This window comes from Halogranum gelatinilyticum, assembly GCF_900103715.1.
Taxonomy (GTDB): domain Archaea; phylum Halobacteriota; class Halobacteria; order Halobacteriales; family Haloferacaceae; genus Halogranum; species Halogranum gelatinilyticum.
On sequence record NZ_FNHL01000007.1, the window covers coordinates 1 to 55,631 of the forward strand.

At 66.5% G+C, this 55,631-nt stretch carries 56 protein-coding genes and 2 rRNA genes (1 of these 58 running past the window's edge); 31 read left to right on the top strand and 27 right to left on the bottom strand.

Features of this window, described 5'->3' with window-relative positions:
- A 23S ribosomal RNA gene (locus BLR57_RS19655) occupies positions 1–247 on the top strand; the annotation flags it as partial.
- Positions 248–372: 125 nt separating this feature from the next.
- A 5S ribosomal RNA gene (gene rrf, locus BLR57_RS17175) occupies positions 373–494 on the top strand.
- A 242-nt stretch (positions 495–736) separates the two neighbouring features.
- Here the strand turns inward: rrf and BLR57_RS17180 are convergent.
- Positions 737–1,153, bottom strand: a complete 417-nt coding sequence (locus BLR57_RS17180; protein WP_089699660.1) for a Rieske (2Fe-2S) protein — start codon at positions 1,151–1,153, stop codon at positions 737–739.
- Between the two features lie 457 nt (positions 1,154–1,610).
- Between BLR57_RS17180 and BLR57_RS17185 the strand changes: the two genes are divergently transcribed.
- From BLR57_RS17185 to BLR57_RS17210, 6 genes are all read left to right on the top strand, one after another.
- Positions 1,611–2,429 (top strand): ParA family protein, encoded by an 819-nt coding sequence (locus BLR57_RS17185; protein WP_089699665.1) that lies wholly within the window; start codon positions 1,611–1,613, stop codon positions 2,427–2,429.
- A complete protein-coding gene (locus BLR57_RS17190; RefSeq protein WP_089699666.1) occupies positions 2,422–2,940 on the top strand; it encodes a DUF7970 domain-containing protein in 519 nt (172 codons plus the stop codon). Before BLR57_RS17185 ends, BLR57_RS17190 begins: the two co-directional genes overlap by 8 nt.
- A gap of 134 nt (positions 2,941–3,074) precedes the next feature.
- Complete coding sequence (gene rdfA, locus BLR57_RS17195; RefSeq protein ID WP_089699668.1) at positions 3,075–3,668, top strand: rod-determining factor RdfA; 594 nt, start codon at positions 3,075–3,077, stop codon at positions 3,666–3,668.
- An 83-nt stretch (positions 3,669–3,751) separates the two neighbouring features.
- On the top strand, positions 3,752–5,695 hold the full coding sequence (locus BLR57_RS17200; protein ID WP_089699669.1) for an archaea-specific SMC-related protein: 1,944 nt from the start codon (positions 3,752–3,754) through the stop codon (positions 5,693–5,695).
- A 222-nt stretch (positions 5,696–5,917) separates the two neighbouring features.
- Positions 5,918–7,612, top strand: a complete 1,695-nt coding sequence (locus BLR57_RS17205; RefSeq protein ID WP_089699671.1) for a thiamine pyrophosphate-binding protein — start codon at positions 5,918–5,920, stop codon at positions 7,610–7,612.
- A gap of 359 nt (positions 7,613–7,971) precedes the next feature.
- Positions 7,972–8,937 (top strand): NAD-dependent epimerase/dehydratase family protein, encoded by a 966-nt coding sequence (locus BLR57_RS17210; RefSeq protein WP_089699673.1) that lies wholly within the window; start codon positions 7,972–7,974, stop codon positions 8,935–8,937.
- 10 nt (positions 8,938–8,947) lie between these two features.
- On the opposite strand, the gene BLR57_RS17215 is transcribed toward BLR57_RS17210, so the two are convergent.
- From BLR57_RS17215 to BLR57_RS17225, 3 genes are all read right to left on the bottom strand, one after another.
- Complete coding sequence (locus BLR57_RS17215) at positions 8,948–9,304, bottom strand: cupin domain-containing protein (protein ID WP_089699675.1); 357 nt, start codon at positions 9,302–9,304, stop codon at positions 8,948–8,950.
- Between the two features lie 287 nt (positions 9,305–9,591).
- The gene (locus BLR57_RS17220; RefSeq protein ID WP_089699677.1) at positions 9,592–10,194 is read right to left on the bottom strand and encodes an HD domain-containing protein; all 603 of its coding nucleotides are present in this window, start codon (positions 10,192–10,194) and stop codon (positions 9,592–9,594) included.
- 2 nt (positions 10,195–10,196) lie between these two features.
- A complete protein-coding gene (locus BLR57_RS17225) occupies positions 10,197–10,922 on the bottom strand; it encodes an EthD domain-containing protein (RefSeq protein WP_089699679.1) in 726 nt (241 codons plus the stop codon).
- Between the two features lie 73 nt (positions 10,923–10,995).
- Between BLR57_RS17225 and BLR57_RS17230 the strand changes: the two genes are divergently transcribed.
- Both BLR57_RS17230 and BLR57_RS17235 read left to right on the top strand, forming a co-directional pair.
- Positions 10,996–12,270 carry a M24 family metallopeptidase gene (locus BLR57_RS17230; protein WP_089699681.1) on the top strand — a complete coding sequence of 425 codons (1,275 nt, stop codon included), beginning with the start codon at positions 10,996–10,998 and terminating at the stop codon, positions 12,268–12,270.
- Positions 12,271–12,326: 56 nt separating this feature from the next.
- Positions 12,327–13,331 carry an LLM class flavin-dependent oxidoreductase gene (locus BLR57_RS17235; RefSeq protein ID WP_089699682.1) on the top strand — a complete coding sequence of 335 codons (1,005 nt, stop codon included), beginning with the start codon at positions 12,327–12,329 and terminating at the stop codon, positions 13,329–13,331.
- 229 nt (positions 13,332–13,560) lie between these two features.
- Here BLR57_RS17235 and BLR57_RS17240 read toward each other — a convergent pair whose 3' ends face one another.
- From BLR57_RS17240 to pdhA, 3 genes are read right to left on the bottom strand one after another with little or no spacing between them, the layout of a single operon-like run.
- The gene (locus BLR57_RS17240) at positions 13,561–13,944 is read right to left on the bottom strand and encodes a PaaI family thioesterase (protein WP_089699684.1); all 384 of its coding nucleotides are present in this window, start codon (positions 13,942–13,944) and stop codon (positions 13,561–13,563) included.
- Between the two features lie 43 nt (positions 13,945–13,987).
- Positions 13,988–14,992, bottom strand: coding sequence for an alpha-ketoacid dehydrogenase subunit beta (locus tag BLR57_RS17245; RefSeq protein ID WP_089699686.1), 1,005 nt, complete (start codon positions 14,990–14,992; stop codon positions 13,988–13,990).
- Complete coding sequence (gene pdhA, locus BLR57_RS17250; protein ID WP_089699688.1) at positions 14,989–16,104, bottom strand: pyruvate dehydrogenase (acetyl-transferring) E1 component subunit alpha; 1,116 nt, start codon at positions 16,102–16,104, stop codon at positions 14,989–14,991. The genes BLR57_RS17245 and pdhA overlap by 4 nt, the downstream gene beginning before the upstream one ends.
- 447 nt (positions 16,105–16,551) lie before the next feature.
- Between pdhA and BLR57_RS17255 the strand changes: the two genes are divergently transcribed.
- Positions 16,552–17,061 (top strand): VOC family protein, encoded by a 510-nt coding sequence (locus BLR57_RS17255; RefSeq protein WP_089699689.1) that lies wholly within the window; start codon positions 16,552–16,554, stop codon positions 17,059–17,061.
- Positions 17,058–17,486: a PaaI family thioesterase gene (locus BLR57_RS17260; RefSeq protein WP_089699691.1), complete on the top strand. Its 429-nt coding sequence runs from the start codon at positions 17,058–17,060 to the stop codon at positions 17,484–17,486. The genes BLR57_RS17255 and BLR57_RS17260 overlap by 4 nt, the downstream gene beginning before the upstream one ends.
- Before the next feature lie 121 nt (positions 17,487–17,607).
- Here BLR57_RS17260 and paaK read toward each other — a convergent pair whose 3' ends face one another.
- From paaK to BLR57_RS17295, 8 genes are all read right to left on the bottom strand, one after another.
- Positions 17,608–18,894, bottom strand: coding sequence for a phenylacetate--CoA ligase PaaK (gene paaK / locus BLR57_RS17265; RefSeq protein ID WP_089699693.1), 1,287 nt, complete (start codon positions 18,892–18,894; stop codon positions 17,608–17,610).
- Positions 18,895–18,995: 101 nt separating this feature from the next.
- Positions 18,996–19,712, bottom strand: a complete 717-nt coding sequence (locus tag BLR57_RS17270; RefSeq protein WP_089699695.1) for an ABC transporter ATP-binding protein — start codon at positions 19,710–19,712, stop codon at positions 18,996–18,998.
- Positions 19,712–20,548: an ABC transporter ATP-binding protein gene (locus tag BLR57_RS17275; RefSeq protein WP_089699697.1), complete on the bottom strand. Its 837-nt coding sequence runs from the start codon at positions 20,546–20,548 to the stop codon at positions 19,712–19,714. Before BLR57_RS17275 ends, BLR57_RS17270 begins: the two co-directional genes overlap by 1 nt.
- Complete coding sequence (locus tag BLR57_RS17280) at positions 20,548–22,497, bottom strand: ABC transporter permease (protein WP_089699699.1); 1,950 nt, start codon at positions 22,495–22,497, stop codon at positions 20,548–20,550. Before BLR57_RS17280 ends, BLR57_RS17275 begins: the two co-directional genes overlap by 1 nt.
- Position 22,498: 1 nt before the next feature.
- Positions 22,499–23,680, bottom strand: a complete 1,182-nt coding sequence (locus tag BLR57_RS17285; protein WP_244510107.1) for an ABC transporter substrate-binding protein — start codon at positions 23,678–23,680, stop codon at positions 22,499–22,501.
- 503 nt (positions 23,681–24,183) lie between these two features.
- On the bottom strand, positions 24,184–24,339 hold the full coding sequence (locus BLR57_RS19545; RefSeq protein WP_170830693.1) for a DUF7563 family protein: 156 nt from the start codon (positions 24,337–24,339) through the stop codon (positions 24,184–24,186).
- 102 nt (positions 24,340–24,441) lie between these two features.
- On the bottom strand, positions 24,442–24,636 hold the full coding sequence (locus BLR57_RS17290; RefSeq protein WP_089699702.1) for a hypothetical protein: 195 nt from the start codon (positions 24,634–24,636) through the stop codon (positions 24,442–24,444).
- Positions 24,637–24,656: 20 nt separating this feature from the next.
- Positions 24,657–25,952 (bottom strand): 5'-deoxyadenosine deaminase, encoded by a 1,296-nt coding sequence (locus BLR57_RS17295; RefSeq protein ID WP_089699704.1) that lies wholly within the window; start codon positions 25,950–25,952, stop codon positions 24,657–24,659.
- A 167-nt stretch (positions 25,953–26,119) separates the two neighbouring features.
- Here BLR57_RS17295 and BLR57_RS19925 point away from each other — a divergent pair, with 167 nt between their 5' ends.
- Complete coding sequence (locus BLR57_RS19925; protein WP_280140465.1) at positions 26,120–26,248, top strand: hypothetical protein; 129 nt, start codon at positions 26,120–26,122, stop codon at positions 26,246–26,248.
- A 266-nt stretch (positions 26,249–26,514) separates the two neighbouring features.
- On the opposite strand, the gene BLR57_RS17300 is transcribed toward BLR57_RS19925, so the two are convergent.
- Entirely contained in the window at positions 26,515–27,501 is a 987-nt protein-coding gene (locus BLR57_RS17300) for a sodium:calcium antiporter (RefSeq protein WP_089699705.1), read from the bottom strand.
- Between the two features lie 478 nt (positions 27,502–27,979).
- Here BLR57_RS17300 and BLR57_RS17305 point away from each other — a divergent pair, with 478 nt between their 5' ends.
- Both BLR57_RS17305 and BLR57_RS17310 read left to right on the top strand, forming a co-directional pair.
- Complete coding sequence (locus BLR57_RS17305; RefSeq protein ID WP_089699707.1) at positions 27,980–29,362, top strand: NRAMP family divalent metal transporter; 1,383 nt, start codon at positions 27,980–27,982, stop codon at positions 29,360–29,362.
- Between the two features lie 2 nt (positions 29,363–29,364).
- Positions 29,365–29,919, top strand: coding sequence for a hypothetical protein (locus BLR57_RS17310; protein ID WP_089699709.1), 555 nt, complete (start codon positions 29,365–29,367; stop codon positions 29,917–29,919).
- 75 nt (positions 29,920–29,994) lie between these two features.
- Here the strand turns inward: BLR57_RS17310 and BLR57_RS17315 are convergent, their stop codons facing one another.
- Together BLR57_RS17315 and ggt are read right to left on the bottom strand one after the other, a co-directional pair.
- Positions 29,995–31,335 (bottom strand): OFA family MFS transporter, encoded by a 1,341-nt coding sequence (locus BLR57_RS17315; protein ID WP_089699711.1) that lies wholly within the window; start codon positions 31,333–31,335, stop codon positions 29,995–29,997.
- Positions 31,335–32,951: a gamma-glutamyltransferase gene (ggt, locus tag BLR57_RS17320; protein ID WP_089699713.1), complete on the bottom strand. Its 1,617-nt coding sequence runs from the start codon at positions 32,949–32,951 to the stop codon at positions 31,335–31,337. The genes BLR57_RS17315 and ggt overlap by 1 nt, the downstream gene beginning before the upstream one ends.
- A 90-nt stretch (positions 32,952–33,041) precedes the next feature.
- On the opposite strand from ggt, the gene BLR57_RS17325 reads away from it, so the two are divergent.
- Both BLR57_RS17325 and BLR57_RS17330 read left to right on the top strand, forming a co-directional pair.
- Positions 33,042–33,692, top strand: a complete 651-nt coding sequence (locus BLR57_RS17325) for a DUF1028 domain-containing protein (RefSeq protein ID WP_089699715.1) — start codon at positions 33,042–33,044, stop codon at positions 33,690–33,692.
- A gap of 83 nt (positions 33,693–33,775) precedes the next feature.
- Positions 33,776–35,950: a hybrid sensor histidine kinase/response regulator gene (locus BLR57_RS17330; protein ID WP_089699717.1), complete on the top strand. Its 2,175-nt coding sequence runs from the start codon at positions 33,776–33,778 to the stop codon at positions 35,948–35,950.
- Between the two features lie 4 nt (positions 35,951–35,954).
- Here the strand turns inward: BLR57_RS17330 and BLR57_RS19790 are convergent, their stop codons facing one another.
- From BLR57_RS19790 to BLR57_RS17355, 5 genes are read right to left on the bottom strand one after another with little or no spacing between them, the layout of a single operon-like run.
- Complete coding sequence (locus tag BLR57_RS19790; protein ID WP_089699719.1) at positions 35,955–37,271, bottom strand: ABC transporter ATP-binding protein; 1,317 nt, start codon at positions 37,269–37,271, stop codon at positions 35,955–35,957.
- Positions 37,268–38,359 (bottom strand): ABC transporter ATP-binding protein, encoded by a 1,092-nt coding sequence (locus BLR57_RS19795; RefSeq protein ID WP_244510098.1) that lies wholly within the window; start codon positions 38,357–38,359, stop codon positions 37,268–37,270. Before BLR57_RS19795 ends, BLR57_RS19790 begins: the two co-directional genes overlap by 4 nt.
- A 5-nt stretch (positions 38,360–38,364) precedes the next feature.
- The gene (locus BLR57_RS17345) at positions 38,365–39,348 is read right to left on the bottom strand and encodes an ABC transporter permease (protein ID WP_089699722.1); all 984 of its coding nucleotides are present in this window, start codon (positions 39,346–39,348) and stop codon (positions 38,365–38,367) included.
- Positions 39,345–40,301: an ABC transporter permease gene (locus BLR57_RS17350; protein WP_089699723.1), complete on the bottom strand. Its 957-nt coding sequence runs from the start codon at positions 40,299–40,301 to the stop codon at positions 39,345–39,347. The genes BLR57_RS17345 and BLR57_RS17350 overlap by 4 nt, the downstream gene beginning before the upstream one ends.
- 1 nt (position 40,302) lies before the next feature.
- A complete protein-coding gene (locus BLR57_RS17355) occupies positions 40,303–42,006 on the bottom strand; it encodes an ABC transporter substrate-binding protein (protein ID WP_089699724.1) in 1,704 nt (567 codons plus the stop codon).
- A gap of 197 nt (positions 42,007–42,203) precedes the next feature.
- Here BLR57_RS17355 and BLR57_RS17360 point away from each other — a divergent pair, with 197 nt between their 5' ends.
- The gene (locus BLR57_RS17360) at positions 42,204–42,848 is read left to right on the top strand and encodes a helix-turn-helix domain-containing protein (protein WP_244510100.1); all 645 of its coding nucleotides are present in this window, start codon (positions 42,204–42,206) and stop codon (positions 42,846–42,848) included.
- Positions 42,849–42,886: 38 nt separating this feature from the next.
- Here the strand turns inward: BLR57_RS17360 and BLR57_RS17365 are convergent, their stop codons facing one another.
- Positions 42,887–43,735, bottom strand: a complete 849-nt coding sequence (locus tag BLR57_RS17365) for an aldo/keto reductase (RefSeq protein ID WP_089699726.1) — start codon at positions 43,733–43,735, stop codon at positions 42,887–42,889.
- 100 nt (positions 43,736–43,835) lie between these two features.
- On the opposite strand from BLR57_RS17365, the gene BLR57_RS19930 reads away from it, so the two are divergent.
- From BLR57_RS19930 to BLR57_RS17405, 8 genes are all read left to right on the top strand, one after another.
- Entirely contained in the window at positions 43,836–43,970 is a 135-nt protein-coding gene (locus tag BLR57_RS19930) for a hypothetical protein (RefSeq protein WP_280140466.1), read from the top strand.
- A gap of 67 nt (positions 43,971–44,037) precedes the next feature.
- Positions 44,038–44,985, top strand: a complete 948-nt coding sequence (locus BLR57_RS17370) for a M48 family metallopeptidase (RefSeq protein WP_089699727.1) — start codon at positions 44,038–44,040, stop codon at positions 44,983–44,985.
- Positions 44,986–45,004: 19 nt separating this feature from the next.
- Positions 45,005–45,244: a hypothetical protein gene (locus BLR57_RS17375; RefSeq protein ID WP_089699728.1), complete on the top strand. Its 240-nt coding sequence runs from the start codon at positions 45,005–45,007 to the stop codon at positions 45,242–45,244.
- Positions 45,245–45,389: 145 nt separating this feature from the next.
- Entirely contained in the window at positions 45,390–45,719 is a 330-nt protein-coding gene (locus tag BLR57_RS17380; RefSeq protein WP_089699729.1) for a hypothetical protein, read from the top strand.
- A gap of 839 nt (positions 45,720–46,558) precedes the next feature.
- Entirely contained in the window at positions 46,559–47,527 is a 969-nt protein-coding gene (locus tag BLR57_RS17390; protein WP_089699733.1) for an aldo/keto reductase, read from the top strand.
- Positions 47,528–47,601: 74 nt separating this feature from the next.
- Positions 47,602–49,350 carry a phosphoenolpyruvate--protein phosphotransferase gene (ptsP, locus tag BLR57_RS17395; RefSeq protein WP_089699734.1) on the top strand — a complete coding sequence of 583 codons (1,749 nt, stop codon included), beginning with the start codon at positions 47,602–47,604 and terminating at the stop codon, positions 49,348–49,350.
- A gap of 93 nt (positions 49,351–49,443) precedes the next feature.
- A complete protein-coding gene (gene msrA, locus BLR57_RS17400) occupies positions 49,444–49,986 on the top strand; it encodes a peptide-methionine (S)-S-oxide reductase MsrA (protein ID WP_089699736.1) in 543 nt (180 codons plus the stop codon).
- 106 nt (positions 49,987–50,092) lie between these two features.
- A complete protein-coding gene (locus BLR57_RS17405) occupies positions 50,093–50,551 on the top strand; it encodes a DUF7575 domain-containing protein (RefSeq protein WP_089699738.1) in 459 nt (152 codons plus the stop codon).
- Here BLR57_RS17405 and BLR57_RS19935 read toward each other — a convergent pair.
- Positions 50,548–50,670, bottom strand: coding sequence for a hypothetical protein (locus BLR57_RS19935; protein ID WP_280140467.1), 123 nt, complete (start codon positions 50,668–50,670; stop codon positions 50,548–50,550). The two genes, BLR57_RS17405 and BLR57_RS19935, sit on opposite strands and share 4 nt — an antisense overlap.
- Positions 50,671–50,764: 94 nt before the next feature.
- Between BLR57_RS19935 and BLR57_RS17410 the strand changes: the two genes are divergently transcribed.
- Positions 50,765–51,190, top strand: a complete 426-nt coding sequence (locus tag BLR57_RS17410) for a helix-turn-helix domain-containing protein (protein ID WP_089699740.1) — start codon at positions 50,765–50,767, stop codon at positions 51,188–51,190.
- 9 nt (positions 51,191–51,199) lie between these two features.
- On the opposite strand, the gene BLR57_RS17415 is transcribed toward BLR57_RS17410, so the two are convergent.
- Entirely contained in the window at positions 51,200–51,400 is a 201-nt protein-coding gene (locus BLR57_RS17415; protein ID WP_089699742.1) for a hypothetical protein, read from the bottom strand.
- 111 nt (positions 51,401–51,511) lie between these two features.
- Here BLR57_RS17415 and BLR57_RS17420 point away from each other — a divergent pair, with 111 nt between their 5' ends.
- The 3 genes from BLR57_RS17420 to BLR57_RS17430 all read left to right on the top strand — a co-directional run bounded on the left by BLR57_RS17420 (position 51,512) and on the right by BLR57_RS17430 (position 54,128).
- The gene (locus tag BLR57_RS17420; RefSeq protein ID WP_089699744.1) at positions 51,512–52,267 is read left to right on the top strand and encodes a competence/damage-inducible protein A; all 756 of its coding nucleotides are present in this window, start codon (positions 51,512–51,514) and stop codon (positions 52,265–52,267) included.
- Between the two features lie 83 nt (positions 52,268–52,350).
- Entirely contained in the window at positions 52,351–53,328 is a 978-nt protein-coding gene (locus BLR57_RS17425) for an oxidoreductase (protein WP_089699746.1), read from the top strand.
- A gap of 56 nt (positions 53,329–53,384) precedes the next feature.
- Complete coding sequence (locus BLR57_RS17430; protein ID WP_089699748.1) at positions 53,385–54,128, top strand: profilin-fold protein; 744 nt, start codon at positions 53,385–53,387, stop codon at positions 54,126–54,128.
- Between the two features lie 622 nt (positions 54,129–54,750).
- Here the strand turns inward: BLR57_RS17430 and BLR57_RS19110 are convergent.
- Entirely contained in the window at positions 54,751–55,359 is a 609-nt protein-coding gene (locus tag BLR57_RS19110) for a hypothetical protein (RefSeq protein WP_139173392.1), read from the bottom strand.
- 186 nt (positions 55,360–55,545) lie between these two features.
- Here BLR57_RS19110 and BLR57_RS17445 point away from each other — a divergent pair, with 186 nt between their 5' ends.
- Positions 55,546–55,631, top strand: partial view of a hypothetical protein gene (locus BLR57_RS17445; RefSeq protein ID WP_139173393.1) — the 5' portion only. It continues 340 nt past the right edge of the window; 86 of the gene's 426 nt are visible here — the first part of the coding sequence; it begins with the start codon at positions 55,546–55,548; its stop codon lies off the right edge, out of view.

A 55,631-nucleotide genomic window follows, 5' to 3' on the forward strand; every position in this document is an offset into this window, starting at 1 on the left:
AACGAACGTATAGTACGAGAGGAACTACGTTTGGGTGCCACTGGTGTACCGGTTGTCTGACAAGGCAAATGCCGGGAAGCTACGCACCACGGGGTAAGAGCTGAACGCATCTAAGCTCGAAACCCACATGAAAAAGAAGTACCACCGAGGACACTCGTAGAAGACGAGTTAGATAGACTCGGGGTGTACGCGCCGAGGCAACGAGGCGTTCAGCCCGCGAGCACTAACAGTCCAAGCCACATTCATACCGCATGGGAACCCGTGTCCGTAAACGGGTCCAGGTGCTAACTGGAATGCACGAACACATTGGTTGTCAAGACGAATCCAATCCGATCCTGGTGTTAACTACGGTTCGATTCCGTAGATCGGCATTCGGACGGCCATAGCGGTGAGGTTCCACCCGTACCCATCCCGAACACGGAAGTTAAGCTCACCAGCGTACGAGCAAGTACTGGAGTGCGAGAGCCTCTGGGAACACCCGTTCGCCGTCCACCATTCATACTTTAGCCTCCGACGCATTGCGTCGGGGGCTTTTTTCATTTATAGAGAGAGCGGCAGCACTATCGAGAGCGGCAGTACGAGCGCGAGACAGTTCCTTAGCGACGGCATCGCGCCAGCGACGGCACCGCGACCGCAACACCGACAGCGACGGCACCGCGACAGCGACAGCCCTGCCGACAGCACAGAGGCGGCCCCCCCATCGCGCCTGCGGCGCGAAGGGGCCCGCCGGTTTCAGTCAGAACGAGAGGTGAGACGACGAGCTCGGCATATCGTCATCGTCGTCGATGCCGCCCTCGTGGAGGAAGGTGTAGTCGTCGTCGGTGAGATAGACCGTTCCGTCGTCGACGGCGACGTCCACTTCGACGAGTGTCGAGTCCGCGGCTTTGCCGTTGTCACAGTAGCCCGAGCAGCCGTCGAACATCGAGCCGTGTTTCGGGCAGATGATCTCGCCGTCGCGAATCGCCGCGCCGGTCCCGCGGTCGAGTCGTTGGTCGGTTTCGTGTTGGCAGAAGTTGAGCCACGCGGCGACACAGTCGGCCGTGTGGACGACGAGCGCCTCCTCCTCGGAGCCGTCGCGTTCGCGGACGGTGAAGAGAAACGACTCGCCTTCGGCGAGCGTCGCCACCGTCGTGAGTTTCGTCGCGTTTTGCATCGGTGTTCGGCGTGTCGACGCGGCCAGCGCACAAAAAGTTCGGTATCGGGTACAGAAACGCCGCAACGCCGCCCAGAGCCGCCGTCTGCGACCGTGGACGAACGGTGAGTCGGGGCCGTAGTCGCTCCGCGACCGACCTGGGGAGCGGGTGGTGCGTACCGACTCTGCTTGGGGGGCGAAACCGGCTGTTTCCCTACAGTTTTCCATTTCCTGTCCGGGCCGTCGAACCGTTCGGTTGGATGCCCGTCGGGCCGTCCGCAGTCGCTACACATTCTACAATGTTTGAACTTCTCACAATGGGGAAACAGCTAAGTTCGCCGCCTCGGAGTCGTCAGATACGAATGACACAGTTCACGGCACTCGGTGGGCACGGTGTCTGGGCCGGGTGGGAGACTCGGCCGTCGGTCTCGCACGCGCGCACGCGACGTCACACACAGTCCGTGGGGGGTGTCCGTTGATGGGTCGGGCGGTAAGCGTCTCGCTCCAGAAGGGTGGCGTCGGCAAGACGACGGTGGCCATCAACCTCGCGGACGCGTTGGCCGCGCGGGACCACGACGTGCTCCTCGTCGACCTCGACCAACAGGGGAACGCGACCGAGGGTGTTGGTCTCAAGGAGCACTACAAGTCGGACTCGCCACACGTCGGCGACCTCCTGACCGACAGCGACCCGGTGGACGCCGAGACAGTCATCCACGAGCGTGAGGCCTTCGACGTCCTCCCCGCACACGTCAACCTCGACGAGGTGGAGGACAAGATCCGCAACTCAACGTTCGGGATGTTGTGGGTGCGTCGCCGAATCGTCGAGCCGTTGCTCGACGAGGTGTACGACTACATCGTCATCGACTCGCCGCCGAGTCTGGGACCGCTCTCGGACGCCTCGCTCATCGGTGCGCGGCACGTCATCGTCCCGCTCCTGATGAGCGAGCCGAGCGTGAGCGGCTTCGAGCGGATGTGGGAACAGCAGATTCGGCCCATCCGCGAGGAGGTGGGCATCGACCTGCTGGCCATCGTCCCCAACGACCTCAGCGGCAACAACGAGGAGAAGCGCATCATCGCCGACCTCGAGGACTCGCCGTTCGCCGAGTTCCTCCCGGCGTTCGCCCGGAGCGCGGAGTTCGAGAGCTCGCCCGGTCCCGGTATCCGTCACCGCATCGCCTTCAGCCGTGCGTGGCGTGAGGGGCAGACGTTGCGGGAGTACGACCCGGACAACGATATGCTCGCGCGGTTCGACGCCCTCGCCCGTGTCGTCGAGGAGGGAGGTGTCGCCGATGCCTGACGAGAACCGCTTTGCCGGACTCGGTGACCAACTCGACAGTGAGGATGAAGACGACTCCGAGACCGTGAGCGACGACGCGGCCGACGGTGTCGGCGAGGAGACTGGAAGTACCGAGACCGGTGACGGTGCTGGAAGCGACGGCGGAGCAGAGGGCGGAGCCGACGACGGAGAGGCAGCCGAGCCAGTGTCGGCGGCCCCGTCCGCTGCGGACCGAGGCGGTTCGCCTACCGGGAACCCCGAGGCGGGTTCCGAGCCGACGTCGTCCGCGGATGGCCGGGCCGAGTCGGGACCGGCGTTCGCGTTCGACGACACGCGGGCGAAGAGCCTCTACGTCCGCCCGGAGACGGTCGAACTGCTCGAAGACGCGGAGTTCGAGGTCGAATCGATCCTCCGTCGCGACCACGGTATCCGCGACCTGACGGGGCGGGAGTTCCACGACGCGCTCGTCCGCGCCGTCGCGGCCGACCCCGAGGCGGTCGCCGAGCTGGTCGCCGACGCTCGCGACGAGTGAAGGGTGGCGACTCGGTGACCGGTCGCTCGCCTCACCGAGGTATTTTAATGCCTCTCCGTCCAACGTTCGGCAATGAGTGACACTACACAGTGGGTTCAACGGATTCACCGGCTTCGCCAGAGGTGGGCTAGCAGATGAACAGTAAGGTCAGCCGCGTCATCGACAGCTACGACCTGGACGGTCTCGGTGACGAGCTGGTCGTCCGCTGGGTCGACGAGGGTGAGAGTCTCCGGGCGTTGGCCGACGAGTTCAACCGGCGCGTCCTCATGGGAGCGATGCGGGACGCGGGGGAGAACCCCATCGAGGGCGAGGTCGAGAACACCTACCGGCTCCTGACGGGCGACGACATCTCCAGCGGTGTCCGCACGGAGGCGCGGCGGTCACTCGAACGCAACGGGGTCGACGTCGAGCAGCTCGAACGGGACTTCGTCTCCCACCAGGCGATCCACACGTATCTGACGAAGCACCGCGGCGTCTCGAAGGAGACCGAACCGGAAGACAGCACCGAGACGTTGGAGAAGAACCAGCGGACAATCCAGCAGCTGAAGGGCCGGACGCGGGCGGTGACGACGAACATTATCGAGAATCTGCGGGACACCGGTCGCCTCGACGTCGACGACTTCGACGTCATCGTCGACGTGCGGGTCATCGAGACGGAAACCGGCGAGACGTACGACGTCGCCGACCTCTTCGAGGAGCGTGCCGAGGTCGACGCGGCGGCGGAGTGACCGGCCGTCCGGGGTAACCTCTAGGCTTACGAAGAGTACGCCAACCCCGAAAGGTAAATACGGGCCGTGCATGGTGTCTACTAATGAACTCCCAGCAGGCACCAGCGACCCGTGCCGACGTGTACGTCAGAAACGTCGGCGGCATCGACGAAACGACCGTCAGTCTCGACCAGGGCGTCACCGTCCTGACCGGCCGGAACGCCACCAACCGAACCTCGTTCCTGCAGGCGGTTATGGCCGGACTCGGTAGCGACAACGTCTCGATCAAACGCGACGCCGACGAGGCAGAGGTCACGCTCACGCTCGGCGACGAGACGTACACGCGGACGCTCAGCCGACGCAACGGCACCATCGTCTCGGACGGCGAGCCGTTCCTCGACGACCCCGAACTGGGCGATCTCTTCGCGTTCCTCTTGGAGATGAACGAGGCGCGGCAGGCCGTCGCCCGTGGCGACGACCTCCACGAGCTCATCATGCGGCCGGTCGACACCGACGCCATCCAGGCGGAGATCAGCGAACTCCAGTCCGAGCGGCGTGACGTCGACGCCGAACTGGAAGAACTCGACAAGCTGAAGCGGAAACTCCCGAGTCTCGAAGAGCGGAAGACGAAGCTCCAGTCGCAGATCGACGAGCAGTCCGACGAGTTGGCCGAGAAGCGCGCCGAGTTGGAGGAACTCGACGCCGACGTCGAGACCTCCCGCGAGGAGCAATCGGAGTTAGACGAGAAGCTGGCCGAACTCCGCGAGACGGAGTCGGACCTCGAAGACGTGCGCTTCGACATCGAGACCGAGCGTGACAGCCTCGACGCACTCCGGTCGGACAAAGAGGAACTCGAGACGGAGCGTCGGGAGCTTCCGACCGCGCCCGACGACGAGCTTGCGGAACTCGACAAGCGGATCCAGCGGCTGCGTGGCCGTGCGGAGACCATCGACTCGGTCGTCAGCGAACTGCAGTCGGTCGTCCAGTTCAACGAGGAGATGTTGGAGGAGGGCGAAAGCGAGTTCGCCGAGGCACTCCAGCCCGACTCGAACGGCTCCGTCACCGACCAGCTCGTCGGCGACGAGACGACGACCTGTTGGACCTGTGGGACCGAGGTCGAGACCGACCAGATCGAGGAGACGCTCGACCAGCTCCGTCAGCTGCGCTCCTCGAAGCTCTCGACGCGCACCGAACTGACGAGCGAGGTCGACGAGCTGCAAGCCGAGAAGCGGTCCATCGAGCAGACCCAACAGAAGAAAGAGCGGCTCGACCGTCGGCTCGACGACGTGGAGGCGGAGATCCGTCGGCGCGAGGAGAACGTCGAGGACCTCGAAGCCCGCGAGGAGGAACTCGTCGACGAACTCGGTGAGCTGGAGGACGAGGTCGACGACCTCGAATCCGAGGAGTACAGCGAGGTGCTCGACCGGCACAAGGAGGCCAACCAGCTGGAGTTCGAGGTCCAGCGGTTGAAGAAGGAGCGTCGGAGCGTCGAGGACGAGATCCGCTCCGTCGAGGACAAGCTCTCGCGTCGCGAGGAACTCGAAGCCCGCCGCGAGGAGATCAGCGAGGAACTCGAATCGCTGCGCACGCGCATCGACCGCATCGAACAGCAGACGGTCGACGAGTTCAACGAGCACATGGACGCCGTGCTCGCGGAGCTCTCCTACGAGAACATCGACCGCATCTGGATCGAGCGCACGCAGAAACAGGTCCGTGAGGGTCGCCGGAAGGTCACGAAGAGCCACTTCGACCTGCACATCATCCGCAGTACCGACGAGGGAACGACGTACGAGGACACCGTCGACCATCTCTCGGAGAGCGAACGGGAAGTGACCGGCCTCGTCTTCGCGCTCGCGGGCTATCTCGCCCACGACGTCTACGAGGTGTTGCCGTTCATCCTGCTCGACTCCCTGGAGGCTATCGACTCCGAGCGCATCGCCGCGCTCGTCGAGTATCTCGACGACTACGCGGACTATCTCGTCGTCGCGCTGCTGCCCGAGGACGCCGCGGCCGTCGACGAGCGGCACGCTCGCGTCACGAGCATCTAACCCGGTGACAGAACCGCCAGCAGCCGCCGACGCTGCTCACTGATAGCTCGGTTCTCACTGTTACGCGTGTAGTCGTGTAACGACCCTCGGCACGCCGACCCATAGAGCAAAGTATCCGACCGTGGTCTGTGTTGGCATGACGCCCGATGTCGAACCGGTCGCCGTTTCGTCCGTCGTCTCGCCCGTCGACTCCGAGAGCCACCGGCTCGCCCGGCTGGGACGATGAAAGCAGCCGAGGCGGTCGTCGAGACGCTGGAGGCACTCGGCGTCGAGCGCGTCTTCGGCTATCCCGGCGGGCGCGTCATCGAACTGTTCGACCACCTGCCGGACTCCGATATCGACCTCGTGCGCCCGCGCGACGAGCGGGAGGCGAGCGTCATGGCCGAGATGCACGGTCGCTTGACGGGCCAGCCGGGCGTCCTCTCCGGGCAGGGACCGTGGATCGGCAGTCTGGGCGTCATCGGACAGATGGAGGCGCGGCTCGCCTCGTCGCCGATGGTCGTCCTCACCGAAGCGAGCGAACGCGGCGACTACTCGACGCTCGCGCCGTACCAGCAGGCGCGCGGCGACTACGGCGGTCTCGATTTACCCAAAATTCTCGACGGCGTGACGAAGGAACACTGGTTTCCGCGGACGCCCACGGAGACCCTGCGGAGCGTCCAGCTCGCGTTCAAACACGCCGTCGCGGGGCGGCCGGGTCCGACCGCCGTCATCCTCGACGGGACCGGCGTGACCCAAGCGGTCCCCGAGGACCCGACCCCGCCGGTGTGGGACCCGGTCGAACAGACCCGGACGTGGCTCTCGCGGCCGACCGCCGAAGACGTCGCCGCCGCCGCGGAGGCACTCGCCGCCGCCGACAGGCCGGTCGTCGTCGCTGGCAACGGGGTCCACGCCGCGAAAGCGTACGACGAACTCGCGACCGTCGCCGAGGCGTACGACGCCGTCGTCACGACCTCTTACCTGGGCAAATCCACGTTCCCCGAGACCGACGAGCGGGCGGCGGGCGTCATCGGTTCGTTCGGCCACGAGGGCGCGAATCAGGTCGTCAGCGAGGCCGATACGCTCCTCGTCGTCGGCTGTCGGATGAACCCGATGGACACCAACTGGCAGGCACCCAGCTTCATCCGGCCGGACGAGCAGACCATCGTCCACGCCGACATCGACACGCGGAACGCGGGCTGGGTCTACCCCGCGGACGTCGGTCTCATCGGCGACGCGAAGGAGTCGCTGCGGGACCTCGCCGAGGCTGGCGGCGGCGACAACGACTGGGCACTCGACCGCGCTCGCGAGGCTCGCGGGTCGTTCACCGCGCCGGAGTGCGACTCGGACGCCGAGCCGATCCTTCCCCAGCGCGCGGTGAAGGAGATCGAAGCCGTCGTCGATAGGGAGACCATCGTCACGGCCGACTCGGGTAACAACCGCTTTTGGCTCTTGAACTATCTCCAGACGCCAGCAGTCAGGACCTACTTCGGCAGCGGCGGCGTCGGCGGGATGGGTTGGGCAACGCCCGCGGCGGTGTCGGCCGCGCTCGCGACGGACAAGGACGTGATCGGTGTCGCGGGCGACGGTGGCTTCGCCATGACGATGACGAGCGTCGAGACCGCCGTCGAGTACGGTGTCGCGCCGACGTTCGTCGTGCTCAACGACACGAGTCTGGGGATGGTCCGGCAGATGCAGGCTGAGAAGAACGACATCGCGGGCGTCGAGTTCCACGACACCGACTTCGTGAAAGTCGCCGAGGGCTTCGGTGCGGTTGGGCGGCGGGTGACGACGGCCGAGGGGTTAGCCGAGGCACTGCGCGAGGGGAAGGCGAGCGACCTGCCGACCGTCGTCGACGTGCGGATCGACCGCGAGCAGGACATGGCCGAGACCTTGCAGTCGTCGTTCTACGCGCAGGTGGGTGGGTTGCACGAGTGAGTGGTTTCTGAGTCTGGAAGCGAACTTTGACTCGATGTCTTTGCGACCCCGAAAGCCCACGCTCTCTCGACTCGCGCGCCTCGCTGTGCTCCTCGCCTCGTTTCACTCGGCTGCGGTGCTTGCATCGTCGTGCTTCGTCGAGAGCGCGTCCCCTTTCGGTCCCACCCGCCCGCAACAGCCACATCCTCCCCAGCCGACTCCTTCGCTCGTTGCACTCGCTCAGTCGTCCCTCGCGTGCGTGTTTCGCGGCCGACGCCGCGAAGCCACGCGCCTGGCCAGTGGTTCGGCGGGCCGAATTTGAATGATTGTTCCTGAGGGACTGAGAAACACTTTTCTCGCCGACGCGTCCTTCTCGGAGTATGTCAACCGTTCTGGTAACTGGCGGAACCGGCTTCATCGGCTCGTACGTCGCCGAGGACCTCCTCGCGCAGGGTCACGACGTCGTCGCGTACGACCTCTCGACGGACCCCAGAATCCTCGAAAAGCTCGGCATCGCCGACGACGTGGAGATCCGCCGCGGCGACGTGACCGACTCGACGGACGTCGTTCGGGCCGTTCGAGAGACCGGCGCGACCCACATCGTCCATCTCGCGGCGTTGCTGACGACGACCGCCCGCGAGAACCCGCGGCTGGCGATGCGGGTCAACATCGAGGGGACGAACAACGTCTTCGAGGCCGCCCGGACGCTCTCCGAGCAGGTCGAGCGGGTCGCGTGGGCCTCCAGTGCCGCGGTCTACGCACCCCCACGGAACTACGACGACGGCAGCGACTGGTGGGTCACCGAGGACGACCTCGTGTATCCGGACACGCTCTACGGCGCGACGAAGGAGTACAACGAGCACCAGGCGCGGGTCTACCACGAGGATTTCGGCGTCTCACACGTCGGCCTCCGGCCGACGGTCGCCTACGGCCCCTACCGCGAGACGGGCGGCTCGGCGTTCCTCGCGAACATCGTCGAGAAGCCCGCGCTCGGCGAGTCGTTCTCCGTCGAATACGGCGACCAGGCCATCGACTGGCAGCACGTCCGCGACATCGCCCAGTCGTTCCGCTGTGCCGCGTTCGCGCCCGAAGAAGACCTCACCCAGCGCGTCTACAACGTCCGCGGCGAACTCGCGACGATTCGGGAGGCCGCCGAGACCGTCCAGAACATTCTGCCCGACGCGGACCTCACCGTCTCCGACGAGGGCGAACTGCCGTGGACCCAGAAGCTCGACATGACCAAGGCCCAGGAGGACCTCGGCTACGACCCCGAGTACGACCTCGAGACGGGCTTCCGGCAGTACATCGACGTGCTGCGCGAGGAAGCCGGACTGGGCCCTGTCTGATTCGACCCCGCTACTCCTCGACGACGACGCCGTCGTCCTTCGTCGCGGGCGCGCCGACGACGAACACCTCGCCCGGCTCGACACAGACGAGTTGGCGAATCTCCTCGGGCGAGACGACGACGATGTCGCCGGCGACTAGCTCGTCCGTCTCGTCCTCGTAGCGCAGCTCGAACTCGCCGGAGAGGACGTGGTACAGTTCCTCCTGCTCCTCCTGGTAGTGTCGGTTCAGCCGTTCGCCCGCCTCGAACACCCAGACGTTGGGCCGCATCTGCTGGGGCCGCAGTTCCATGCCGACGGACTTGAGGTCCGCGACGCCGTCGTCGAGTTCGCGGACGTCGATCTCGTCGAGGTTTACTTTCGCGTGCATCGGTGACGGTTCTCACAGCAGCCCGAAAAAGATGTGGCCGAATCAGGATGTGACTGGTCAGTCGGAACGGCGCGTGGCTTCGCGGCCTCCGTGCCGCGAGCCACTCACGCGAGGGATGAGCACCGGAACGACGCGAGTGAAACGAGCGGAGTGAGGAGCGCAGTCGGCTGGGGAGGGTGTGGTCTCTCGAAGCGCAAGCAGCTGTGGCCGTGTCCTTCCCGTCACCCATCTCCCGCCTCACGGACTCAAACGCTGACAGCCGGCACACTGAGCCACACCCAAACGACTCACTCTTGGGTCTGTGAATACTCCTTGACCCACTCTTTCAGACTGATGCCCATCGTCGCGTAGGTGATCGCGTTCGACGACGCCGAGTTCGCGCTCTTGACTAACTCGGCCTCCAGCGTCCGCGTCGGAACCTCACCCAGGAAGTGCGGAATCGCGCGCTGCACAGCGAGGGGACAGCCGACCTCGTGGGCCAGTGCGTAGCCCGAGATGGAGTGGGGAATCTCCTGTGTCGCGTACTCCGGGTCCGGGTCGTCCAGCACGTCGTCGTCGACGAAGTCGACGTACTCGTAGCACTTGCCCACGTCGTGCAGGAGGCAGGCGGCGATAATCACGTCCATGTCCGGCTCCGCGCCGTGGAAGTCGCGCTGTTCCTCGGCCGATTTGATGGCGATCCGCGTCACGCCGCGGACGTGCTCGACGTTGTCCACTTCGTGGATGTTCCACGCGTAGGGGATGTCGTGGATGTCGCGCCAGCCGCCGCGTTCGAGACCGAGACACCACGCCTCGACGACCTGCGCGCGCAGCGTGTCGGAGTCGATATCCGCCAACTCGGGGAACGCCGCCTCGACCTGTCCACGTTGGTCGGTGAAATCGGTCGACATAGTTAGCGAAGCTCGTCTTTCTGGACGGTCTCGCGGCCGATGAACCGCGGCCGCTCGCCGATGGCGAGGAAGTTGTTCACGTCTTCTCTCGCTTCCTTCGCCTTCCCCTTCGCGGGGTCGTAGTCGCGCGACCCCTCGCTGCCGAGGGCGTCGTGGAGCGCGTCGAGGTCGTCGAAGTACAACTCCGCGACGCCGTCGAACTCCGCCGCCTCGGGATTCGTCGGCAACACGGTGTCGTACTTGACGACGCCTTCGATCTCCCGCGCGATGGGTGTGTGGTTGTTCTGCCAGTGGTCGACGAACTCGTCGTGGGTCATCCCCTCCTTGCGGACGAGGAACGCCGAGTGTTTGTAGAGTCCATCGGTATCGCCGTCGACCTCGTCTTTCTGGACGACGACCTCGCCGATGAAGCGCGGGCGACGCTCGATGTCGAGGAAGTTGTCGACGTCCTCGCGGGCTTCCTTGGCCTTGCCTTTGGCGGGGTCGTAGTCACGGGAGCCTTCGCTGCCGAGGGCGTCGTGCAGCGCGTCCAAATCGTCGAAGTACAGCTCGGCGAGACCGTCGAACTCCGCCGCCGCGGGCGTCACGGGCTGGACCGTGCCGTACTTGACAACGCCCTCGATCTCGCGGGCGATAGGGGTATGATTGGTCTGCCAGTAGTCGACAAACTCCTCGTGGCTCATGCCCTCTTTCCGGACGAGGAGGGCGATGTGTTTGTAGAGGCTCATTCACCGGAGAATCTCGGTTCGTACTCATAAATCATGAGGGAGAATTAAGAGACCCGGACGCGACAGGTGCGCCATGACGTTCTACGAGCGCGACTTCATGGAAGGCACCCGGGGGACGATGGCCGTCGACTGGGAGGAACGCATCGACACGAAGCGGATGCGCGAGGAGCGCAAAGAGCGCGCGCTCGAACGGATGCGGGATGCTGGATTGAGTTCGATGCTCCTCCTCTCGGACCCGAACATCCGCTACGTGACCGGCCTCGCGATGACCGGCGGCAGCGGCGCGGACCACTACTCGCTGCTCCTCGAAGACGGCTCTGTCGTCCACTGGGACACCGCCGACCACGCCTCGAACCAGCGGTTCAACTGTCCCTGGCTGACCGACATCCGCTACGCCTGCCCCGGTCTCGGCAACGTTCCGCGGGCCTCCGGCAGCCCCAGTGCCCGCAAATTCCTCCTCGACACGATGGCCGAGGGCGTCGCGAGCGCGCTCTCTGACTACGGCCTCGAGAAAGAGCCGATGGGCATCGACGTCGGCAACGCGGGCCTGCTCGACGCCCTCGAACGCCAGGGCATCGACACCCGCACCGAGGAGTGCGCGGCCGTGATGGAAGATGCGAGAAAGGTCAAGACCAAAGACGAAATCGAGTGTCTGCGGATGGTCGCCGCCATCGCCGAGGCGGGCTTCCAGCAGGTCGTCGAGAACGCCCGGCCAGGAAGGAGAGAATCGGAGGTTTGGGGCGACGTGACCCGCGAACTGTGGCGTCACGGCGCGTTCGTCGGCGGCGGCTACCTGACCTCGGGACCGAACACGTGGCCCAAGCACCAGGCCAACACGACGGACCGGATGATTCGCCCCGGCGACCTCGTCTACGCCGATATGTACAACATCGGCTACCTGGGCTACCGCTCCTGTTACTACCGCACCTTCTCGATGGGCGAACCCACGGAGGCGCAGCAGGACGCCTACGAACTCGCCCGCGACAACCTCTACGACGTGCTCGAACGCATCGAACCCGGCGCGACCACCGACGACGTCGCGCAGGGCTTCCCGGACATGGAAGGCGAACACGCCGACTGGTACGACGCCGACGAGCACTGGCAGATGACCACCAACCACTGGGCGCACGGGCTCGGCCTCCAGTTGTACGAAGTCCCCCTCATCTGGCGCGGCATCTCCGAAGACCACCCCATCGAACTGGAGGAGGGGATGGTGATGGCCGTCGAGACCCAGGAGCCAGCCGAGCGGCAGGGCGTCCGCGTCGAGGAGATGGTCGTCGTCCGCGAAAACGGCGTGGAGATCCTGAGTCAGTGGCCCGTCGAGGAGATCACCGCCATCGACTACTGACCTTCTGCCGAACCTTCCTGATAAACCGTTAAGTCCACACCGTCCGACCCTCAGCCATGAAACTCGGCACCGGCCTGTTCACCTGTCAGCGCCGCCCGGACGACGACCGGCCGACGAGCGCCCTCTACGACGAGATGCTGACGCTCGCGCGCACCATCGAGGACGCTGGCCTCGACAGCGCGTGGGTCTCCGAACACCACTTCCTCGACGACGGCTACCTCTCGGGGACGATGCCCGCGCTCGGCGCGTTAGCGGCCGCCACCGACGAGATAGAGATCGGCTCCTGTATCGCGCTCGCGCCGCTCTACAACGCCGTCCGGCTCGCCGAGGACGCCGCCACCGTCGACCTCGTCTCGAACGGTCGACTCACGCTCGGTCTCGCCATCGGGTCGAACCCCCGGGAGTTCGCGGAGTTCGGCGTCCCACAGGAGGAGCGCGTCGAACGCCTCGCCGACACGGTCGACCTCCTCAGAGGTGCCTGGTCCGACGGACCACTCGGTCACGAGTCGCCCTACAATCCAGTCTCGCCCGACACGTCCATCACCCCCAAGCCCGACGGCCACCTTCCCATCATGCTCGGCGGGGCGGCCAAGCCCGCGGTCCGCCGGGCCGCCCGCACCGCCGACGGCTGGTGCGCGCCCTCGTCGCTCTCCGTTGGGGCCGTAAAGAAGCGCGTCGACGACATCCGGCAGGTGCGGGAGAAAGAGGGTCTCGACGGCGACTTCACCGTCTACGTCCTCCAGCACGGCTTCGTCGGCGACTCCCGCGAGGAGGCGTGGGACGCCATGAAGGACGGCTATCTCTATCTCCAGCGACGCTACGCGGAGATCTTCTCCGGCGAGTCGGTGCCGGAACTGGACGACGAGCGCAAGCGAGAACTGAAAGACCAGGCCATCTTCGGCACGCCCGAGCAGGTCAGAGAGGAGCTGGAGACCTACCGCGACGCCCTCGGCGACGACGTTCACTTCATCTTCCGGACGTACCACCCCGGAACGGGAACTGAAGAGATGGTCGAGTGCATCGAGCGGCTGGGCGAGGAAGTCGCGCCGGAACTGGCCTGACTCCTCCCCGCTCCTCTTCTCCCCCGCACCCCCTCAACTCCACACCCCTCCTCGGCTGCTCGCGCTCGCCCCGGCGGCACGCTCGGCTACCGGACGAGTGCCGACGCCCACAGCTCCCTCCCTTCTCCTCTCCTCCCCCACACCCCCTCCTCTCCGCATCCCACCCTGTCGTCCTTTCGCGCCCTCCCGCACCGCCCGGCGGCTGGCAGGCGCGCAAAAAATTTCACCCCTACCCGGTCTTGTAGACACCCCGGACCTGCGCGGCGCGGGTGTCGTCCGCGGTGAACACGTCGACGTCGACGACGCCGATGTCGCCGCCGAGCCGGACCACGTCCGCCACCGCCCGGAGGTCGCCGGTCCCCGCACTCAGATAATCGATGCGTATGTCGATGGTCGGCACGGGCTGGTCGACCAGCGAGACGAGTGCCGCGCCGCCCACCGTGTCGGCGAGCGTGAACGTGACGCCGCCGTGGGCCATCTGCTTCTCACTGTTCCACGACAGCTCCTCGCGCATCTCGATCCGGCCCTCGGCGTGGCCGTCCTCTACCTCGGTCACCTCGACGCCGAGCAGGTCGGCGAACGGCATCGTCTCGAAGAACTCCTCGATGTCCATGGCAGACTCTCACACGCGACCGTCTTAAAAATGGGTTCCTACGCTACGCCTCGGCCTCGACCGTCTCGCGGATGCCCTCGGCGATACGCACCGGCGCGGGGAGGTAGAAGTCCTCCAGCGCGTGCAGCGGCACGGGCGTGTCGAAGCCCGTGACGCGCTTGATGGGGGCTTCGAGGTGGTAGAGCGCGTCCTCCTGGAGGGTGGCGACGAGTTCGCCCGCGAAGCCACCCGACAGCGGGGCTTCGTGGACGACGACGCCCCGTCCGGTTCGCTTCAGTGACTCGACAGTCGTCTCGCGGTCCAGCGGCGAGATCGTGCGTAAGTCGACCACCTCGACGTCGATACCGAGGTCCGCTTCGACCAGCTCGGCGGCCTCCAGCGTCGGCGGGACCATCGAGCCGTAGGTGAAGACCGAGACGTCCGACCCTTCGCGGCGGACGGCGGCCTTCCCCAACTCGATGGGTTCCGCGTCGAGATCGACCGGTTCGCGGAACGACCGGTAGAGCCGCTTCGGTTCGAGGAAGACGACGGGGTCGGGGTCGCGGATGGCCGCACGGAGCAGGCCGTAGGCGTCGGTCGGCGTACTCGGAATCGCGACCTTCAGCCCCGGCTGGTGGGCGAAGATGGCCTCCATCGACTCCGAGTGGTGTTCTGGGGCGCGAATCCCGCCGCCGTAGGGCGCGCGGACGACCATCGGACAGGTGAACCGGCCGCGGCTCCGGTTTCTGAGACGGGCGGCGTGAGAGACGAGCTGGTCGAACGCGGGGTAGACGAAGCCCATGAACTGTATCTCCGCGACAGGCCGCAGCCCCTTCGTCGCCATGCCGATGGAGGCACCGACGATGCCCGATTCGGCCAGCGGCGTGTCGAGGACGCGCGCCGAGCCGAATTCGTCGTAGAGACCGTCGGTGGCGCGGAAGACGCCGCCGTTCTTCCCCACGTCCTCGCCGAGGACGAGCACACCCTCGTCGCGAGCCATCTCCGCCCGCAGTGCCTCGCGGACGCCGTCGACGAGCGTCAGCTGTTCGCCGGATTCGGCGAGGCTCACGAGTGGTCCCTCCGGAAGGCGTCCTCGCCGTAGCGTTCGACGAGTGCCTCCAGTTCCGCGCGCTGGCGTTCCAGTTCGGGCGTCGGCTCGGCGTAGACGTGCTCGAACATCGCCCCGGGCGACTCGGCCGTGGTCGACTCGGCGGCCGCGATGGCGTCGGCGAGCTGCTCCTCGATACGCTCCGTGATGGCTTCCTCCGTCGCGTCGTCCAGCAGGCCGCGGTCCCGCAGGAACCGCTCGTAGCGCGGGATGGGGTCGCGGTCGCGCCACTCCTCGGGGACGCCCTCCCGGTAGACGTCGGGGTCGTCGGCGGTGGTGTGCGCGCCGAAGCGGTACTGGACCGCCTCGATGAGCGTCGGCCGCGCCTCGCCGGGACCGGGGTCGCGCGCCTTCCGGACGGCCTCGCGGGTGGCGACGTAGACCGCGAGGGGGTCGGTCCCGTCGACCTGGACACCGTCGAAGCCGTAGGCGTCGGCCTTCTGGGCGATGGTCTCACTCGCGGTCTGTCGCTCGCGAGGGACGGAGATGGCCCACTGGTTGTTGTTGCAGAAGAAGACGACCGGCGCGTCGAAGACGCCCGCGAAGTTCATCCCTTCGTGGAAGTCGCCCTCGCTGGTCGCGCCGTCGCCGAAGTAACAGCAGTAGACGCTGTCCTCGCCGAGATAGCGCGACGCCATCGCCGCGCCCGCGGCCTGCGGAAGCTGCGTCGCGATGGGGATATACTCCGGCATGACGTTGACGCCCTCGGGGATCGCGTAGCCGTCGCCGTGGCCCATCATCGTCAGGAGCAGCGACTCGATGGGCACCCCGCGAACCACCTTCGCGGCGTGGTCGCGGTAGGTCGGGAAGAGCCAGTCTTGGGTCCCCAGCGCGTAGGCACTGGCGACCTGGGCCGCCTCCTGTCCGGCGAGGGGCGCATAGGTGGCGATGCGGCCCTGTCGCTGGAGGCTAACCGCCCGCTCGTCGAAGCGACGGGCGAGTCGCATATGCTCGTAGATGCCGAGCAGGGTCTCGTCGTCGACGTCGGGCAGCGGTTCGTCGGTCCGGCTGCCGTCGGGGTTCAACAGTCGATACTGGGAGTCGTCGTCCGCGGAGTGGTCGAGTACGCTCATATGGTGGGCTGTGGTTCGGTGTGGTGTCGTGGTGTGGTCGCTCGTGGCTGTCCGGGGTTGTCGGGGCGTGCAGAACGCGCGTCGTCGCCGTCTTAGGTCCGTGTGCTCCTCGTGGCGGGTGCTGTCGGAACTCCGCGCTGTTTCGTCCACAGAACTGCGAAAAACGTCTCCACCAGTGTCGTCTCGGGCCGCGTGTGGGGGCTGTCGTCGGTGCCAACGGTTCGGTCGGCAGTCGGACTGGTGGAGTCCATACCTGATATGATCTCTATCTTGTATTAATTATTGTGTGGGATTCGGTGCCACGGATTGGTCGCCACAGTGGGTGGTTGGGGTGACAAAGTTGTGCTTTCAACCGGTTCTTTCTGACCAATCGTCAAGCGTCAGGGGCGGACCGTCCGGTTCCAGCGGCGTGGATAGCGTTAAGATTCTCCCGGAACGTCATCGTGTATGTCGACACACCACACACCGATTCGGGTCGACCACGTCGGTATCGCCGTCGAGTCGGTACCGGAGGCCGAGACCGTCCTCCAGGCGCTCGGGGCGGTCAAGCGTCACGAGGAACCGAGTCCCGACGGCTCGTTCACCTGGGGAACCTACGAACTCGGCGACGCGTCGCGGTTAGAGCTTATCGCGCCGACCGAGAGCGAGGCCGAAGACGGGTTCCTCGGCGACTTCCTCGCCGAGCACGGGCCGGGACTCCACCACGTCACGCTCGAAGTGGCCGACCTCGCCGCCGTCGTCGACAGTCTCGAAGCGGCCGGGCTGCGGGTCGTCGACGTCACCGACCGGGGCGACTGGACGGAGGCGTTCGTCTCGCCGCGGAATCCGACTGGCGTCCTGTTTCAACTGATGGAGTACCACGAGGGCTACGCAACACGCCACGGTGGTGCTGACGCGGCCTACGTCGACGGTGTGCGGCTAGGGGCGAGTGAGGAAAGTCCGGAGGGCGACGAATGAGCGACGACACGGGAGCCGAGAGCGACGCCGACGACGTCCCCGCCGAGGTCCGCGAACGGATCGAGTCGGACCCCTACTGTGCGACGCTCGGCATCGACCTCCGAGAACTCGGAGCTGGGTCGGCGACGACGGCGTTGACCGTCACCGACGACCTCCTCAACTTCCACGGGACGCCCCATGGGGGCGCGCTCTACTCGCTGGCCGACGCGGCCTTCGCCGCGGCCTCCAACAGTCACGGCGACCCGGCCGTCGCGCTGGAGACGAACGTCTCCTATCTCGCCGCCGTCGACGTGGGGGCGACCGTCCTCGCAACTGCCACAGAGACCCACCGCACCCGCCGGACCGCCGAGTACGAGGTGGTGCTCACGACCGAGACCGACGGCGAGCGCGTGGCGACGTTCCGCGGCCGGGTCTACCGCCCCTGACGCCGTCGCTCGCGTTCAAGGTATCCGAGTCAGCGAAGAAAGACGACGAGATGACGGGACGCCGGGACGCCGGGCCGACGAGACGATGAGACGATGAGACGACGAGAGGACAGCACCGACTTCAGCGGTGGTCGTAGACGCGTTGGACCTTGCCGACCTCGGTGCGGCCGATGGTGCCCGGTTCGACGATGTCGATGCTGTCGGGCGTGACGTCGAGGACGTCCTCCAGTCGCGCCTGGACCGTCTCGCGGAGGCTCTCGCTCGACCCCGCGTACTCCTCGTGGTGCTCGACGGTCAGCTCCAAGGTGTCGAGGCTGCCGTCGCGCCGCAGGTCGATGCGGTAGTGGGGGGCGACCTCGTCGAGGTCGAGCATGACCTCCTCGATCTGGCTGGGGTAGACGTTGACCCCGCGGACGATGAGCAGGTCGTCGGCGCGGCCGGTGACGTTGCCCATGCGGACGCAGGTCCGGCCACACTCGCAGCTGTCGTAGTTCAGCGTCGTCATGTCGCCCGTGCGGTAGCGCAGCACCGGGAGTGCCTGCTTCGAGAGCGTCGTCAGGACGAGTTCGCCCTCCTCACCCTCCGGAAGCACCTCGCCGGTGGCGGGGTCGATGATCTCGGGGTAGAAGTGGTCCTCCCAGATGTGGAGCCCGTCCTGTGCGTCCGCACACTCGATGGAGACGCCGGGACCAATAATCTCGGAGAGACCGTAGACGTCGACGGCGGTGACGCCGAGTGCGTCCTCGATCTCCTCGCGCATCGGGTCGGTGAAGGGTTCCGCGCCGATGATGACCGTCGACAGCGGCAGGTCGCGGACGTCGATGCCGCGCTTCTCGGCGGCTTCGGCGAGGTAGAGACAGTAGGAGGGGGTACAGCAGAGGACGTCGCTCCCGAGGTCTTGGAGCATATCGATCTGTCTTGCGGTGTTGCCGCCGCCGGTCGGGACGACGCACGCGCCGAGTTCCTGAATCCCGTCGTGGAAGCCCAAGCCGCCAGTGAAGAGTCCGTAGCCGTAGGCGTTCTGGACGACGTGGTCCTCGCGGACGCCCGCGGCGGAGAGCGACCGCGCCATCACTTCCCGCCAGACGCCGAGGTCGTCTTCCGTGTAGGAGACGACCTTCGGCTTTCCTGTGGTTCCCGAGGACGCGTGGATACGCTTCACGTCGGCCCAGTCGACGGCGAACATCCCGTCGGGATACTCGTCGCGGAAGTCCTCCTTCTCGGTGAACGGCAGCGTGTCGATGTCGTCGACGCTCTCGATGTCCCCGGGAGAGACCCCCGCCTCGTCCAGTGTCTCGCGGTAGTAATCGACGTTCTCGTAGGCGTGTGCAACGATATCTCGGAGCCGCTCGCTTTGGAGTTCGTGGAGGTCCTCTCGTGATGCGGTTTCTACATCATTATTGACCATATAGAATCGGAACCGGCCACCGTTAAATACGTTTGTGTGTCTGTCACTCGCACGCCTCTCGAAACGAACGACGGCGTGCGGGCGGCCGGGGGAGCGGTGTCTCAGACGCTGACGCCGAGATAGCGGTCCAACACCGACTCGTCTTCGTCCAACTCGGCGGGCGTCCCTTCGTAGACGACCTGTCCCTTGTCGAGGATGTACACTCGATCCGCCAACTCGAGTGTGACCGAGACGTTCTGTTCGACGAGCAGCACCGTGATGCCCTCGTCGTTGATCTCTTCGATCAACTCGGCCACCCGGTCGACAATGAGCGGTGCCAGCCCCTCGGTCGGTTCGTCGAGCATCAGCAGGTCCGCCCCGGCGACGAGCGCGCGGCCGACCGAGAGCATCTGCTGTTCGCCGCCGCTGAGGTCGACCCCACGCGACTCGCGCCGTCGCGAGAGGTTCTCGAAGGTATCGAGCACCTCCTCGACGCTGCGGCGGTTCTCCGTGTCGCTGCCGCCGTAGCTGCCGAGACGGAGGTTCTCCTCGACGGAGAGACCGGGGAAGACGCGTCGTTCCTCGGGCACCAGGCCGACGCCGAGTTTGACGGTCTTCACCGGGTCCAACTCGGTGATGTCCTCGCCGTCGTAGGTGATGGTCCCCGCTGTCGGCGTAATAGCACCGAGAATCGACCGCAGCGTGGTGGTCTTGCCGACGCCGTTGCGGCCGATGAGCGCGACCGTCTCGCCCTCGTGGACGTCGAGCGAGACGCCGTCGAGGACCTGCGTCTCGCCGTAGCCCGCCCGCACGTCGCGGAGACTGAGTAAGGGCTCCATCACCGCTCACCTCCGAGATACGCGGCCTGCACCGCGTCGTTCGCGGCTACCTCGTCGGGGTTACCGGTCGCCAGCTCCCGACCTCGGTCGAGGACGGTGATGCGGTCGGAGACGTTCATCACGAGGTCGATGTCGTGCTCGATGAGGAGCAGGGTGCGGTCGGCGAGCACGTCGTCGATGAGATGCATCGTCGCGCGGGTCTCCTCGCGGCTCATGCCCGCGGTCGGCTCGTCCAGCAGGACGACCTGCGGATCCGTCGCAAGCACGAGACCGATTTCCAACCGCCTGCGGTCGCCGTACGCGAGCGACCCGGCGCGCTCGTCGGCCCGCTCGCGGAGCCCGACCTGGTCGAGCGTCCAGTCGGTCCGCTCGTTGATGTCGTCGAAGTCGCCCGCCCCCCGGAGGAAGCGGTCCCGCCAGGAGATGCGGTCGTCGAACACCGACTGGGCGGCGACGCGGACGTTCTCGCGGACGCTCAGCCCCGCGAAGACGTTCGTGATCTGGAACGAGCGGCCGATTCCCTTCTTGACGCGCTCGTAGGGTGGAAGTCGGCTCACGTCTTCGCCCTCGAAGACGACCTGCCCCGAGGTCGGCGTCAGTGCCCCCGAGATGAGGTTGAACAGGGTCGTCTTGCCGGCTCCGTTGGGGCCGATGACGCTACGGAACTCGCCGCGCTCGATTGCGAGGTTGACCTCGTCGGTGGCGACGAGTTCGCCGAACCGCTTGACGAGGTCGCGCGTTTCGAGAACGACGTCGGTGGTGGCCGCGTCGGTCGCCGTCGCGGACTCGCTTGCGTCGGTGGGATTGGTGGGGTCAGCGGGGTCAGTCGTCGCCATCAGTCGCTCACCTCCACGTCGTCGTCGACGAGTTCCGGCCCTCTCGCCCCGCCGCCGAACCGCTCTTGGAGCAGGCCGGGCACCGAGACCAGCCCGCGCGGGACGAAGATGACGAAGAGGACGAAGAGCACCCCGAGGACGCCCTGCCACTGCTCGGTGAAGCCCAGCAGGACCTCCTTGGCGACGAAGAACACCCCGGCACCGAGCATCGGGCCGTAGAGCGTCCCCATTCCGCCGAGGATGGTCATGACGATGACCTCGCCGGACTTGATCCACGCGAGGAAGGTCGGGGAGACGCCGCCGGTCGAGACGGCCGCGAGTCCCCCCGCGAGTGCTGCGAGTCCGCCGCTGACGACGAAGGCGCGCCGTTTGTAGGCCGTCACGTCGTAGCCGACGAACTCCGTGCGCTGTTCGCTCTCGCGGATGGACTGGAGCACGCTCCCGAAGGGCGCGCGCATCAGCTGGCGGGCGAGGAGATAGGAGCCGACGACGAGCACGAGGACGACGTAGTAGTAGAGTTCGACGCCGCCGACGAGTTCGATGCTGCCGACTTCGGGTCCCGACGCCAGCCCGTAGACCGGGTCGATACCGAAGAGACCGTTGTCGGCACCGGTGAACTCGAACTTGAAGACGGCGCTGTGGAACAGTTCTGCGAAGCCGAGCGTGATCATCGAGAAGTAGACACCGGAGACGCGGATGGAGAGCTGGCCGACCACCCACGCGACCACGACACTCAGGACCATCCCGATGGCCAAAGCGAGAAACAGCGACGGCACGAAGTGGATGAGCACCAGCACCGACGCATACGCACCAACCCCGTAGAACAGGACGTGGCCGAGCGAGACGAGCCCGGCGTAGCCCATCACGAAGTCCAGACTGAGCGCGAACAGCGCCCAGACGAGGATGTTGACCATGAGCGTGTTGACGTAGTACGACTGGCCGATCAGCCCCATCGCGAGCGGCGCGACGGCGAGGGCGGCGACGACGCCGATGCCGAGCCACCGCCGCAACTCGGGGGTGAGCAGCCCCTGGCCGCTCGCGGTGAGCAGTTTGCCGTCGCCGCCGTGGCTGCTCCACTCCGGATTCCCGAAGAGTCCCTGCGGCCGGACGAGGAGGACGACGATCATGAGCAGGAAGACCGCTAGCCCCTCCAGTGCGGGCACGAAGCTCCGCATCAGCGTCTGGATGACGCCGACGCCGAGACCACCCACGACGGCCCCCCGGAAGCTGCCGAGGCCGCCGAGCACGACGATGATGAAGGCCGGGATGATGACGAGGTCGCCCATCCCGGGGCTGACGCTCTGTCGCCCGGCGAGGACGATGCCGCCGACCGCGGCGAGGGCGGCCCCGAACGCGAAGACGACGGTGTAGTAGCGGTCGATGTCGATGCCGAGATAGCGGACCATCTCGCGGTCCATCGACCCCGCGCGGATGATGAGTCCGTAGCGGGTCTTGGTCAGCGCGAGCCACGTCCCGAAGGCGATAATCGCTCCGATACCGATGACGAAGTAGCTGTAGATGGCGTACTCGAAGCCGAAGAGGTCGAGCGTCCCGGCGAGCACTTCGGGGCGGGCGATCTGCTTGGGCTGGGTGCCCCAGATCAGTTCGATGAGGTCCTTGAAGATGAGCACCAGCCCGAAGGTGAGGAGGATGTGGTACAGCGGGTTGCGGCCGTAGAGCGGTCTGATGGTCCAGCGTTCGACGGCCGCGCCGACGACGGCGATGAGCAGGGGCGCGACGAGCAGCGCGATCCAGAAGCCGCTGGCACCGGCACCGACGGCGAGCGCGAACGCGAAGTACGCGCCGAGCGCGAAGAACTCGCCGTGGGCGAAGTTGATGACGTCCATCACGCCGAAGATGATGGACAGTCCTGCCGCGAGCAGGACGTACACCATCCCGATGGTGAGACCGTTCAGGACCTGCTCTGCGAGGGCGGCACCGACGGCCATCTCAGAGGCTGCACCCCAGCTCTTCGCAGGAGGGCAGTGCGTCCGGGCCTTCGACCTTGCTCAGGAGCTCGACGTCGGCGACGCCGCCGTCGCCGGGGACGAGTTCGCCCATCCACGTCGGGTTCATCGCCTGATGGTCGCAGTCGCGGAACTGGTTCTGCCCGAAGATGGTCGGCATCTCCAGGCCGGGCAGGACGTCCTTGACCTCCGTCGGGTCGGTCGAATCGGCCTCCATCATCCCGCGGACGGTCATCCGGATGGAGTCGTAGCCGACGCGGGCGAAGTTGTCGGGGTCGGCGTCGAACTCCTCGCGGTAGGCCTCCACGAACTGCTGGTTGTCGCCGGTCTCCAGCTTCGGCAGGTAGCGGACGCCGCCGTAGGTTCCCACCGCTGCTTCGCCGAGTGCCCCACGGACGACCCCGAAGGTCATCGTCGGGCTCATCAGATTTACCTGCTCCTTGAGGCCCTGGTCGTTGGCCTGGTTGACGAAGTTGATGAGGTCACCCCCGGTCATCCCGAGCACTGCGACCTCGGCCTCGGAGTTCGAGATATCCGAGATGAAGGAGTCGAAGTTGGTCGCGCCGAGCTGTGAGCGCGACTCGCCGACGACTTCGAGGTCGGTGCTGGCCTGTTCCATCCGCGAGCGGACGCGGTTCAGGACCGACTCGCCGTAGGCGTAGTCGGCGATGTGGAACCAGACCTTCGAGCCGAGGTTGTTGACGGTGTACTCCGACACTGCCTCGGCGACCTGGGCGGTGTTGGTCTCGAACCGGAAGACGTACTCGTTGCAGTTCGCGCCCGTGATGGGGACGGCAGCCCCGCCGGGGTTGTAGATGATCTCCTCGTCGGCCGCGAACTCGTTGAGCGCGATGGCGACGGAACTGGAGATGGCACCGACGATGTAGTCCGCGCCGTCCTGGTTGACGAGCCGTTCGGCGGCCTGCTGGGCCGCCGTCGGGTCCGTCTCCGTGTCGGCCGTCGCGAGTTCGATCTCGACGTCGAACTCGTCGCTCGCGTTGATCTGCTGGACGGCGAGCTCCGACCCGTTCCGTTGTGCCGGTCCGAGACCGCTGTACGCCCCGGAGATGGGATTCAACGCGCCGTAGACGACAGAGTTGCTACCCCCGCCACCTGTTCCGCCGAGACAGCCCGCGAGTCCGGTGAGTCCGGCGACGCCGGTCACCCCGGTGGCCGCGAGAAACCGCCGTCTGTTCGTCGAAGTAGTGTCCTTCTGTCGGTTATGTGGCGTGTTATCCATGACCAAGCACACCGAAGGGATACCTGTATATTAATCATTGTATTTATTTAGTGCGAATCATCCCCCTATCGTGACAGACACCGACAGTCGTGCCCGTTTCCCGGCGTTCGTCGCCGAGTTCACCGACCACTGCACGGGTCTGGTATCCACCGCCCGTCGCCGTCGCCTCTCGGAGAAAACGTACAATCGGCCAGTTTCGACGCCGCTAGCTGGCTGGCGTGTTTCGAATCGAATTTTCGAAAAGCGAGGTATAGGGGGCCTTTAAACGCCATTCCCGGCCAGCTTCCGGTTCACTGTCTGTCTCTAGGAAATTTCACAATTTGTGAAACGTTCCAATTCGTCGCTGACAGTGTGGACACGGGAGAGTGCTGCGTCGTGGGCGGTCTCGGGGCGATACACGCGCGGAGGGAGCGTCCGCGACGTGGAGGCTACTGTCTGACACTACGTGCTTCGCGGACTTCGACGCCGTCGCGGACCATATCCTCGCAGTGCGGACAGACGCGGGGGTTGTTCATCCCGTTGGGGGAGAACACGCGGACGTAGTCGACCGTTACGAACGAACCGCAGTTGCTGCATTCGGGCATACACAGAGTGCAAGGAAGTCTATCTGCATAGTGCTCACGCCAAAACAGTTTGGGACGGTCCGTTCGGTGCCGTGCGCCGCGGTCTGGACCGGTTCGGCCGTCTTACCCCCAGTGGCGCAACAACAGCGTCTCCAACTGCCGCGGCGTGTAGCGCTCCAACATCGCTTCGGCCTCCGACTTCGACAGCGAGAACGTCGCCATCGCGTCGGCGACCAAGTCGGTCTCGGGCCGGGCGGTCGGTGCCTCCGGGACGTCCTCCTCCCAGAGGTCGTCCGAGAGCGGTGGGTCGACGGGCATAGGCGGGCTAGGGACGCGGCCTATGAGTACTGTTCGGCGTACGTCTGTGCCTGCTCGCGCACCGCCTCGACGTCGACGCCGACGACCTCGCCGTCGTCCAGTAGGACCTCGCCGTCGACCATCGTGAACGCCACGTCGTCGCCGTGGGTCGCGAAGACGAGATGCGAGAGCACGTCGTGGACGGGCGTCGCCCGGCTCGTGTCGGTCCGCAGGCCGATGACGTCGGCTTTCCACCCCGGCTTTAGTTTCCCCAACTGCTCGAACCCGGCGGCCTCCGCCCCGTTGACGGTGGCCATCTCGAAGGCCGTCGCCGCGGGCAACGCCGTCGATTCCAGTTGGCTGACCTTCTGGAGCAGGCTAGCCTGCCGCATCTCGGTGAAGGGGTCGAGCGTGTTGTTACAGGGCGGCCCGTCGTTGCCGAGCGCGACGTTGATGCCGCGGTCCAGATAGTCCAGGACGGGCGCGACCCCGCTTGCGAGTTTCATGTTGGAAGAGGGGCAGTGGGTGACGTGGGTGCCCGTCTCCGCGAGGACGTCGCGCTCCGTCTCGTCGGTGTGAACGCAATGTGCGAGCACGACGTCCTCGCCCGTCAGGCCGACCTCGTCGAGCCAGTGGACGTTCCGCATCCCCGTCTCGGTCTCGACGGTCTCGATCTCACCCAGGTTCTCGCTGGCGTGGGTGTGGATACGCACGCCGTCGTAGCGGTCGGCCAACTCGCGCGCCCCGCGGAGACACTCTTCGGAGCAGGTGACGGCGAAGCGCGGCGTCACGGCGTAGCGCACCCGGTCGCCGAACGCGCCGTGGTACTGCCGAATCAGCTCCTCGGACTCCGCCAGTGCCTCCTCGGTGTCTTCCTCCAGCGGCTCGGGCGACGCCTGGTCCATCAGCACCTTGCCCATGAGCGCGCGGATTCCCACCTCGCCCGCCGCTTCGAACGCCTGGTCGGCGTGGGACACCGAGAGATGGTCGATACAGGTCGTGGTGCCGCTCTCGATCAGCTCCAGATAGCCCAAGGTGGCGGCGGTCCGCATCTCGTCGGCCCCCATCGACCCCTCCATCGGCAGGATGTGGTCGAACAGCCAGTCGAGCAGTTCGGTGTCGTCGGCGATGCCGCGGCCGAGACTCTGCACCGAGTGGATGTGGCTGCCGACCAGTCCCGGCGCGACGATGTCGAAGTCGCGTCGCTCGTGGTCGGGATACCGGTCCAGTAGCTCGTCGCGTTCGCCGACCGTCTCGATGGTCGTCCCGTCGACGACGACCGCGCCTTCGTCGATGACCGTCGCCGAATCGACGACGACCGTTCCCGTGAGTAGCATCCTTCCACGGGGAGGGCGTCCGGGTACATGAACCCGGCGAGTCGTCTGCGGCCGGCCACCGGTGTTCTCGACGGCCGTCGCGGTCGCCGTTGGTCCCCTCACCCGCTTAATTAACTCGATTACGTATTACAGTACTATTTTATATTCTCGCCCCGTAGAAGGTGGTGATGCCCGAGATAACCGTCTCCGACAGCCTCTACCGGCAGCTGGTCGACGCGTCCGGGGAAGAGACCCTCGACAACGCGATGTGGAAGATGGTCGCGCAGTACCAGCGCGGCAACAATCCGGGCGACTAAGCCCACAAACCGGCCCTCACGCGCTTTTATTCGGCGGATTGTCAGTATGTCTGACAATCTGTCGAGCAGCACAAAACATATATCCATGCTGTTCTGACTAGGGAGTACGAAACGCGGGACGTAGGCGGCAGGTTTCGGGTAGGGGTACACGACACCTGACGCCGATCTCTCCCGCGCAGTATATTATTCACAGTGAGCGACTGCTCTATGGTTCGCCGCCCCGTCTTGGCCCGGCGTCGGTTCGTCCGCCCGTATCCGTCGACACGTCACTGCCCCGCGAAGAGCAACAGTCGCCCGACCACGAAGGCGAAGTAGGCGACGACCAGCAACGCCCCGTCGTGGCGGCTGAGTTCGTGCGGCTCCCGCCGGAGGAGGACGACGAGCAGTCCGACGCCGACGACGAGCTTGAACGGGAGATCCCAGCGGACGACCGAGACGGGGACTGCGTAGCCGGAGATGATCCCACCGAGACCGATGCCGACGAGCGGATTGACGACGTTGCTGCCGACGAGCGTGCCGAGCGCGACGTTCGGCGCGCGGCGGCGGACCGCGTCGACGACGGTCGAGAGTTCGGGCAGTGCCGAGGCCAGTCCGAGCGTGACGACGCCGACCATCGACCCGCCGAGCGCGAGCCGGTCGACGACCAGTTCGACGACCGAGAGGACGACGTAACTGCTCGCGAGGATGGCCAGTAGCGCGCCGACTGTGACCACGAGGTCCCGGCGGACGTCGCGGCTCTCCTCGCCGGGGAGCCGGAGCCGACGCTCACGGCGACCGAGGCTGTAACGCGTATAGCCGAGATACGCGAGGAGCAAGAGCGCGCCGTCGACCCGGCTGACGACCCCGTCGGCGAGGAGGACGAGCGTCACCACGAAGCCAGCGAGCATCGGGAGATAGTTCGCCCGGAGAAACTGCCGCGTCACTTCTAGTCGGCCGAAGCCGACGAGAAACAGCCCCACCAAGAGCGTCTGCTGGACCGTCGACGAACCCATGTTGCCGCCGAGGACGGTCGCCGAGGCGACCTCGTAGTCGAGCGTTCCCGCGAGGATACCCGCGGAGGCGATGACGTGGGAGGCGATCTCGGGGAGGCTCGTCCCGATGGCGAGGACGGTCATCCCGATGACGACGTCGGGCACGTCGTAGTGGGTCGCGAGCGCGAGTGCCCGTGAGACGGCGACCTCGGCACTCTTGACCAGGACGTACAGCGCGGCCGCACCGACGAGCAACTGGGTGGCGAGAAGCTGAGAGACCATTCGGGTTCCTCAGGATGCGGCCGTCCCGGTCGGCGTCGTCTCGGCGAGAGCGTGGCCCGCCATCGCCGATTCGCGGTCGGTCGTCGTCGCATCTGCGTCGAACGCTGGACCGGTTAGCTGCAGTGGCATCTCCGGAGAGACGAACGAGCACCGGATAACCGTTGTGCCGCCCGGAGCGACCGCGGCGCGGGGGTTGTGGCGGGCCCGCACACGACCGGTAAAGGCGTTTATGAGGCAACCGGCAACCGTCGCGTGGGAGGCCAACGCGGCGAGCGACCAGCCACACGCTCCCCCTCCCACTGTGTTACCGTCACGTCCGCACGTGTCGGCTCGTGTCCACCAGCGACGTGTGATTTTCAGGTGCCGTCCCGCTCCGAGCAGCGGACGCGCTCCCGACGAACCACCGCGAAATGCAAGGACCTCCGCGTTCGCCCAGATTATTCGACAGTTATACAACCAAGTGGCAGCATCGTCCGGTATGAATCCTGACTCCACGGACGTGGCCGACTCGGCTCGGCCGCGTTCACGGTTCGGTCGGCTCGGACGGCTCGGTCCGGCGTGGCTCGCGGGTGCCATCGCGGCCGGGCCGGCGACGATGGCCAGCCTGCTCACCGCCGGCGCGTCGTTCGGCTACCAGCTGCTCTGGGTCGTCATCCTCTCGGCGATCCTCGGGACGACGGCGCAGCTGCTCGCGATGCGGCTCGGCCTGCTCACCGAGGACGGTATCGTCAGCACCGTCGAGCGACATCTCGGCTCGCGGTGGGCGTGGCTGCTCGTCGTCGACGCGGTGCTCGCGGCGGGACTCGCCCAGCTGGTCATCATGAAGACCGTCGCCGACGTGTTCGCGGCCGCCAGCGGCGTCGACGCCCGAATCTGGGGCGTCGTCTGGGCGGTCGTCCTCGCGGTCGGTCTCGCCGGCGGCGGCTACCGCGTCGCCGAACTCGGGGCGAAGGTCGTCGTCTCGCTGGTCGTGCTCGCGTTCGTCGCCTCGCTGGCGGTCGTCCCCGTCGACCTCGGGGCCGCGGCGGGCGGTCTCGTCCCGCGACTCCCCGCGGGCGTCGACGGCGCGCTCGTCGCCGCGGGCATCCTCGGCGGCGCGGTCCACGTCACGCTCGTCACGATGCACTCCTACACGATGCGCGCTCGCGGCTGGACCGCCGACGACGAGGGCGTCGCCACGCTCGACGTGGTCAGCTCGATGCTCGGCGCGTTCGGCGTCTACAGCCTCGCCATCTTCCTCGTCGCCGCCGGCGTCCTCCAGTCGCCCGCGGTCGACGCCGCCTCGCTGACGGCGACGACGGCCGCCCAGTCGCTCGGCCCGCTCGTCGGCCCGGCCGCGCAGGCGTTGTTCTTCGCCGGCCTGCTCGGTGCGGCCATCTCGACGCTCGGCGGCAACACGGTCGTCCCGCCCTTCCTCGTCGCCGACAAACTCGGCTGGGACACCGACGTCTCCGACGCCAGATACCGGGGACTGCTCGTCGCCGTCGCGCTCCTCTCTGCGGGCGGGGCGTTCCTCGGTGGGTCGTTCTTCCCGCTCTTGGTGCTCGTACTCGCGTTCGGTCTCGTCGGGACGCCCTTCGCGATCGTCGTCGTGCTCGTCCTCCTGCACGACCGCGAGGCCGTCGACGAACCGCTCTCGCGGTTCGGCACGCTCGGCGGCGTCGTCCTCGTCGTCGTGACGACCGTCACCGCCGGCTCGTTCGTCCGCGAGCGGGTCGCGTCGGGACTCGGCGACCCCCTGACGCTGTTCGTCACCGCCTTCGCGACGGTGATGGCCGCCGCGACGCTGCTGCTCGTCGCGAAGTCCGTCCGCGAGTCGCTCGGGCGGCCCGACGCGCGGCGGGCACCCACCGACGACTGAACATGGCAGACCTCCCCTTTCCGCTCTCCGGCGTCACGCTCGTCGTCGGCCCGTCGAACGCGGGCAAGACCCGGCTGACGGCCCGCGCGCTCGACGCGTGGGTCGCGGCCCACGGACCAGACGGCGTCGTCGTCTTCGACTTCGCGCCCGTCGTCGAGCGCGACGGCCGGGTCCTCGGCGGCCGACTGACGCAGTTCACGACGCCGCCCGACGGCGCGTGGTACGGCGTCCTCGACGCCCACGCCCCCCGTGCCGACAGCGACGACGAGGCAGGCGCGACGCGACTCGCGGCCGACAACGCTGCGCGTGCGACGACGCTGTTCGACGCGGCACCGGCCGAGCCGACGGCGGTGTTCGTCAACGACGCCACCATCCCGTTTCAGCACTCCTCGGGCGACCGCTCGCGCTTTTTCGACTACTGTTCTTCTGCAAAAACCGTCGTCTGCAACGCCTTCGAGAGCGACGCACTCGGCGTCGACGACGCGGTCTCGCGGACAGAACAGCGGACGCTGGCGGCATTGAGACGGTGGGCCGACCGGACGGCCGCGTTGGGATGACTGCCGTCCGGCCGGGTCGTGATATCGTCGTTCGGTCGTCGTTCGGTCGCCGTCCGAGCGTCGCTCGACTGTCGTTCAGTCGTTGTCGACGGCGGTCGTCGTCCGCGGTGCCTCGTTTGCAGCAGGGCCGGGTTCGCGCAGTGCCAGTGCAGCCACACCGGCGAGCAGCGCGAGCACGCCACCGAACTGGAAGGTCATCGGCCAGCCGATCTGCGTGACGACCCAGGCGGCGACCGCGCCGCCGAAGACGCCGCCCCACATCTTGCCGGAGTAGAGCAGCGCGTAGTTCGCGGAGGAGCCCTCCTCGCCGTAGTAGTCGGCGACGATACTCGGGAAGAGCGTGTACTGGGGACTCCAGAAGAACGTCGCGATGACGACGGCCGCGAGGAAGCCCGCGGTGGTCCCGGTCTGGCCGAAGGCGACGACGGCGAACAGCCCGAGTCCGCAGAGGCTGAACGACGCGGCCATCGCCAGCCGGCGGTTGAGCCGGTCGGAGAGTTCGCCCAAGACGAGCCGGCCGACGCCGCCCGCCACCGGGAGCAGCGTCGCCGCCGCGGTCACGGTGGCAGCGTCGAGTTCGACCGCCTGCGCGAAGGAGACGATTTTGGCCGTGAGCATCAGCCCCGCGCCGCTGACCGCGACGAACATGCCGTACATCAGCCAGAACTGCCACGTGCGGAGCATCTCGCGCCAGTGGTAGTCGCGGGCGCGAGTCGCCTCGCCCTCGCCGTTCGCCTCGGCTTCGGCCGCCTGGTCCGCCTTCCGCGCGTCGAACCACGACTGCGGCGGGTCACGCAGGACGACGGCGGCGACGAGGATGCCCAGCCCGATGACGAGCCCCATGTTCTGGAGCACCGCGTCGTACGCGCCGGTCGTCGCGTTGGCACGGACGTACGGGATAAAGAGTGCCGCACCGGCGGCGAAAGCCATCGTCCCGACGCCGGTGGTCAGCCCCTTCCGGTCGGGGAACCACTTCAGTGCCGTGTTGACGGAGATGGTGTAGACGATACCGACGCCGAGCGCGCCCAGCGAGTAGAGCAGGTAGAGCTGCCAGACCTCCGTCGCATACGACAGCAGGTAGTACGAGCCGCCTGCCAGTGCCGCGGCACCGAGCGTCAGGAGCCGCGGGCCGTGCTCGTCGCGCCACCAGCCGACGGGGAACTGCGACCCCGACTGGACGATGACGAAGAGGGTGAACACCAAGCCGAGTTGCGTGAGCGGGATGTCGAGGTCCGCCGCCATCGGTCCCTCGATGGACGACCAGACGTACTGGTAGGGGCTGACGACGGCCATCGCCAGCGCGGCGGCGACGACGAGCCACCACCGCGAGAAGCCCAGCTCCTCGCGGGCCCGCGCGCCGTAGTCGGGACTATCCGTCTCGCTACTTCCGGCCGTCGACCCAGTGTCACCGGACATCAGTAGCCGATACTCAGCCCGTCCTTACGCGGGTCGGTCGCCCCCGAGAGGGTGCCGTTGTCGTTGCGGACGATCTGCGCGCCGCCGAACTGTAGCCCCTCGAGGATACGCACGTCGTGGCCCTTCCGGGCGAGCTTCGTCGGGACTCCCGAGGCGATGTGTTCCTCGACAGCGATGGTGCCGTCCTCGCGGTAGCGCCACCGCGGCTCGTCGAGTGCCTCCTGCAGGCTCATGTCGTAGTCGACGAGGTTCGAGATGACCTGAACGTGACCCTGCGGCTGCATGTAGCCGCCCATGACGCCGAAGGCGGCCCAGTCGTCCTCGCCCAGTCGGGCGATGCCCGGAATCAGCGTGTGGAACGGCCGCTTGCCCGGTTCGAGCACGTTCGGATGGTCCTCGTCGAGCGAGAACGAACTGCCGCGGTTCTGGAGCGCGATGCCGGTGTCGCCCGCGACGAGCCCGCTGCCGAAGCCAGCAAATCGAGAATTGATGTACGAGACGACGTTGCCCTCGTCGTCGGCGACACAGAGGAGGACGGTGTCGGCGTCCTCGGCGTTGGCGTCGGGGACCCCGAAAGAGACGTCCTCCATCCGTTCGTCGCCGATCTTCTCGGCGCGCTTTTCGGCGTAGTCCATCGAGTTCAGCGGCGGAATCTCCTCGTACTTCGGGTCGGTGATGTAGCGGTGGCCGTCGTGGAAGGCCAGCCGGAGGGATTCGGCGAACTCGTGGACGCGCTCGACGGTGTGCAGGTCGTGCTCGCCCGCGCCGCGGACCTGCGCGATGTTGAGTGCTTCCAGTGCGATGAGGCCCTGGTTGTTCGGCGGCAGTTCGAACACTTCGACGCCGTTGTAGGTCGTGCTGACCGGCTCCAAAAATTCGGGTTCGAACTCGGCGAGGTCGTCGACGGTCATGAACCCACCCTTCGACTGGACCTCGTTGGCGATCTTCTCCGCGATCTCGCCCTCGTAGACGACGTCTGCACCCTTCTCGGCGATCGCTTCCATCGTCGCGCCGAGTTCGGGGAAGTGCATCGTCTCGCCCATCTTGGGCGCACGGTCGTTCAGGAGGTAGGCGTCACGGGCGTGGTCGTCGGTGAACAGCTCCTCGGCGTAGCCCCAGTGGCTCGCGATGATCTCGGTGACGGGGTAGCCCTCTTTCGCGTAGTTGATGGCGGGCTGCAGCACCTCGGAGAGGGTCAGGTTCCCCAACTCTTCGACCGTGGTCTCCCAGCCGCGGGCAGTGCCGGGGACGGTGACGGTGTGGGGGCCGGTGTCGGGCATCTCGGCGTCCTCGGGGTCGATTTCCTCCTCCTCGGCGACGGCCTGCCGGACGTTGTCGACGGTCGCCTCGGCGGGCGCGCCGCCACAGCTCCGAATCGCGCCGACGTCGCCGTCGGCGGTGCGGTAGAGCCCGAAGACGTCGCCGCCGATGCCCGTGCTCGTCGGTTCGACGACGTTCAGGACGGCGGCGGTGGCGACGGCGGCGTCGAAGGCGTTCCCGCCCTGGCGGAGGATTTCGATGCCCGCCTGCGCCGCCAGCGGCTGACTCGTCGAGACGACACCCCGCTGGCCGTACACCGTCGACCGGCGGGAGTGGTACTTGTCGATATCTACCATATAGCATAACCGAGCGAATACAGCCTCTAATACCGCACACCGAATCAGTTTGGGTGGGCTTATAGCCCCCTCCGTCGCGCACACAGAGCCATGACGTTCTCCATCTGCGTTCGCGAGGAGACTGACGACGGGACGGTCTTCGGCGTCGCCGTCGCGACCGACGCACCCGCAGTGGGCGCGCTCGCCCCCTGCATCTCCCACGAGGGAGTCATCAGCACCCAGAGCTTCGTCAACGTCCGACTCGGCCGCCGCGGCGTCGAACTGCTCTCGGACCTCGCGGTCGACGACGCCTTGACGGGGCTGCTCGAACAGGACGACCACAGTGACCTTCGGCAGGTCCACGGTCTCGACGCGCGGGGGACGGCGTTCGCCTTCTCCGGCGACGAGTGCGACGGCTGGTTCGGCCACGAGGTCCACGAGGAGGCGGGCATCACCGCCGCGGGCAACATGCTCGCGACCGGCGAGACGCTCCCGGCGGCCGTCGAGGCCTACCAGTCCACGGAGGGACAGGTCGGCGAGCGACTGGTCGCCGCGCTCGCGGCGGGCAAGGAGGCCGGCGGCGACAAGCGAGGTCACACCTCGGCGGCACTGAAGGTCAAAGCCCCCGAGACGACCATCTACCACGACCTTCGCGTCGACGAACACGAGACACCCATCGCCGAGTTGCAGCGCGTCTACGACGCCGCTCGCACCGCCAGCGAGCAGTTCACGGAGGCGAAGAAGTCGCGTATCTTCGACTGAGGAGCCGCCGTCGACGGCTGTCACGACCCCGTACCGCTAGTCACCGTTAAGTGGGTTCCGGAGCACCATGAAGGGGAACAGACATGAGCGACTCCGCGGAAGAGATAGCAATCTTACACGTCGACGACGACGAGGCCTTCGCCGAGCTGGTGGCGACGTTCCTCGAACGGGAGAACGACCGGTTCCGTGTCGAGACCGCCGCGTCGGTCACCGACGGTCTCGCCCGCCTCACGGCCGGTGAGTTCCACTGCGTCGTCTCCGACTACGATATGCCCGAGCGCGACGGCCTCGACTTCCTCGACGCCGTCCGCGAGGTCGACCCCGACCTGCCGTTCATCCTCTACACCGGCAAGGGCAGCGAGGAGGTCGCGAGCGAAGCGATATCCGCGGGCGTCACCGACTACCTCCAGAAGGAGCAGGGCACGGGCCAGTATACGGTCCTCGCCAACCGTGTCGAGAACGCGGTCGAGCAGTACTCCGCGCGAGCCGCTCTGGAAGCCAGCGAAGAACGGCTCTCCTTTTTCATCGAGCAGTCACCGCTCGGCGTCCTGGAGTACGACGAGGACTTCGAGATCGTCGAACTGAACGAGACCGGCGAGGAGATCCTCGGCTACACCGAGGAGGAACTACGCGGCCACAGCTGGGAGATTCTCGTCACCGACAACAGCTACGACAACGTCGACGTGGTCACGCGGGAGCTCGCGAAGGCCTCGGGCGGCTACCACAGCATCGACGAGAACGTCCGGAAGGACGGCAGCCAGATCGTCTGCGAGTGGCACAACCGCGTCGTGACCGACGACGACGGCGACGTCGTCGCGATCTTCTCGCTGTTCCAGGACGTGACAGAGCGCGTCGAACGCCAGAAACGGCTCGGCGAGACGTCGGCCCGACTCACCGCGCTCTTCGAGGAGTCGCCCGACATGATCAACGTCCACGACGTCGACGGCGAAATCCTCGACCCGAACCCGCGGCTGTGTGAGGAGACGGGCTACAGTGTCGACGAACTGACCGGGATGAAGGTCTGGGAGCTGGATCAGTCGTTCGACCCCGACGAGGTCACCGACCTCTGGAACGGGATGGAGCAGGGCGACAGACAGCGTCTCGAGGGCGTCTACCGTCGCAAGGACGGGTCGACGTTCCCGGTCGAGGTCCATATCCGTCGGCTCGACCTGGCGGGAGAAGACCGCTTCATCGCCATCAGCCGCGACATCTCCGAGCGGAACCGGCGCGAGGAGGAACTCGAACGGACGAACGCGTTGCTCTCGACGCTCGTCGCGGGACTCCCGGTCGGCGTCCTCGCCGAGGACAGAGACCGGACCGTCCTCGCGGTCAACGAACGGCTCCTCGAACTGTTCGGTCTCTCGGGGTCGCCGACGGAACTGGTCGGAGCCAACTGTCGAGCACTGGCGGAGACGGCCAGCGAACTCGTGGCCGACTCCGAGGGCTTCGTCGAGCGTATCGACGAGCTGACCGCGGGGCTGGAGCCGGTCCACAACGAGTCCGTCGAACTGGTTGACGGCCGGTCGCTCGCCCGGAGCTACGAACCGATCGAGCTGCCCGACGGCACCGGCCATCTCTGGATGTACCGCGACACGACCGAGCAGCGCGCACGCGAGCAACAGCTTCGCCAGCAGAACGAACGGCTGAGCGAGTTCGCGAGCGTCGTCAGCCACGACCTCCGCAATCCGCTGAACATCGCCGCTGGCAACGTCGAACTCGCCCGCGAGGAGTACGAGAGCGACCATCTCGTGACCGCCGCGAACGCGCTCGACCGTATCGGCGACCTCATCGACGACCTGCTCACGCTCGCCCGCAGCGGCGACGACCTCGGCGAGCGCGAACCTGTCGCCATGGACCCACTCGTCACCGACTGCTGGGGGACCGTCGAGACGGCCGACGCCACCCTCCGGACCGACCTCGCGTCGACGGTCGTCGCCGACCGCAGTCGGCTCCAACAGCTCGTCGAGAACCTCGTCAGAAACAGTGTGGAGCATGGCGGCGACGGCGTGACGGTCACGGTCGGCGACCTCCCCGACGGCTTCTACGTCGAAGACAACGGTCCCGGTATCCCGGCCGACCGACGTGACACCGTCTTCGACGCCGGCTACTCGACCTCCCGGTCGGGCACCGGCTTCGGTCTGAGCATCGTCAAGCAGGTTGCCGAGGCCCACGGCTGGAACGTCCGCGTCACCGAGTCCGCCGAGGGCGGTGCGCGCTTCGAGATTACGGGCGTCGAGTTCGTCGACGCCGAGGAGTGAACGCCTACTCGATACGGTGACACGCCGCAGTGTGTGCGTCGCCGACGGCGACCGTCTCCGGCGTCTTACCCGCACACGGCGACGGGAACGCCTCTTCGACCAACTCGCTCGCTCGGTCGTCGTTGCCCGCGACGACCGCGGCGGTCGCCTCTTCGATGACCGTCACCGCGTCGGCCGGGAGGGTCTCTCGGGTGCCTCTGAGCGTCCCGTCGACGAGATGGTCGACGACGTGGCCGTCGTCGGTCGACTCGCCCTCCGCCCGGAGTCGCTCTCTCGCCGCCTCGGGGTCCAACTCGCCCGCGGCGAGTCGTGTCCGGTAGCGGAACACGCGTCGGAACGCCTCTTCGCTCCCCTCCCAGTCGCTCGGTGGGACGACCTTCGGACAGCGCGTGTGGAAGCGACAGCCCGACGGCGGATGCAGCGGGCTGGGGACCGACCCCTCCAAGAGGATACGGTCGGTCCGTGCCTCCGGGTCGATGCGCGGCACGGCGGAGAGGAGCGACTGCGTGTAGGGATGTTGGGGGTTGTCGAACAGTTCGTCCGTCGGCGCGGTCTCGACGATCTCGCCGAGATACATCACGGCGACGCGGTCGGCCAGATAGCGGACGACCGAGAGGTCGTGCGTGATGAACAAAAGCGAGAGGTTCAGCTCGTCCTGGAGCTCCTGCAGGAGGTTGAGAATCTGTGCCTGCACCGAGACGTCGAGCGCGCTGACCGGCTCGTCGGCGACGATGAGATCCGGCTCCAGCGTCAGCGCGCGGGCGATGCCGACGCGCTGCTGTTGGCCGCCGGAGAACTGCTTCGGATACCGCTCCAGCTGGTTCTCCTTCAGCCCGACGCGTTCGAGTAGGTCGCGCGCCAACTCGGTTCGCTCCTCGTTCGAGTCGCCGATGCCGTGGACCTCCATCGGGGCTTTGAGGATCTGTCCGACGGTCTGCCGCGGGTTGAGCGACGCGAGTGGGTCCTGAAAGACCATCTGGATGTTCCGGCGGTGCGTCCGCATCTCGCGGTCCGAGAGGTCGGTCAACTCGGTGCCGCGGTAGCGGACGCTGCCCGCGGTCGCGTCGTGGTGTTGCAAGAGCGTCCGGCCGAGCGTCGACTTGCCGCAGCCGGACTCGCCGACGACGGCGACCGTCTCGCCCTCGTGGACGGTGAGGTCGACGCCGTCGACGGCCTTTACCGACGCGTTCTCGCCGAGCAGCTTGTCCAGCATCCCGTCGGCCTGCGCGAAGTACTTCTTGACTCCGGTGGCTTCGAGGACGACCTCGTTGCTCGCGTCGTCGGTGTCGGTACCGTTTCTCGTCTGTTGGGTTCCGCTCATAGCTGCTCCTCCGGGGGACCGCGACGGAGACAGGCGGCCTCGTGGCCGTCCTCGCCGACCTCGCGGAAGTCGGGCTGAATCTCGAAACACTCGCGCTCGGCCTCGGGACACCGCGGCGCGAAGTGACACGCGTAGGGGATGTCGATGAGGTCCGGCACGTTGCCCTCGATGGGCGTCAGCTTGTCGCCCGGTGCGTCCAGCCGCGGCGTGCTCGCGATGAGCCCCTGCGTGTAGGGATGCCGCGGGTTGTCGAACAGTTCGCGGGCGTCGGCCCGCTCGACGATCTCGCCCGCGTACATGACGGCGACGCGGTCACACACCTCAGAGACGACCGCGAGGTCGTGGGTGATTAGCAGGATAGAGGTATCGAACTCGTCTTTCAGGTCGCGCAACTCGTCGAGGATCTGTGCCTGCACGGTGACGTCGAGTGCCGTCGTCGGCTCGTCGGCGATGAGCAGGTCCGGCTCGCAGGAGAGTGCCATCGCGATCATCGCGCGCTGACGCATCCCGCCGGAGAACTCGTGGGGGTAGTCGCCCGCGCGGCTCTCGGCCTCGGGAATCTCGACGGCTTCGAGCATCTCGATGGCGCGGCGCCACGCTTCACTGTTTTTCGTCGCGCCGAGCAGTTTCCGCTTCAACTCCGCCGGGAGCGACACGGACTCGCCGACGTCCTGGTGGAGCCGGACGGTCTCGGCGATCTGCTCGCCGACCGTCAGCGTCGGGTTGAGGCTGTTCATCGGGTCCTGGAAGATCATCGAGAGTCGGCCGCCGCGAAGCGCTTCGAGCGTCGCGTCGGACTTGTCGAGCAGCGACTCGCCGTCGAGGCGGATGTCGCCGCCGACGATCTCGCCGGGATGGTCGACGATGCCCATGATGCTCTGGGCGAAGACGCTCTTGCCCGAGCCGGACTCGCCGACGAGACCGACGATCTCACCGCGCTCGACCGTCAGATCGACGTCGTCGACGGCGACGACGGTCCCCCGCGAGGTCGGGAACTGCGTGCGCAGTCCCTCGATTTCGAGGAGGCTCGTCGCGTCGGTCTCGGGGGTGGTGGCGTCGGATTCGCTCGTCCCGTCGGTCGAACCCATCGAACTCATCGCGCCTCCACCTCCCCTTCGTCGATGTCGAAGGCGTCGCGGAGCCCGTCACCGAACATATTGAACGCGAGGACGGTCAGCATGATGGCGAGCCCGGGCATGACCGAGATCCACCACGCCTCGCTGATGAACTGCCGCCCGTCCGAGAGCAGCAGTCCCCAGGTCGGCGTCGTCGGCTTGACGCCGAGCCCGAGGAACGACAGCCCCGCCTCGGCGAGGATGGCGAGCGGCAGCATCAGCGTCGCCTGCACGATGAGCGGGGCGACCGCGTTCGGCAGTATCTCCTTGACCATGATGCGGATGTCCGACATCCCCACCGTCTGGGCGGCCATGATATACTCCTCCTCGCGGATGGAGAGGACTTCCCCGCGGATGAGGCGGGCGAAGTCGTCGATGTAGGCGATGCCGATGGCGATGACGACGTTGACGACGCCCAACCCGCCCGAGAGGGCGATGATGGCGACCCCGAGGATGAGTTCAGGAAAGGCCCACTGGAAGTCGACGTAGCGCATCAGCAGGCTGTCGATCCAGCCGCCGTGGTAGCCTGCCAAAATTCCGATTGCGGTCCCGATGGTGAACGCGACGGCCAAGGTCGCCAAGGCGACGAGCAACGAGACCTGCGCGCCGTAGATGAGTCGCGTCAGGATGTCGTGGCCGAACGAGTCGGTGCCAAGGGGGTGAAAGACCTGTTCGAGTTCGCCGTCGCCGTCGAAGTCGCCCTGCGAGGAGGAGAGCGGCTCCTTCATGAAGCCGAAGGTCTGTTCCTCGCCGTAGGGGGCGACGTAGGGGGCGAAGGCCGCCGTGAGGACGAAGAGCAGGATGACGACGGCACCGAACAGTGCCATGCGGTCGCCGAGGACGCCCTCGACGAGCCGCTGTCGCGTGCTCTTGAACTCCTCGACCGTCTCCGACTGTTCGTACTCGGGCGGGACCTCACCGGGACCGTACGTGCCGCGGTTCTCGCCGAATTCCGTGCTCATGCTGACTCACTCCCGTAGCGGATGCGCGGGTCGATGGCGGTGTACGCCAGGTCGACCGCGAGGTTCGTGAAGACCAGGACGGCGGAGACGAGCAGGATGACGACCTGTGTCACCGGATAGTTGCGGTCGAGCATCGAGTCGACGAGGAGGCGGCCGAGCCCCTGAATCCCGAAGACGAGTTCGACCGTGACGCTCCCGACGAGCACGAGCGCGAGCTGGATGCCCGCGACCGTGACGACCGGGATGAGCGCGTTCTGGAGCGCGTGCTTGTAGAGCCGCACCCGCGAACTGACGCCCTTCGCCAGGGCGGTCTTCATGTACGGTTCGTCCAGCACTTCCAGCAGCGACGAGCGCATCATCCGCATGACGACGGCACCGTAGGGCAGTCCCACGGCGATGCCGGGCAGGAGGATGCTCTCGAACCACGGGCCGACACCCTCAGCGAGCGGCGTGTAGCCGAAGACCGGCAGCAGGTCCAACCAGACGCCGAAGATCAGCGCGAGCAGGATGCCGACGAAGAACGCCGGCATCGACAGCCCGAGGAACGCCGCCACGGTGGCGAGATAGTCCACGGGTTCGCGCTTTCGCGTCGCACTGACGATGCCCGCCGGGATGGCCACGCTGAGACCGACGACGACGGCGACCGCCCCGATAGAGACGGTCCGCGGAGCCGCCTGCATGACGAGGTCGGCGACGGGCTGGCTCGTGGTGAGGCTCTGGCCGAAGTCGAACGTCACGAGGTCGACCATCCAGTCGCCGTACTGCACGTACCAGGGGTCGTTGAGACCGAGCTGGTCACGCAGGGCCTGTTTCGCCTCCGGCGTCGACTCCTGGCCCAGCATCGCCGCGACCGGTCCCCCCGGGATGGCGCGCAGCCCGAAGAAGACCGTCGTGGCGACGAGCCACATGATGAAGACGGCGTGTGCGACCCGCTTGAGGATGTACCGGCGCATTCTAGCGTGAGACCATCACGCGTGAGAGGTCACGCATGAACGGGATGTGAGTGAAGTTCGACACCGCGTCCGTGTGGGCGGCGATGTCGTTCTGGTGGACGAGATAGGCGTGCGGCACCTGCTGGATGAGGCGGTCTTCGAGCTGGTGCAGCAGGTCCCTGCGCTCGTCGCGGTCGAGTGCACGCCGCTGCTCGTCGAGGAGGTTGTGGACCTCCTCGTCCTCGAAGTTGACCCAGTTCCAGACGCCGCCCTCGTCGGGCAGCCGGTAGAAGTTGTAGAGCGACTGGTCGGGGTCGGGGTCGCCGACGCTGCCACTGATGGTCGTGTCGTAGTCGAGGTTCTCGTACCGCTCCCAGTACGTCGAGGACGTGACCTGCTCGATTTCGACCTCGAAGCCCGCGGCGTTGAGCTGCTGGCGCATCGCCTGTGCGGCCCGGGTGTTGCCCTGTGCGACCATGATGCTGAAGCTCTCGCCCGCGATACCGGCCTCTTCGATGAGCTGCTGCCCGGCCTCCATGTCGTAGGCCTGGTCGTCGGGTTTGTCCTCGCGGTAGACCCAGTTGGTCGCCTTGTTGATGGGACCACGCGCGGACAGCGCGTTGCCGAAGTAGGCCGTCTCGATGAACGACTCGTTGTCGATGACCTTCGAGATACCGAGCCGCGCCTCACGCGAACTGAAGATGTCGCGCGTCTGGTTCATCGCGAGCCCGTACCAGTTGACACCGGGGGCGATCGAGGCGGTGACGCTGTCGGTGTCCTGGATGCGGTCGAGGTTCTGGAGCGGGATCAGGTTCGCGAAGTCGATGTCGCCCGACTGCAGCGCGTTGACGAGCGTCGCCGCCTCCGGGATGGGCTGGAGGTCGATGCCGTCGACGTAGGGCAGCTGGTTGCCGTCCTCGTCGGTCTCGAAGTAGTCCGGGTTGGCGTCGAGCGTCAGGCTCGACCCGATCTCGTGGTTGGAGACCATGAACGGTCCCGTACCAACGGGAGCCGTCCGGTAGGCCTCCTCGCCCATTTCCTCGATGGCACCCTGCGAGACGATGGTGGCCGCCCGTCCCGGTCCGCGCGTCAGGTAGATGAGCGCCGGAGCCATCGCCTGCTCGAAGTTGAGCGTCACCGTGTAGTCGTCCTCGACGACGACGCCGTCCTCGTCGAGCGGCCGGAGCGTACTGAGCTTCGAGGCGGCCGGAGCCTCCTGCGTGATGGTCCGCTCGATGGTGTAGCGGACGTCGTCGGCGGTGAAGTCGTCGCCGTTGTGGAACGTGACGCCCTCACGGAGGTTGAACGTCATCGTAGTCCCTTCGTTCTCGACCGTCCAGTCGGTCGCGAGGTCGCCACGGATGGTCAGATCCTCGTTCAACGTGACGAGCCCGTTGAAGATGTTGGCTGCGACCTGGAAGTACTGGCCGACGCTGATGTACGGTGGGTCGAGCACGTCGATGCTGCCCGTGAACCAGCCAGCCTGGAGTCGGCCGCCCATCGAACTGCTCGATTCGGTCGACTCCGCCTCGGTCTCCTCGCTGCCGCCGTCGCCACCGTCGCCCCCACTGCCACCGTCGCCGCCGTCACCACCGCTGTCGCTGGTACAGCCAGCGAGACCCGTGACGCCTGCTGCCGCGAGTAGTTTCATGGTCGTCCGCCGGTCGATTCTCGGTCCGCTGAGTTCCTCGTCCGTGAACCCTTCCGGGTCGTCGGATGCCGTCATTACAGTGCGACGTATGAGAACGTATATCAAATAGGCGCACCCGAATATGTTTGGGCGGCTCTCAGCGAGGCTACGAACAGACACTGAATCGCCCTAGAAATGGACGAACAACAACCAAATCTGCAAACTGGCAAGGGTATCGGACGATGAGAGAGGTGACACTGCTTATCAGACATCACGGTGAGCCGGAGAGCGACGTGAGTGTCAACTACCCGAACATCACCCTTCGCTCGCGTTCGTCGATGACGGGGCGGACGTCGAACCGGAAGCGTATCATCGAGGTCTCGGGCGACCCCGAGGTCATCCCCGAGTTCTTGGCGGAGTTCGAGGCGGCCGACCCGATTCTCGAACTCGAGCCGCTCTCGCCGGTCGACCGCTCGCGCGTGTACGTCGCGATGACGTACGACGCCTACCAGTGGGACAGCATCTCCGAGCGGCTCTCGGACATGGAGGTCCACTACCGTAACGGGACGACCATCACCGGCGGCTGGGAGCGGTGGACGCTGTATCTCGACGACGACGAGAGCATCGGCGACATCCGGCGGTCGCTGGAAGCGGCGGGTAACGAGACGGAACTCGTCCGGACCGTCGAGTTGAGCGAACTCAACGCGCCCGCACAGCTCGATATGTTCGACTTCGTCCAGGAGCTGACGCCGCGCCAGCGGGAGGTGCTGACACTCGCGATCAAAGAGGGATACTACCAGCGCAACCGCGACACCTCCGTCGAAGACCTCGCCGAGGAGGTGGGCGTCGCCTCGACGACGGCCTGGGAACATCTCAAACGCGCCGAGGAGAAGGTGATGGACGAGCTGTACGACTATCTGCGGTCCGCGCCGGAGTAGCGACGAATCTCACGCCGTCGACGACGCGTGACCCGTCGCTACTCCGTCAGTCGGGCCAGTTCGTCGTCGGTGAGCTCGATGCTCGCGGCGGCGACGTTGTCTTCGAGATGGTCGACGCTGGAGGTGCCCGGAATCGGCAGCATCACCGGCGAGTGATGCAGCAGCCACGCCAGCGAGATCTGCTGGGGCGTCGCGTCGTGGGCGTCGGCGACGTCGGCGACGACGGACTCCTTCTCGCCGAGGTCGCCCGCGCCGAGCGGGAACCACGGGATGAAGCCGATATCGTACTCCTCGCAGGCCTGCAGCACGTCCTCGGACTCGCGGTCGCCGACGTTGTACTGGTTCTGGACGGTCGCGATGTCGACGATGTCGCGCGCCTCGTCGAGCTGTTCGACCGAGACGTTGCTCAGGCCGAGATGCTTGATGCGTCCCTCGTCTTTCTGCTCTGCGAGCGCGTGGACGGAGTCCTCGAACGGCGTGTCGGGGTCCGGTCGGTGGTACTGATAGAGGTCGATGGTGTCGACGCGGAGGCGGTCGAGACTGCCGAGAAGGGCGTTCCGGAGATAGTCCGGGTCGCCGTTGGGCAGCCACTCGCCGTCGGGGTTGCGCAGCAGTCCACCCTTCGTGGCGACGACGAGGTCGTCCGGGTAGGGTGCGAGTGCCTCGCCGATGAGCCGTTCGCTGACCGCGGGACCGTAGGAGTCGGCGGTGTCGATGAAGTCGACGCCGCGGGCGAGCGCGGTGTGCAGGACCTTGCGGGCGTTTTCGGGACTCTCGGGGTCACCGATGATGTCCTCGCCGGTCAGCCGCATCGCGCCGAAGCCGAGGCGGTGGACGGGTGTCTCGCCGTCGAGATGGAACACGTCGCTCTCGTTGATTACAGGCATGGTTGGACAGTGGACGGAGAGCCAGTAAGGGCTTTGGGCAGGGGAAATCGTCTCGGCCGGTGGACGGTGGGGTTTTGTCCGCCCGTCGCCTCGGACGGCTATGGCAGCCGAGACGCTCACCTGTCCACTCTGCGACGACGACTATACGAGTCACAACCATCTCCGTGACCATCTCCACGAGGAACACCGAAAGAGCGAGATCATCGACGCGCTGCTCGAACACTACGCGGGCTGACCGCGCCGGCTCGCAGGCGACCACTCCCCGCCGATAGCGGTTTGGGGCCGCTCGCCGTACTCCACCTATGCGCCGCCTCGGTCTCCGCCTCCTCATGGCTCTCGTCGGCTTGTCGCTTCTGGCCCTCTATCTCGGCGCGGCTGCCGTCGGGGCGTTCGTCCTCACGGCCGTCTTCGCCCGCCAGGACCTCCCGACCGTCGTCGGTCTCGCCACCGTTCTCACCCTCGTCTTCGGCTTCCTCAGCTACCGCTTCGGGACGGTCCAACTGCTCTCCTCGATGGACGCCGTCGCAATCGACCGCGACCGTGGCGCGGGTCTCTACCGTCGGCTGGACTGGCTGACCGCCCGGATGGCCGTCGACACGCCGACCGTGTTCGTCGCGGAGATGCAGCTGCCGAACGCGATGGCACTCGGGACGGCCCGCAACGGGGTCATCGTCGTCGACCGCTCGCTCTTCTGGCTCCTGTCGCCCGCGGAGTTGGAGGCGATACTCACGCACGAACTCGCCCATCTGGAGAGTCACGACGGGCTCGTCCAGACGCTCGCCTACAGCGCGTTGCGGACGCTCGTCGGGCTCGTCCTCGTCCTCTGTCTCCCCTTCGTCCTCGTCGTCACCGGTATCGGCCAGGCACTCGGCTGGCTCAGCGGCCGCCCGGCGTCGTGGACGGCGTCGCCGGTCGGGCGGCTCCGCGACGGTCTCGGCCGGGCGGTCGCGCTGCTCTTCGTCGCGCTGACGCTGCTCGTCCGGGCGCACTCGCGGCGGCGGGAGTTCGCCGCCGACGACCGGGCCGCCGAGATCACGGGCGACCCACTCGCGCTCGCCCGTGGGCTGCGTCGCATCGAGCGCGCCTCCGAGCCGGTCTGGGGGCTTCGGTCGCCGCTCTACGTCCACAGTGAGGAGAGTCGCCTCGGCCGACTGCTGTCGACACATCCGCCGATGGACGAACGCGTCGCACGGCTCGTCGAGCGCGCCACACACGGGGAACGGACGGCGACGGCGATACCTATTCGGTGATGGGAGTTCCACGGGAGGTATGACAGACGTCGACGCCGCACTCTCCGGGCTCTCTCCGGGCGAGATAGTCTCGCTCATCGTCAAGCCGCTCGGCCGCCCCGACGACCGCGACGACCACGACGTGGCCGCGGTGAAGATCGACCCGCCCTATCTGTTCGACGACGGGGAGAGCCTCTACACGATCACGCGGCGTGAGGGGGTGTTCCGCGTCACGGTCGACGGTCTCGACTGCGGCGAACTGCGGAGCATCGTCCGCTGAGCCGGCATCCACCCCACCCCACACGACCCGCTGCCGCGTCGACAACACCGACTGTTCTCGCCCGAGACGTGACCCGCCGTGAGCGCGCGCCTATTTAAATAGAAATCTGCAAAGCAACAAGACGTTGCAGCTACTACGGTACACTGTGACCGACGACACCGATACGTGGCACACGGACGCCCGCACCCGCCTCAGTGTGCTGTCGGCCAACCTGGAGACGCTCGCGGCGCTCGCAGCGGAGCTGGCGAGCGAGGCCGCTCACCCACGCAGCCGCGAGTTCGACGCGCTCGCGACCGCGCTCCGCGAGGAGGCACTCGTCATCCAGGACGCCCTCCAGTCGGCGACGACGGCAGAACAGGAAGAGACGTTCGAGATGGCCCTCCGCAACCTCGTCGAACTACGCGAGGAGACGCCCGACCGCGTGCTCTCGGCGGTCGACGAGCGAGCCGAGGGGTCGCTGGAGACGTTCGAGTAGGGGAGTGCTTCGGATGTGGAAGTTGCAGCGGTAGCAGTGGCTATGGTCAGTCGCTCTCGTAAATCGCCCCGGCTTTCGTTCGGCTAGCTGATTAGTAGCCAATCGCTGCTACTCGTTGTCGAACCGGTGTTCTGTCGCCGCACTGTGACTAGCTTCTCAAACCCACGCTTCTGTTCCGGAGGTAGAGATACGCCCCACCGGCAGGGATCGTCACCAGTTGGACCGGCGAAAACACGAACGACAGCAGATGGACAAGGCTGACGAGTCCCCACACGGCTCGGTTCGGAGACCACTCCTCGCTCCCCTGCAGGGAGCGGACGTCCAAGTAGAGACAGAGCGAGTAGAGGGGTGCTAGTAAACTGGTGATCAGAACGAACAGTGCACTCAGGACTGCGGAGGCCAGAAATATGCCTCCTACTCGTGGATCAGAAGGAACCAGCGCGGTGGAGGACGGTGTTTGCGGGCCGCTCACTGTCTGTAAGACCAGATACGACACCCACACCAGAGTAAGCGATAGTACGAAAAATGCGATTCCGTACCACCAACGGGACCCGGTCGCTCGGTGCTGTTTTGATTCGGTCACGCAGTTCGTGAATTCGACTCGGTTCGAATATATATTTCGCCTCGAGCACTCTAGTGAAAAAGCGATTCGCACACAGTTGGCTCGTGCGGTGAAGGTCCTGTCTCTGCTCTTAGCGATGGTGAGTTCGGTGCAAAGCGCGCAGCTCTACCGAAGCACGTGAGTGACTAGGGTGCGGCACACTCCCCCCGATTGTCGACATCGCTAACGACCTTCCCCCACACCAACGCACTTCACCCTCCGTGCAAATTCCTCCACCATGGAGTACACCACACTCGGTGACACCGGCACGACCGTCAGCCGCCTCTGTCTCGGCTGCATGAGCTTCGGGAGCGGTCACGACTGGATGCTCGACCGTGAGGAGGGCGAGGAACTCGTCGAGCGCGCGCTGGAGCTCGGAATCAACTTCTTCGACACCGCGAACGTCTACTCGGCGGGCGAGAGCGAGTCCATCCTCGGCGACGTGCTGAACGAGTACGGCCGCGACGAGGTCGTCGTCGCCACGAAGGTCCGGTTCCCCGGCGCGACGGAGCACAAGAACGCCTCGGGACTGTCGCGGAAGACCATCGAGCAGGAACTCGACGCCTCCCTCGACCGACTGGGCATGGACACCATCGACCTCTATCAAATCCACCGCTGGGATTACGACACGCCCATCGAGCAGACCCTGCGCGCGCTCGACGACGCCGTCCGACGCGGGAAAGTCCGGCACATCGGTGCGTCGTCGATGTGGGCACACCAGTTCGCCGAGGCACTGCACACCGCGGACCGCCTCGGTCTCGAACGGTTCCAGACGATGCAGAACCTGTACAACCTCGCGTACCGGGAGGAGGAGCGCGAGATGCTGCCGCTGTGTGCGAAGGAGAACGTCGGCGTGATGCCGTGGTCGCCGCTCGGCGCGGGCTATCTGACCCGGCCGCACGAGGAGTTCGACGCGACGACCCGCGGCGAACACGAAGAGGGTGTCGGCCGACCGTACAAGGAGGGCGGCGGCGTCGAAGTCAACGAGCGCGTACAGGAACTCGCCGACGAGAAGGGCTACTCGATGGCGCAGCTGTCGATGGCGTGGCTGCTGCACAAGGACGTCGTCACGACGCCGATTCTCGGCACGTCGAGCGTCGAGCATCTCGAATCCGCCGTCGAGGCGTTCGACATCGACCTCTCGGACAGCGAGTTGGCGTATCTCGAAGAGCCGTACGAGCCGGTTCGCGTCTCGGGCCACGAGTAAGCCGCCCCGTCCGGCGAACGATTAACGGTGTCAACGGCCCTCATGGGCATTATGAGAGGAATGAGAGGAGTACGATGACCGAACGGACACTACGGGGGACGGGCGCGACACCCCGCGCCGGTGTCGGGACCGTCGTCTGGTACCGGCCGGACGCGAGCCTCGAACTCGACGACCCCGAGACGGTCCCCGAGAGCGAGCGTGCGGCCGAACGCGAGCGGTTCGCGGCCGCCCGTGACACCGCGCGAGAAGAACTCGAAGTCGAGCGCGACCGCACGGCCGAGCGCGTCGGAGAGGAGGAGGCCGCGGTCTTCAGCGCGCACATCCAGTTCCTCGACGACCCGCAGATCGACGACGGCGTCGCCGACGCGCTCGGCGACGGTCTCCCGGCCGAGCACGCCGTCCGCGAGGCCTTCGCTGGACCCATCGAGCAGTTCGAGGGGATGGAGGGCCGGATGGCCGAGCGCGCCGACGACCTCCGCGACGTGCGGGACCGCCTGCTCCGACTGCTCACTGGGAGCGAACGCGTGAACCTCGCCGAACTGCCGGAGGGGTCCGTCGTCCTCGCCGAGCGGCTGACGCCGAGCGACACCGCCCAACTCGACCCCGAGCGCGTGGCCGGCTTCGCCACCGTCACCGGCGGCCGGACGTCCCATGCCGCTATCTTCGCGCGGTCGCTCGCACTCCCGGCCGTCGTCGGCGTCGGTCCCGACCTGGAGACCGTCGAGGAGGGCGCGCGGGTCGTCGTCGACGGCGACACGGGCGATGTCGTCGTCGACCCGAGCGACGAGCGGGTCGCGGCCGTCGAGACCGGCTCGGGGGTGGAAGTGACTCGCGAGCGCGTCGCGACGGCCGACGGCAGAGAGATCGAGGTCGCCGCCAACGTCGGCCGGTCGGCGGAGTTGCCGGGTGCAGTCGAGCAGGGAGCCGACGGTATCGGTCTCTACCGCACGGAGTTCCTCTTTCTCGACCGCGAGACCCCACCAGACGAGGACGAGCAGTACGAGACGTACGTCGACGCCCTGGAGGCGTTCCCGGACGGCCGCGTCGTCGTCCGGACGCTCGACATCGGCGGCGACAAGCAGATCCCGTATCTCGACCTGCCCGAGGAGGAGAACCCCTTCCTCGGCGAGCGCGGGATTCGGCGGTCGCTCGGCCCCGACGCCGACCTGTTCGAGACACAGTTGCGGGCACTCCTGCGGGCCGGTGCCGACGCCGGAGAGGAGCGACGCTCCGCAAGCGGCCGGACGCAATCAGGTGACGACGGCGGCAGCCGGTTGAGCGTCATGTTCCCGCTCGTCTCGACGGTCGACGAGTTGGACGCCGCACTCACCCGCGTCGAAGAGGTCGCCGCCGACCTGGAGGCCGAGGGCGTCGCCCACGCCATCCCCGAACTCGGCGTGATGGTCGAGACGCCGGGGTCGGTCTTCATGGCGCGGGAGTTCGCCGCCCGCGTCGACTTCCTCAGTATCGGGACGAACGACCTCGCGCAGTACGTCATGGCGGCCGCCCGCGAGAACGAACACGTCGCACACCTCCACGACCCGCTGCATCCACCCGTGCTTCGCGCCATCGACCGCACCGTCGACGCCGCCCACGCCAACGACGCCTGGGTCGGGATGTGCGGCGAGATGGCGGGCGACCCCGACCTGACCGAACTGCTCGTCGGCCTCGGTCTCGACGAACTGAGCATGAGTGCCGTCACGGTCCCCGAGGTGAAGGCGAACGTCGCGGCGACCGACGGCGACGACGCCAGCGACGTCGCCGACCGCGTGCTGACCGCGGAGACGCGGGCCGACGTGGTCGACCTCCTCGGCGTCGAGTAGCCGCGCTGTCGCGGCCGTCGCCGCGACTCGGCTCCTCGAAGACGCCCGACCGCGTCACATACATACGCCCACGGGGGCTATCTGAAGGCGACAATGACGACTGAGACTGCGACGCTCGGCGGCGGCTGTTTCTGGTGTACCGAGGCGGCGTTCAAGGAGCTGGAGGGCGTCCACGGGGTCACCTCCGGCTACGCGGGGGGCCACGTCGACAACCCCAGCTACAAGGCCGTCTGCCGCGAGGAGACGGGCCACGCCGAGGTGACCCGCGTCGAGTACGACCCCGACGTCATCGCCTACGAGGACCTCCTGGCCGTCTTCTTCACGGTCCACGACCCGACGACGCTCAACCGACAGGGCCCGGACGTCGGCAGCCAGTATCGCTCCATCATCCTCTACGAGAGCGACGACCAGCGTCGCATCGCCGAGGAGTACATCGCCGGGCTGGAGGCGGAGAACGTCTACGACGACGACATCGTGACCGAGGTCGAGGCGTTAGAGACGTTCTGGGAGGCAGAGGCGTACCACCAGGACTACTACGAGAAGAACCCCGGCGACGCCTACTGTCAGTTTAACGCCGACCCGAAGATCCGGAAAGTGAGAGAGAAGTTCGGCGACAAGGTGAAACAGGAGGCGTAGAACGCCGCTCGGCCCCTCTCGAAGCTCGCTGTGCCGTCTCAGGGGCCACGAAAGCGGCCTCTCCGAGACTCAAGACTGATAAGACTCGCTGCCAGTAGTCTGAGCTATGGACCAACGGAAAGAGAAGCGAACGTGGCTCGCGGTGGTGCTCGCGATCCCCGTTGTCGGCTTCGGCCATCTCTATCTCCGCCGCTGGCTGCGAGCGGTCGGCTGGATACTGCTGACGTTCGGCGCGTCGATGTTCGTCCCGCCGGAGCAGCTCGAAGCGTTGTCGGCCTGGCAGCAGGCACTGTTCACGACCGGGAGCGTCTCGGGCGTCACGGCCCCGGAGTTCAGCGCGCTCGCGCCGGTCCTCGCCGTCGCACTCATGAGTATCGCCGACGCGTACATGGTCGCGCGCCGCCACAACGCGCAGGTTCGGATGCAGGCGGCGACGATGGCCGCTATGGACGGCGACGTCGCCGACGCCGACGTCGTCACCTGTCCGGCCTGTGGCCGCGAGGTCGAGGCCGACCTGGACTTCTGTCACTGGTGTACGACGGAGTTCGAGCGGCCGCAGGACTAGGGCAGGTGCACCATCCCGGTGGCAAGGAAGAACAGCGACACCACGACGAGGAGGCCGAGGATGAGCGCGAGCAAGTACTCGAAGGCACCCTCGGGCGTCCGACTCGATGGGAAATGCATACTTGAACTACGCTAGCATGGACCATAGCTTCGCGCCTACGACAAAGTGGCCGTCGGACACAAATACATAGCCCCCCAGTCGTACAGGTCTCGTATGGACAAACTCGCCGACGTCAGTGCCGACGCACTGCGAACTGCCCTCGGTGACGTCGAGAGCGCGAAGGCGGCGAAACGGCTGATGGTCGCGCTCGACTACAAGGACGACGTCTCCGTCGACGTCCTCACCGAGCGGTACGGAATCCCGCGCTCGACGCTCTACTACTGGCTCGACCGGTTCGAGGAACGCTCTATCGCGGACGCTATCGAGGACGAGCCGCGTCCCGGTCGGCCGCCGCGGCTCACCGAGGCGGCCCGCGAGACGCTCCGTTCGGACCTCGCCGACGACCCGGCGGCCCACGGCTACGACGCCGACGAGTGGACGCCGGAACTCGTCCAGACGCACGTCGAACGCGAGTACGGCGTCTCCTACTCGACGGGTCACGTCCGCCGACTGCTGCGCGAGTTCGAACTGGCCGCGTAGCCGGACGCGCTACTGGACGGCCAACTCCGAGCCGCACTCCTCGCAGGTCGTCGCTTCGAGCGCCAGCCGCGCCGAGTAGGGTCGGCTGAGGCTGATGCGACGCGGATAGCTGATACAGTCGTCGTTCGGGCAGACGAGTTCCGCGTCGCCCTGCAGACGCTCGATGTACTCGACGGCCGAGAGGTCGGTCAGGGGGGTACCGGCTGACATCACATCCCTTTCGAGTTCACTGAAGTAATTAGTTCTGTAACTCGGAATCCAGTACTCTTTCGGCCTGCCGCGAGCCACGGCTTTAGGAGCGTCCGTCGCGTGCTCCCGCCAATGGAAGTCGCGATTCTCACCGTCGGCGACGAGATTCTCGCCGGTGACACCGAGAACACGAACGCCTCGTGGGTCGCCCGACAGGTGACCGCTCGCGGGGCCACGGTGGCCCGCATCCTGACCGTCCCGGACGACGCCGCGCTCATCACGGAGACGGTCCGCGAATGGCACGACGCCTTCGACGCCGTCGTCGTCATGGGCGGACTCGGGGGGACGCACGACGACGTGACGATGGCCGCCGTCGCCGACGCCTTCGACCGCGAGCTGGTCGTCGAGGACGCGGTCGCCGCCGACGTCGAGGCGACCGCCCGCGCCTACCGCGAGAACAACCCCGAGCAGTTCGAGACCTACGAGGACGACCTCCACATCGACGTCGAGGCGTGGGCGTCGACGCCCGAGGGAGCCGAACCGCTGCTCAACGAGGTCGGTCTCTCGCCGGGCTGTGTCGTCGAGTCGGTCTACGTCTTCCCCGGCCCGCCCGCGGAGCTGAAGGCGATGTTCGAGACGGTTGCCGACCGCTTCGGGGGCGACCTCGTCAGTCAGACCTTCTACACGCCCGCGCCGGAGGGTGCGATGGGCGAGGTGTTCGCAGGGCTGCACGACCGCTTCGACGTTGTCGTCGGCAGCTACGCCGCCCGCGGGTCGACGCCGAACCGCGTGAAGCTCAACGCCCGCGACGAGGCGACGCTCGCCGACGCCGTCGCGTGGCTCCGCGACAACGCCGACGTCGCCGACGACCCCGACGCTCTCCAGTAACGCCGCCAATTCTCGGCTCCTGCAGCAACGCCCGCCGCCAACGGGTCCAAGAGGCTCCAGGCCCTATCTCCCCCGTGTCACCAATGTCAGCACCGTGGACTGTCGAGCGGATGCCGGACTGTTCGGAGAAGACCGTCGTCGTCACGGGTGCCAACAGCGGCCTCGGCTTCGAGGTCACCCGTGCGTTCGCGAAGAAGGGGGCGACCGTCGTCCTCGCCTGTCGGAGCACGGAGCGCGGCGAGGACGCCGCCCAACGGGTCCGCGACGAGGTGCCCGACGCCGACCTCGACGTGCGGCATCTCGATCTCGCGAACCTCGACTCGGTTCGCTCCTTCGCCGAGGGCTTCCTCGCCGACTACGACAATCTGGACATCCTCTGTAACAACGCCGGGGTGATGGCGACGCCGTACCGGACGACCGAGGACGGATTCGAACTCCAGTTCGGCGTCAACCATCTCGGTCACTTCGCGCTCACGGGTCACCTTCTGCCCCAGCTGGCCGAAACAGCCGCCGAGTCCGGGAGCGAGACGCGCGTCGTCACCACCTCCAGCGGTGCCCACCGCATGGGAGAGATCGACTTCGACGACCTACACCACCAGCGGTCCTACGGCAAGTGGGAGGCCTACGGCCAGTCGAAGCTCGCGAACCTGCTGTTCGCGTACGAGCTGGACCGTCGCCTCGCCGTCGCCGACGTCGACGTGACGAGTGCCGCCGCCCATCCGGGCTACGCCGCGACCAACCTCCAGCTTCGCGGTCCGGAGATGGAAGGGGCTGACCTGCGCGAGCGGCTGATGGGGCTGGCGAACAACGTCGTCGCCCAGTCCGCCGAGATGGGCGCGCTACCCATCCTCTACGCGGCGACCGCCGACGACGTGCGCGGCGGCGACTACATCGGCCCGGACGGGCTGGCCGAGATGCGTGGCTATCCGACCAAAGTGCAGTCGACAGACACGTCGTACGATATGCAGCTCGCAGACGAGCTGTGGGCCGTCTCGGAGGATCTCACCGACGTCAGCTACGACTTCGACGCGCTCGCCGGGGCGGCCCAGCCGGCCGACTGACGCAGGGGACAAACACCGACTATTTCCCGTTCGACTCCCTCCTTCCGCCAGATTCGATGGCCCCCGACTCCGCCCCCGACTTCGACGCCGACATCACTTCGACCGACTCCGTCGCCGAGCACCGCGAGGAACTGCTCGCGGCGGTGAACGAACACGCCGGTCGCATCGCCCGCGAACTTGCCTTGCTCCAAGGTGGCGACTACGGTTCGACCACGTTCAACACCGACCGCGGCGAGTGGACCGTGAAGTACGAGGCGGGCGCGTTGCAGTATCTCCGCTTTTCGGGGAAGGCTGGCGGCGACATCTACGTCGTCTCGACGCAGCGACCGCCCGAGCCGAAAGACCTCGTCACCGCGATGAAAGACTACGACGCCTTCGTCGAGTCCTACAACGAGCACGTGGCGTCGCTGGACGGCGTCCTCGACGACGTCACGACCGACTTCCCCGACGTGGTCTCCACCGAGACCGTCGTCGTCGAACGCGACCGTATCGTCGGCGCGATCCGCGAGACGGCGAACGACATCGCCGGACAGCTCCACCGGTTCGAGGGTGACTCCTACGGTACCTTCGCCCGTCGCGTCGGCGGGAAACGCTGGGAGCTGAAGTGGGAGGACGGCGTCGCCTCGTATCTCCGCGTCGGCGGCGAGGGTGGCATCTACCTCGTCTCGCAGTACTCCCCGCCCTCTGCCCGCGACGTGCGGACCCTCGCCGACGGCTTCGTCGGCTTCGTCGAGGCCTACAACGAGTTCGTCGACGAACTGGAGTCGGATCTCTCGCAGGTCACGTTCGGCGACAACTGAGAGCGCGACGCGACGACGCGGACCATGGAGGCGACGCGAGGCGGGTCAAAGTGGGTCGAAGTGGGTGAAGCGAGTCAAGCGGGTCAAAACGAGTCGAGTCAGAGCGAGAGACCGCCGTCTCACGCCGTCTCCCCCTGAGTTTCGAGACCTATATAGTTCACAGACTGTCCGGCGGACGTAGATTTAAGTAGTCGTAGTCGAACGGTTCAACCAACCCCGACGTGTGGTAGACGGTAGCTCATCTGGTGGTCCAGGCGAGTCGGTTCGATTCCGACGTGGGCGGTGACCCGACCGGGATTCGGTGCAGCCCCGTCTCGGGTATGGAGCAACCAACACATGTTCGGCAGCAAGCCCTCAGAAAGCTGGACGACTCCGACGACTTCCCCGTGTGCCCGCTCGGAGGTGCGAGCATGAGCACACAGGACGGGAGCGAGTTCGCTGGCGCGCAATGCCCCGACTGTGGCAGCCCGTGCGTCAAGGCGACGCTCCTTCACTTCGGAAACACATGGAATCCGACTGAGTGCCGCGACTGTCACTGGACCCGAGACTGAGCGAAGACACCGACTGACCGATTTTTTCGCGTCGCCGACACGGAGAGCGTGTCGCTCGGCGCGACGGCGGGTCAAATGAAGTGTGGCTTGAGCCGCCGGAGCGTCCGCTCGATGTGGTCGATACCCTCCGTGATTCGCTCGGCTTCCTCACCCTCGTCGAACGGTCCCACGTACACGAACGCGTACACCGCCTCCATGAGCAGGTCTTCGACCGTCGCATCGTCGTGCGCCGTCGCGACCTGCTCGCACTTCTCTCGGAGATCGTCGGGAAGCCGGTCGTAGAGGTCCTGAAAGTTGCCGAGGAACCACCGGGTCGTCTCGCGGACGTCCGGGGTCTCGGTGCAGAGATGGTTGGCCACGGCGAAAGGCTCTCTGCCTGCGAAAAACGAGTGGAGCACTTCGTTTCGCTCGAACCGCGTCTCTCGTTCGAGCAGATCGAGTCCTCGCTGGAGTTTGGGGTGGAGCGTCACCAGTTTTCTGATCCGTCGATCCGACCGTCCAGGTGCCCGGGTCAGTGCCCGCGCGGCCTCCGAGAAATGCTGGAATACGGCCTCGCGCCGCTCCTCGGCGTCCAACTGCGATACGTCCTCGTCCTTCGCATGAAGCTGGAGTGCGTCCGCGACGAAACGCAGTTTGACGACACTGATACCCTCCTGTCTGGGTGCGATAGGACGAGACATGGTATCAAGATAGAGTAATCGTATGACATACATAAACCTTTGGCCGGTATGGTCACAGAGGGTTTCTCCATGGGACCGGCGCACCCACAGTGGGACCGATTACCATTGGGTTTAAATAGGATGTGGTGCTGATGTTTACTCGTGATGGCAGGTAAGACCCAATTGGGACCACGTGTCGAAGGTGATTTGGCAGACAAATACCGGAACTTCGTCCGGTTCGTCAACGATGGGACGTACAAGGGACGGTTGGGCGACGAGGTGGAGAAGGCACT

Bases quoted from the DNA above. Each gene is read 5' to 3' on its own strand.
- BLR57_RS17180 (WP_089699660.1), bottom strand. From the start codon at position 1,153: ATGCAAAACGCGACGAAACTCACGACGGTGGCGACGCTCGCCGAAGGC.
- BLR57_RS17185 (WP_089699665.1), top strand. From the start codon at position 1,611: ATGGGTCGGGCGGTAAGCGTCTCGCTCCAGAAGGGTGGCGTCGGCAAG.
- BLR57_RS17190 (WP_089699666.1), top strand. From the start codon at position 2,422: ATGCCTGACGAGAACCGCTTTGCCGGACTCGGTGACCAACTCGACAGT.
- rdfA (WP_089699668.1), top strand. From the start codon at position 3,075: ATGAACAGTAAGGTCAGCCGCGTCATCGACAGCTACGACCTGGACGGT.
- BLR57_RS17200 (WP_089699669.1), top strand. From the start codon at position 3,752: ATGAACTCCCAGCAGGCACCAGCGACCCGTGCCGACGTGTACGTCAGA.
- BLR57_RS17205 (WP_089699671.1), top strand. From the start codon at position 5,918: ATGAAAGCAGCCGAGGCGGTCGTCGAGACGCTGGAGGCACTCGGCGTC.
- BLR57_RS17210 (WP_089699673.1), top strand. From the start codon at position 7,972: ATGTCAACCGTTCTGGTAACTGGCGGAACCGGCTTCATCGGCTCGTAC.
- BLR57_RS17215 (WP_089699675.1), bottom strand. From the start codon at position 9,304: ATGCACGCGAAAGTAAACCTCGACGAGATCGACGTCCGCGAACTCGAC.
- BLR57_RS17220 (WP_089699677.1), bottom strand. From the start codon at position 10,194: ATGTCGACCGATTTCACCGACCAACGTGGACAGGTCGAGGCGGCGTTC.
- BLR57_RS17225 (WP_089699679.1), bottom strand. From the start codon at position 10,922: ATGAGCCTCTACAAACACATCGCCCTCCTCGTCCGGAAAGAGGGCATG.
- BLR57_RS17230 (WP_089699681.1), top strand. From the start codon at position 10,996: ATGACGTTCTACGAGCGCGACTTCATGGAAGGCACCCGGGGGACGATG.
- BLR57_RS17235 (WP_089699682.1), top strand. From the start codon at position 12,327: ATGAAACTCGGCACCGGCCTGTTCACCTGTCAGCGCCGCCCGGACGAC.
- BLR57_RS17240 (WP_089699684.1), bottom strand. From the start codon at position 13,944: ATGGACATCGAGGAGTTCTTCGAGACGATGCCGTTCGCCGACCTGCTC.
- pdhA (WP_089699688.1), bottom strand. From the start codon at position 16,104: ATGAGCGTACTCGACCACTCCGCGGACGACGACTCCCAGTATCGACTG.
- BLR57_RS17255 (WP_089699689.1), top strand. From the start codon at position 16,552: ATGTCGACACACCACACACCGATTCGGGTCGACCACGTCGGTATCGCC.
- BLR57_RS17260 (WP_089699691.1), top strand. From the start codon at position 17,058: ATGAGCGACGACACGGGAGCCGAGAGCGACGCCGACGACGTCCCCGCC.
- paaK (WP_089699693.1), bottom strand. From the start codon at position 18,894: ATGGTCAATAATGATGTAGAAACCGCATCACGAGAGGACCTCCACGAA.
- BLR57_RS17270 (WP_089699695.1), bottom strand. From the start codon at position 19,712: ATGGAGCCCTTACTCAGTCTCCGCGACGTGCGGGCGGGCTACGGCGAG.
- BLR57_RS17275 (WP_089699697.1), bottom strand. From the start codon at position 20,548: ATGGCGACGACTGACCCCGCTGACCCCACCAATCCCACCGACGCAAGC.
- BLR57_RS17280 (WP_089699699.1), bottom strand. From the start codon at position 22,497: ATGGCCGTCGGTGCCGCCCTCGCAGAGCAGGTCCTGAACGGTCTCACC.
- BLR57_RS19545 (WP_170830693.1), bottom strand. From the start codon at position 24,339: ATGCCCGAATGCAGCAACTGCGGTTCGTTCGTAACGGTCGACTACGTC.
- BLR57_RS17290 (WP_089699702.1), bottom strand. From the start codon at position 24,636: ATGCCCGTCGACCCACCGCTCTCGGACGACCTCTGGGAGGAGGACGTC.
- BLR57_RS17295 (WP_089699704.1), bottom strand. From the start codon at position 25,952: ATGCTACTCACGGGAACGGTCGTCGTCGATTCGGCGACGGTCATCGAC.
- BLR57_RS19925 (WP_280140465.1), top strand. From the start codon at position 26,120: ATGCCCGAGATAACCGTCTCCGACAGCCTCTACCGGCAGCTGGTCGAC.
- BLR57_RS17300 (WP_089699705.1), bottom strand. From the start codon at position 27,501: ATGGTCTCTCAGCTTCTCGCCACCCAGTTGCTCGTCGGTGCGGCCGCG.
- BLR57_RS17305 (WP_089699707.1), top strand. From the start codon at position 27,980: ATGAATCCTGACTCCACGGACGTGGCCGACTCGGCTCGGCCGCGTTCA.
- BLR57_RS17310 (WP_089699709.1), top strand. From the start codon at position 29,365: ATGGCAGACCTCCCCTTTCCGCTCTCCGGCGTCACGCTCGTCGTCGGC.
- BLR57_RS17315 (WP_089699711.1), bottom strand. From the start codon at position 31,335: ATGTCCGGTGACACTGGGTCGACGGCCGGAAGTAGCGAGACGGATAGT.
- ggt (WP_089699713.1), bottom strand. From the start codon at position 32,951: ATGGTAGATATCGACAAGTACCACTCCCGCCGGTCGACGGTGTACGGC.
- BLR57_RS17325 (WP_089699715.1), top strand. From the start codon at position 33,042: ATGACGTTCTCCATCTGCGTTCGCGAGGAGACTGACGACGGGACGGTC.
- BLR57_RS17330 (WP_089699717.1), top strand. From the start codon at position 33,776: ATGAGCGACTCCGCGGAAGAGATAGCAATCTTACACGTCGACGACGAC.
- BLR57_RS19790 (WP_089699719.1), bottom strand. From the start codon at position 37,271: ATGAGCGGAACCCAACAGACGAGAAACGGTACCGACACCGACGACGCG.
- BLR57_RS19795 (WP_244510098.1), bottom strand. From the start codon at position 38,359: ATGGGTTCGACCGACGGGACGAGCGAATCCGACGCCACCACCCCCGAG.
- BLR57_RS17345 (WP_089699722.1), bottom strand. From the start codon at position 39,348: ATGAGCACGGAATTCGGCGAGAACCGCGGCACGTACGGTCCCGGTGAG.
- BLR57_RS17350 (WP_089699723.1), bottom strand. From the start codon at position 40,301: ATGCGCCGGTACATCCTCAAGCGGGTCGCACACGCCGTCTTCATCATG.
- BLR57_RS17355 (WP_089699724.1), bottom strand. From the start codon at position 42,006: ATGACGGCATCCGACGACCCGGAAGGGTTCACGGACGAGGAACTCAGC.
- BLR57_RS17365 (WP_089699726.1), bottom strand. From the start codon at position 43,735: ATGCCTGTAATCAACGAGAGCGACGTGTTCCATCTCGACGGCGAGACA.
- BLR57_RS19930 (WP_280140466.1), top strand. From the start codon at position 43,836: ATGGCAGCCGAGACGCTCACCTGTCCACTCTGCGACGACGACTATACG.
- BLR57_RS17370 (WP_089699727.1), top strand. From the start codon at position 44,038: ATGCGCCGCCTCGGTCTCCGCCTCCTCATGGCTCTCGTCGGCTTGTCG.
- BLR57_RS17375 (WP_089699728.1), top strand. From the start codon at position 45,005: ATGACAGACGTCGACGCCGCACTCTCCGGGCTCTCTCCGGGCGAGATA.
- BLR57_RS17390 (WP_089699733.1), top strand. From the start codon at position 46,559: ATGGAGTACACCACACTCGGTGACACCGGCACGACCGTCAGCCGCCTC.
- ptsP (WP_089699734.1), top strand. From the start codon at position 47,602: ATGACCGAACGGACACTACGGGGGACGGGCGCGACACCCCGCGCCGGT.
- msrA (WP_089699736.1), top strand. From the start codon at position 49,444: ATGACGACTGAGACTGCGACGCTCGGCGGCGGCTGTTTCTGGTGTACC.
- BLR57_RS17405 (WP_089699738.1), top strand. From the start codon at position 50,093: ATGGACCAACGGAAAGAGAAGCGAACGTGGCTCGCGGTGGTGCTCGCG.
- BLR57_RS19935 (WP_280140467.1), bottom strand. From the start codon at position 50,670: ATGCATTTCCCATCGAGTCGGACGCCCGAGGGTGCCTTCGAGTACTTG.
- BLR57_RS17410 (WP_089699740.1), top strand. From the start codon at position 50,765: ATGGACAAACTCGCCGACGTCAGTGCCGACGCACTGCGAACTGCCCTC.
- BLR57_RS17415 (WP_089699742.1), bottom strand. From the start codon at position 51,400: ATGTCAGCCGGTACCCCCCTGACCGACCTCTCGGCCGTCGAGTACATC.
- BLR57_RS17420 (WP_089699744.1), top strand. From the start codon at position 51,512: ATGGAAGTCGCGATTCTCACCGTCGGCGACGAGATTCTCGCCGGTGAC.
- BLR57_RS17425 (WP_089699746.1), top strand. From the start codon at position 52,351: ATGTCAGCACCGTGGACTGTCGAGCGGATGCCGGACTGTTCGGAGAAG.
- BLR57_RS17430 (WP_089699748.1), top strand. From the start codon at position 53,385: ATGGCCCCCGACTCCGCCCCCGACTTCGACGCCGACATCACTTCGACC.
- BLR57_RS19110 (WP_139173392.1), bottom strand. From the start codon at position 55,359: ATGTCTCGTCCTATCGCACCCAGACAGGAGGGTATCAGTGTCGTCAAA.